Source organism: Herbaspirillum chlorophenolicum, from assembly GCF_001189955.1.
Lineage (GTDB): Bacteria > Pseudomonadota > Gammaproteobacteria > Burkholderiales > Burkholderiaceae_D > Herbaspirillum > Herbaspirillum chlorophenolicum.
This window is the reverse complement of the sequence record NZ_LFLT01000013.1, coordinates 1-56,999: the sequence shown is the minus strand read 5'-3', so window position 1 is coordinate 56,999 and position 56,999 is coordinate 1. Positions and strand designations below refer to the sequence as shown.

Sequence of the window (56,999 nt, the reverse complement as noted above, 5' to 3'; positions counted from 1 at the left end):
CAAGGTGGGTGCCATGTTTTGTGATTTATTGGCGCTATCGCATTCCGGTGTTGGTGTTAATGAGAATCGTTGTTGTTTGTGGGTCTAGAATTGCCCCTCCATTTTGACCAGAGAGGGGCCTGTCCGGGTCCTCATTCAATCCATGCCTACCCAATGCATTTCCGAGCGTCGCCTCAGCGTGATGGCGCTGGCCTTTTCCTCCCTTTTTTCCACCTCCGCTTTCGCAGAAGGCGAAGTTGATGACAGGCTGCCGCATATTGAAATTTCCGGCGAGCGCAGCCATTACGACCCGCGCCCGGGCAAGGTATCGACTGCGACCCGTACAGCGACGGATCTCAGGGATGTGCCGCAAACCGTCAACAGCGTGAACATGGAAGAAGCCGCCTCTTACGGCGCACAAACCATGGCCGAGGCGCTGGCGGGCGTGCCTGGCATTACCAACAACTCCGATACGCGTTTCGACTCCTTCAAGATCCGTGGCTTCTCCAGTGCCGGCGATGTCTTCCTCGACGGCATCCGCGACGACGCGCAGTACGTGCGCAGCCTGGGCAATATCGAACGCATCGAAATCCTGAAGGGGCCGGCCGCGGTACTCTACGGCCGTGGCAGCGGCGGTGGGGTGATCAACCGCATCAGCAAGCAGCCGGGAGCGGATGTCCAGAGCAGCCTCAAGGTATTTGCCGGAAGTTACAGCCGCCTGGGTTTTGCCGCGGATGTGAACAAGGTACTGAGCGAGCAATGGGCCATGCGCATCAATGCCGGCCGCGCGCATGCCAACAGCTTTCGCGATGGCGTCAACAGTTCGCGCCAATACATCGCTCCTTCGCTGAAGTGGGATGACGGTCGAACTTCATGGCTGCTGCAAACGGAGTTCTCAGAATTCGACCGCACCCCGGATCGCGGCATGCCGGCCTGGCGCCGTAATGACCGCAGTCCCTACCAGTTGCCGCCGGCGAACCGGGCAACCACCTACGGCGTGCCGAGTCGCGACTACATCAAGGACAGCACGCTATACCTGCGCTCCACGCTGGAGCACAGGATCGACCAGGATTGGAAGCTGCGCTACACGCTGGGCATGCTCCATCTGAACAGCATCTTCGACAATACCTTCGCGACCGGACTGACCGGGGTCAATAACAACATGGTGACGCGTGCGCGCTGGCAGCAGAACCTGCATCAGCGCAACTGGCAGAATAATCTGGAGCTGGAAGGCAACACCGTGACCGGTGCTGTGCGTCACGACATGTTGTTCGGCGCTGAATACACTGTGGAACGCCGGCAACCGACGTTGTATTCACGCAGCCCTTCCAGCAGCGTGTCTCTGTTGAATCCATCCAAGGCGCCTGATGCATTGGCGCCACCGGCTTTGTCCACTAACAGCTTGCACCGTGCGGACGGCATTGCCTTATATGCGCAGGACCAACTGACGTTTTCGCCGCAATGGAAGATGCTGGCGGGTTTGAGATGGGACCGTTTTGCCGCCGACTCCACCAGCCGGACGACAGGAGGAGGCCGCGCCGCGCGCATGACTTCTGCACTGAGCCCGAGATTGGGTGTGGTTTGGTCGCCGCTGGCAGACCACAGCTTTTATGCCTCGTACAGCAAGAGCTTCATCCCCAGCGGCGGAGCGGATACGGTCGGGCTGGACACCGGCACCGGCGCCAGCACCGTTTCCAACAATGCGTTGGAGCCTCAGTCCAGCCGGCAATACGAGGTCGGAGTGAAAAGCGATTGGCTGGACAAGAAGATCAGCACGACCCTATCCGTATTTCAGCTGGACTTGTACAACCGGCGTACCCAGGTTTCCAGCAATCCGAACTTGTTCGTGATCAGCGGGCTGGAGCGAAATCGAGGAGTGGAACTGTCGGTCAACGGCCAACTGGCCCCCAATTGGTTTGTCCGCAGCGGATTTGCCCTCCAGCGTGCGCGCATCGTCGAGGCACCTCTTTGCAGAGGGACAAACTGCCCGGCCGCGAATTTGGCGGGCAAACGTTCGGTGGGCGTCTCCGGCGCCAATGGCAGCGTGTTTTTGGGTTATGCACCAACCTTCGGATTTTTCTCGGAAGCTGGCCTTGTCTATGAAGGCTCGCGCTACGTCGATATCGCCAACCGGCTCGATTTGCCGGCTTATACCCGCTGGGATGGCAAGGTCGGTTACCGTTTTTCCAAAACCGAACTGACGCTGGCTGTGACCAATCTCACCAATCGCCAGTATTACTCCAGCTCGACTGGGCTGTCGCAGATCATGCCCGGTTCACCGCGCAGCGTTTTGTTAAGTGCAAATCATAAGTTCTGACGCCAGAAGAGAACGTGAAAACGGCCGCCGATTATCGAGGCGGCCGTTTTCTTTGGCAGCTACGCTTAATACAACGTCTGTGACGACTCATGCACCAACTGCGCATACAACTGGTGCCGCATCGGCGCGATCTCGCCGGACTGCACCGCTTCCAGCACCGCGCAGCCAGGTTCGTTGAGATGGTGGCAGTTGTAGAAGCGGCATTTTCCCAGGTACGGCATGAAGTCCCGGAAGGCGCGTTCCAGCATGCCTTCGCTCAGCTGGTACAGGCCGAATTCCTGGAAGCCGGGCGAATCGATGATGCTGGTTTCTTCATCCATCCGGTACAGGCGGGTGAAGGTGGTGGTGTGCTTGCCGGTGTCCAATGCCGCCGAGATTTCGCGCACGGCGATGTCGGCGTCGGGGATGATCAGGTTGATCAGCGAGGACTTGCCCATGCCGGACTGGCCGATCAGGATGGTGCTCTGGTTCTGCAGCAGCGGCATGAAGGCGGCGCGGGTCTCTTCCGGTTGCGCCTTGGCCGAGACTTCGTGCACCGGATATCCCAGCCGGGAGTAGACCTGCAGGCGCTCGCGCGTCTTCGGCAGCGCCTCTTCGATATCGGTTTTGTTCAGGATCAGGTGGGGAGCTACGCCGGCCGATTCGGCCGCCACCAGCGAGCGCGACACCAGGTCGTCCGAGAAGCTGGGTTCGGTTGCCACCACGATGAACAATTGCGTGACGTTGGCGGCCAGCAGCTTGGACTTGTACTGGTCGGAGCGGTACAGCAGCGTCTTGCGCTCGTCGATGGATTCCACCACACCCTGGTTGGGCGAGGTGCGGGCGAAACGGATGCGGTCGCCGACGGCCACATCGCTCTTCTTGCCGCGGGTGACGCATTGCAGTTTCTGTTCACCGGCCTGGACAAGATAATGCCGCCCGTGGGCGGCAATCACCAGGCCGGCTTCCAGTGCGCCGGCTGCCTGGCGCGGTGCGGCGTGGGGTTTCTTCGATGCCATCAGGACGCGGCGCGCTGGGCGAACACGGCATCTACCTTGGCGGCGCAGATGAAGTCGTTGATCGACAGTCCACCACGGCCATTGTTGACGCTGTGCGTGTCGAACTTCACGCCGCAGCGGTTGTAGCTGACGGCCAGGTCGGGGTGGTGGTCTTCGGCGTGGATCACCCAGGCGATGGCATTGACGAAGGCCAGGGTCTGGTAATAGTCCTTGAAGCCGAAGCTGCGCGCCAGCTTGCCGCCGTCGACCTTCCAGTCGGGCAGGGCGGCCAGATGGGATTGGATGGCGGCTTCATCCAGCGCGTCGGTCTGGTGGGAGCAGCGGCGTGCAGCGAGTTCGTTTGCGGTGATGCTCATGGAATTCTCCTTGGTTCCGGTTGCCGTTATCGGCAGCTGGAACATGTTCATTAGTGGGCCGAGGCGCCTTGCGCCAGGTTGAGGCGGCCAATGCGCAGCGAGGCTGGCGGGTGCGAGTCGTAGAAGGCCGAGTGCAGCGGATCGGGCGTGAGCGTCGAGGCATTGTCTTCGTAGAGCTTGACCAGCGCCGATACCAGGTCTTGCGCGTTGGTATGCTGGGCGGCGAACGCATCGGCTTCGAACTCATGCTTGCGCGACGTCAGCGACGACAACGGCGACAGCAGGAAAGTGAAAATCGGCAGCGCCAGCATGAACAGGATCAGCGCCATCGCATTGTTGCTGCCGAACAGCAGCGGGTTCACGCCCAAGCCAGTGTAGAACCACACCTGGCCCTTGAGGTAGCCCAGCAGCGCCAGGAACGCCAGCGAGATGCCGAACATCACGGTCACGCGCTTGACGATGTGCTTGAGCTTGAAGTGGCCCAGTTCATGCGCCAGTACCGCCTCGATCTCTTGCGGCGCCAGGCGTGCCAGCAGGGTGTCGAAGAAGACGATGCGCTTGCCCGAGCCGAAGCCGGAGAAATAAGCGTTGCCGTGCGCGCTGCGCTTGGAGCCGTCCATCACGAACAGGCCCTTGGAAGCAAAGCCGACACGCTGCATCAGGCCCTCGATGCGGCTGCGCAGGCTGTCGTCTTCCAGCGGAGTGAACTTGTTGAACAGCGGGGCGATGAAGCTGGGGTAGATCACCAGCATCAGCAACTGGAAAGCGCACAGTACGATCCAGGTGTAGAGCCACCACAGCGCACCGGCTTTTTCCATCAGCGTCAGCACCACCCACAGCAGCGGCAGGCCGATGACCGCGCCGATCAGCGATTGCTTGACCATGTCGCTGAAGAACAGGCCGGGCGTCATCTTGTTGAAGCCGAAACGGGCCTCAAGGCGGAACTGGCGGTAGTAATCGAAGGGCAGGTCGACCAGGCCGGAGATGATGCCGAAGGCGGCCACCAGGCCGATCTGGTACCACATGTCCGGGCCGCCGGTCCAGCCCAGGATCGTGCCGGAAAGCCATTGCAGCCCGCCCAGCAGCGTGAAGGCGATCAGTACCGCGGTGCTGATCGCCAGCGTCACCAGGCCGAACTTGGTGCGTGCCACGGTATAGTCGGCCGCCTTCTGGTGCGCCGCCAGCGGGATTTTCTCGGCGAATTCGGCCGGTACGGCAGCGCGATGCGCCAGTACGTGGCGGATATGGCGCGAGGCCAGCCAGAAGCGAACTACCAGGCTGGCGGCCAGGAAGGCGACGAACAAAACCGAAAACGTGAGTGAAGACATTCTTTCCCTGTGCGAAAATGGCGGAGGTTCAATGTCCGGCCTGCCGCTTGGGCGGCAGCGCTGTACAGCAGGACGATCAATCCATACAGCAAGCGAACGAATAAACCTGTAGATGGGCATTTGCCCATTGCATCGATAAGGAAGAATTATGTCACAAGCCGCCGACGCCAACGCTGGGCAAGCACTTGCCGCACCGGCCCGCACGAATGAGATGAACCTGGTCTGGGTGGACATGGAAATGACCGGCCTCGACCCGGACAACGACCGCATCATCGAAGTGGCGGTCGTGGTGACCGACTCCGAGCTGAATGTGCTGGGAGAAGGTCCGGTGTTGGCGATCCATCAATCCGACGAAGTGCTCAATGGCATGGATGCCTGGAACAAGGGTACCCACGGCCGCTCGGGCCTGATCGACCGCGTCAAGGCTTCAACCGTGACCGAGGCGGAAGCCGAGAAGGTGCTGGTCGAATTCCTGAAGAAATACGTGCCGGCCGGCAAGTCGCCCATGTGCGGCAACTCGATCTGCCAGGACCGCCGCTTCATGGTGCGCGGCATGCCGAAGCTGGAAGCGTTCTTCCACTACCGCAACCTGGACGTGTCGACGCTCAAGGAATTGTGCAAGCGCTGGAAGCCGGAAATTTCCACCGGTTTCAAGAAGCGCCAGATGCACACGGCCCTGGCTGACATCGTCGAGTCCATCGAAGAATTGAAGTATTACCGCGAGCACTTCATCAAGGAGTAATCCGGCCACGAGAGGCTGACCCGATTCTTGCCTTTGATGAAAAACGGCGCGCCGATTGATGTCGGCGCGCCGTTTTTTCATTGCGCGGTCTGTCCGTCCAATGTGTTCAGGCCAGGGGCTTGCTCACTCCTCGCCATCAGCGCCGCAGCACTTCTTGTATTTCTTGCCGCTGCCGCAAGGGCAGGGATCGTTGCGGCCGACCTTGGGGGCATCGCGCTGTACCTGCTCCACGGCCGACTTGCGCTTGGGCGCCCAGTAGCGCTGGATATGCGGGATGGCCGATTCGATTTCGATTGCCAGCTTGTGGGTCTTGACCGGATCGTCGATCAGCCTGGTCTCTTCCTCTTCCAGTTCTTCCGAGCCCAATAGATAGATCGGGCGCATCAGGGGCGCCAGGTCGGAGTGGAAGATCTCGTCCCATTGCTGGGCGCGCAGTTGTATGCCTTCCCAGAAACCCCAGGCCCAGGCTTCCGCATCCAGCAGCGGCTTGCCCTCATGTTCGCGCTCGCAAAACAGGGGTTCGTATTCCTTGGGCGCCACTTCGAATGTGATGGCGATTTCGTTCATGGTGCGCGCAATCAGGCTGGTGATGCGCTCGGCTTCCTTGCCGGACTTGAACTTGGGCGTATCTTCCGGACGGCTGCCCCAGACACGCGGCAGCCATTCGGCCATCAGCACTTCCTGCGGGCCGATGGTCAGCGCGGTCAGGTAGCCGTGCAGGGTGTCCATGGTCATGACGTCGTCGGCGCAGCGGTCGGACAGGAGAAAATCGTCGAGTTCGTCGAACTCTTCATCGGAAAGGGGCTGGTCGAGGTGCATGGCTTCCTTGGTGTGCGAATTACTGACAATCAGGCGGTCAGTGTAATTGCATTCGGCCAGCGGTGCGAGCATTGTCAGTTTGTTCACTGCGGCGAAGGCGTCTTTGACACACGTAGATCGCCGCCTCGCCAGTACAATAGCCGGATGAATGAATCCGCCAGCAATCTCCCCGACGCCACCTCCTTCGCTACGCTCTCGCCCGACACGGTGCTCGATGCCCTCGACAGCGTCGGCCTGTTCGGCGATGGGCGGCTACTGGCCTTGAACAGCTACGAAAACCGCGTTTACCAGGTCGGGATGGAAGAGGGGCCGCCGCTGGTGGCCAAGTTCTACCGGCCGCTGCGCTGGAGCGCCGGGCAGATCCTAGAAGAGCATGCCTTCTCGCAGCAACTGGCCGACGAGGAAATACCGGTAGTACCGGCGATGGCGCTGGAAAACGGCGCGACCCTGCATTGCCACGCGGGTTTTCGCTTCGCGGTATTCCGCCGCCACGGCGGACGCGCGCCCGAGCTGGACAATCCGGACACGCTGGAATGGATGGGGCGTTTCATCGGCCGCATCCATGCGGTCGGCATGCAGCAGCCTTACGCCGAGCGTCCGGCGCTGGATATCGCCAGCTTCGGCGAGGAGCCGCGCGACTGGCTGCTCTCCAACAATTTCATCCCGGATGAGCTCAAGGCCTCCTGGCTCAGTACCGTCGACCATGCGCTGGATGGCGTGCGCCGCTGCTTCGACCGTGCCGGCGAGGTGAGGGCACTGCGCCTGCATGGCGACTGCCACGTCGGCAATGTGCTGTGGACCGACGCCGGTCCGCATTTCGTCGACTTCGACGATAGCCGCAGCGGCCCGGCCGTGCAGGACTTGTGGATGTTGCTCTCGGGCGAGCGCGGCGACATGGTGCGCCAGTTGTCCGACCTGCTGGCCGGTTATGAAAGCTTCTGCGAATTCGAGCCGCGCGAGCTCTACCTGATCGAGGCGCTGCGTACCTTGCGCCTGATCCATTACTCGGCCTGGCTGGCGCGGCGCTGGGACGATCCGGCATTTCCGGTCGCCTTTCCATGGTTCAACACGCAACGCTACTGGCAAGACCGCATCCTGGAGCTGCGCGAGCAGATCGCGCTGATGGACGAGCCGCCGCTGTGGCCGGTTTGAATGGGCAAGAAGAGGGAAACATGAAAACACGCTGCGCCTGGGTCAACATGAACAACCCCTTGTACGTGAGCTATCACGACGAGGAATGGGGCGTGCCTTGCCACGACGAGACCCGGCTGTTCGAAATGCTCAACCTGGAAGGCGCGCAAGCGGGCCTGTCATGGGAAACCGTGCTCAACAAGCGCGCCAACTACCGCGCCGCCTTCGATCACTGGGACGCCCGCAAGATCGCCCGCTACGACGAGCGCAAGGTGGCCGAGTTGCTGGCCAATCCCGGCATCATCCGCAACCGCCTGAAGGTGGCGGCGGCCATTACCAACGCGCATAGCTATCTGCGGCTGAAAGAAGAAGTAGGCGGCCTGGACCCCTACCTGTGGGGCTTCGTTGGCGGCAAGCCGATTCGCAACAAATGGAAGGCGCACGGGGAATGCCCCGCCAAGACGCCGCTGTCGGACCAGATTTCCAAGGACCTGGCCAAACGCGGTTTCAAGTTCGTCGGCTCCACCATCATCTATGCCTACATGCAAGGCATCGGCATGGTCGACGATCATGTGGTGGGCTGCCACTGCCATGGCCGCAAGCATTGAGACAGGCGGGTATCGATACGGTATGCAGGGCAGGGATGGCAGGATGGTTTACACTCGCTGGCGGCCGGCTCCTGAGCGGCCATGAATTAGGAATCAAGATGCCGGTTCAGGCCAGAAGCCTGCCGGATTCAGTTTGGGAATAGCATGATTTTCATCAAATGGTTTGGCTGGTCGGTTCTCTGGATACTGCCCCTGTTGCTGAGGTCGGCGGTATCCGCGCTGACCCGCAAATCCATTCTCGGCGGACGCGGCGCGATCCGCGTCTGGCTCGGCACCTTGCTGCTGCTGTGCGGCAGCAGCGCCATCGAATCGCTCATCCGCGCGCAGGCCGATACCGGCGACGAAGGCGCCACCGCGGATTTGTTCGGCTTCGCCCTGATGGGCGCACTGGCAGGCAAGTTCAACAAATGGATCGCCGTGGTGTTGATGTTGGCGCTGGCGGCGCTGGGGTTGAAGTGGTTGCTGGGCGCATTCTTCGGACGCAGCAAGAAGGCCGACCGCGACGATCATCCGGAACTTGACCTGGCGCCGCCGCGGCGCGGCAGCATCGAGAGCGAACGCAACCGGCTGGCCGCGCTCCGCTATGGCGGCCCATCGGTGCAGGGCGCCGAGCGGCGGATGCCGCCGGCACGTCCTGCCAATGTGCAGCGAACGGCCGGCGCGGCCTCCGTTTCGCCTTTCGGCGCGAATGCCCGTGCTTCGGCAAACCGCCGCCCCGGTACGGCTGAGCGTGCTACCGACCCTTCCGGGCGCGAGGACTGGCAAGTGCCTTTGTCGGCACTGAACAGGAATGCTCCGCAGCGCCGCTTCACGCCGCCGCAGGAGAATCCCGCACATGGCGGAAAGTGGCCATCTCTCAAGCCCGCCGCGCAAGATGTGCGCTCGCGCCCTGAATCGGAATGGGCTGCTTTCGAAACCCTGCGCCCGACCGACGCCATGCTCGCGCGTGCCGCTGCCAGCAGCGCCATTACCGCCGCCAGTGCGGCGGCCAATGCCAGCTTGTCGCGCGCGGCCAATCCGACGCCGCCCGTGCAGCATATCCCGCCGTCGATCGTGCGCGGGGGGCAAGGCGAATCTTCCCAGCCCAGCTTGGCGCCGACCCGCAGCATCCGCATCAGCAGTGTCGGCCGCGCGGCCAGGCCTGCGCAGGAACCGGGCACGCCGGCAGAGCATGCCGATGCCATCCCCACGCGCCTGATGCGCTCGCTGCAGGAAGCAGCGGGGCAGAAAGCCGTTGCCGGCGAAGAGGCCGGTCTGATGGCGCCTGCGCTTGCACCATCGCCGCTGGTTGCCGAACCTCAGGTGCCTGAGGTTTCAGGTGGCATGGATATGGTGGATGGCGGAGCCGTTGCTTCGGCTACAGAGCCTGGCATATCGCAAGAAGAGATGCCGCAAGAAATCCCGATGGCGGCCCAGACTGCAGCCGTCGAGCCGTACACGGCGCCATGGTTTGAACCTGTACCGGAAGCGGTGGTATCGGCTCCTTCCGCTCCTGCTGAGAGGCAGGTTGAAGATCCTCGCGTCGAAGATCCTTTCATGTCGCTGTTCGACGAAGAACCGGAGCCGGTTCCTGCGTCGCAAACTCCTTCCGGTTCAGCTTTCGGTACGCCATCGTTTACGGTGCGCAGTCCCGAGCCGGCACCGGCTGTAGAGCCCGTTACCGCCTACACGGAATATGCAGCACCCGAACCGCAGGTGCAGATTCCATTGCCCGCGCTGGACTTGCTCGACGTGGTACCGGATGCCGCCATCGAAGTCGATGCCGAACAACTGGAAGAGACCGGCCGCCTGATCGAGCAGCGCCTGAAGGAGTTCAAGGTGCCGGTGGCGGTGCTGGGCGCCGAAGCGGGACCGGTGATCACGCGCTTTGAAGTCGAGCCCGCACAGGGTGTGCGCGGGGCGCAGGTGGTCAACCTGATGAAGGATCTCGCGCGCGCCCTGGGCCTCACATCCATCCGCGTGGTGGAAACCATTCCGGGCAAGACCTGCATGGGTCTCGAGCTGCCCAATGCGCGCCGGCAGATGATCAAGCTGTCCGAGATCGTGCATTCGCAGGCCTACCGCAAATCGTCTTCGCTGCTGACGCTGGCCATGGGCAAGGACATCACCGGCACGCCGGTGGTCACCGACCTGGCGCGTGCGCCGCACATGCTGGTGGCCGGCACCACCGGTTCGGGCAAGTCGGTGGCGATCAATGCCATGATCCTTTCGCTGCTGTACAAAGCTACGCCGGAAGAAGTGCGCATGATCATGATCGACCCCAAGATGCTGGAACTGTCGATCTATGAAGGCATTCCGCATTTGCTGGCGCCGGTGGTGACCGACATGCGCGAAGCCGCGCATGCGCTGAACTGGGCAGTGGATGAGATGGAGCGCCGCTACAAGAAAATGTCGAAGCTGGGCGTGCGCAATTTGGCCGGCTACAACCAGAAGATCGACGATGCCCACGCGCGCGGCGAAAAGATCCCCAACCCGTTCAGCCTGACGCCGGATGCGCCCGAACCGCTGGACAAGCTGCCCACCATCGTGATCGTCATCGACGAGCTGGCCGACCTGATGATGGTGGTCGGCAAGAAGGTGGAAGAGCTGATCGCCCGCCTGGCGCAAAAGGCGCGCGCCGCCGGCATTCACTTGATCCTGGCTACGCAGCGGCCTTCGGTGGACGTGATCACCGGCTTGATCAAGGCTAACATTCCGACCCGCGTGGCCTTCCAGGTGTCGTCCAAGATCGACTCGCGCACCGTGCTCGACCAGATGGGCGCGGAGTCGCTGCTGGGGCATGGCGACATGCTGTTCCTACCGCCCGGCTCGGGTTATCCGCAGCGCGTGCATGGCGCCTTCGTTTCCGACGAGGAGGTGCACCGCGTGGTGGAATACCTGAAGTCTTTCGGCGAGCCGCGTTATATCGAGGAAATTCTTGCGCCGCCTATCGCGGAAGATGCGGCGCAAGGGGACATGTTCGGCAGCGACATGCCCGATCCGGAATCCGATCCGCTGTATGACGAGGCGGTGGCCTTTGTGCTGAAGTCGCGCCGCGCTTCCATTTCGTCGGTGCAGCGCCAGTTCCGCATCGGCTACAACCGCGCTGCGCGGCTAGTGGAGCAGATGGAGACGGCGGGGGTGTTGTCGGCCATGTCGCGCAACGGCAGCCGGGATATCCTGGTGCCGCCGTCAGGCGGGGAAGAATAAACGTATCCCTGTAAAGAAATCAGCAAAAAAATGGCGAACCGGATTTCGGTTCGCCATTTTCATTTCATCCGTCCCGATCAGACATCCAACTGGGTCACCAGCTTGGTGTTGACATAGGCATCGATCGCCTCGGTGCCGCCTTCGGAACCGTAGCCGCTGTCCTTGATGCCGCCGAACGGCAGTTCAGGGATCGCCAGGCCCAGGTGGTTGATGGTCAGCATGCCGCTTTCCACGCGCGCCGCCAGTGCGTGCTTGGTGTGCGCCGACTTGGCAAAGGCGTAGGCTGCCAGGCCGAAGGGCAGGCGGTTGGCTTCCTCGATCACTTCATCCAGTGTGTCGAACGGGTTGATCAGCGCCAGCGGGCCGAAGGGCTCGTCGTTCATCACGCGGGCCGACAGCGGGATGTTGGTCAGCACGGTGGGCTGGAAGAAGTAGCCCTTGTCGCCGATGCGCTTGCCGCCGGTGCGCAGTTGCGCGCCTTGCGAAACGGCATCGTCGATCAGGGATTCCAGCGCCGGGATGCGGCGCTTGTTGGCCACCGGACCCATGGTGATGCCGGCTTCCATGCCGTTGCCGACCTTCAGCTGTTCGGCGTAGGTGACGAACTTGTCGACGAAAGCGTTGAAGACGTTCTTCTGCACCAGGAAGCGGGTCGGCGAGACGCACACCTGGCCGGCATTGCGGAACTTGGCGGCGGCCAGTTGCTTGGCTGCGGTGTCGATATCGGCATCGTCGAACACCATGGCCGGGGCGTGGCCGCCCAGCTCCATGGTGGCGCGCTTCATATGCAGGCCGGCCAGCGCAGCCAGTTGCTTGCCCACCGGAGTGGAGCCGGTGAAGGAAATCTTCTTGATCACCGGATGCGGGATCAGGTATTCCGAGATCTCGGCCGGCACGCCGTAGACCAGGTTGATGACGCCCGCCGGCACGCCTGCATCGGCATAGGCGCGGATCAGTTCGGCCGGGGAGGCCGGCGTCTCTTCCGGCGCCTTGACGATAATGGAGCAGCCTGCGGCCAGCGCGGTCGACAGCTTGCGCACCACCTGGTTGATCGGGAAGTTCCACGGCGTGAAGGCTGCGACGGGGCCAACCGGCTCCTTGATCACCATCTGGTAGGCGCCCGGCACGCGCGCCGGCACCAAGCGGCCGTAAGTGCGGCGGGCTTCTTCGGCGAACCAGTCGATGGTGTCGGCCGCACCCAGGGTTTCCATCTTGGCTTCCGCGACTGGCTTGCCTTGCTCCAGCGTCATGAGGCGGGCGATCTCGTCGGCGCGCTCGCGCAGGAGATTGGCGGCGCGGCGCATGATCTTCGAACGCTCGAAGGCGGAGATATTGCGCCATACGTCGAAGCCCTTCTTGGCGGCTTCCAGCGCGCGGTCAAGGTCTTCGCGGCCGGCGTGGGCGATCTTGCCGATCACTTCTTCGGTAGCCGGGTTGACGACGTCAATGGTGCGGCCGGAAACGCTGGCGGTCCATTCGCCGTTGATGAAAAGTTGTACGTCCTTATACATGTGCAATCCTCGTTCGTCAGGAGTTTCAGGGATGCCGGCGGCGGCGGTTGTAGCTTGCGCGGCGGGCGGAAATAATGGTGATGGCAACAGCTCTGGCGGTGTCTTGTCGATGGGCGGGCATGGCGCGCTGCATGTGGATCAGGCCATGCCTGCGAGGACGATAGTTATACCACGCATCGCCTTTTGCCGTTTTGATGCGCGCAGCCTGCCGGAGCGGGCCGGCGCATGTCAATGGACGTGCCGTGGGATCTCCATTTCGGCCAGGATCATTTCCACCTGCAGGCACTGTATCTTGAGTTCCTTGATGGCTTTGCGGTATTGGCGTACCGACTTCAGCGGCGGCCCGTCATCTTCGTGCCTGGCGGTGCGGATGACGCTGAGCATGATGTGCGACAGCATCATGGCCGCTTCGTCGTGGGAGCTCTTCAGTTCAGCGATGCTTGTCAGCAAGGCAAGCCGTTTGTCCATGGCGATCTCCTCTGGGTCAAGTCTGATGAGACTGCGCCGCAAGAGGGAATGTTCCGAAGCGAGGGAAGGGCGGGCATTGCCTCAGGGGAAGCCTGGCCCGATTGCCGGAGCGGGGCAAAGGCCAAAAGGATGAAGACGAAAAAAGCCCCGCCGGAGCGGGGCAAAGAGGGAACTGAGAAGACCTCAGTTTGTTGCAACAACTCGAATCAGCCCGGTCTGCGCCGGTTCGCGCCAAGGATTGCAGATCAGTACTTCCACATGATCTGTTGCAGTTCCTTGGAGTCGTTGGTTTTGGTCAGCGCCAGTTCGGCCAGGATGCGGGCCTTCTGGGCATTCTGGTCGTCGGTGACAACCCAGTCGTACTTGTCGTCAGGCTGCTCGCCGTTGCGGATCACGACACCGCTGCCGGTGCGGGTGGCGCGAATGACTTGCACACCCTTGCTGCGGACTTCCTGCAGCACAGGCACGATCTGCTCGGCCACGCTGCCGTTGCCGGTACCATCATGGATGATGGCCTTGGCGCCGGCGTTGACGAAGGCGTCATAGGCGGCGCGGCTGACGTTGCCGTAGTTGTAGGCAATGTCCACGCGCGGCAGGCTGTTGATCTTGTCGATGTCGAACTCGGTCTGGGTGGTGTGCGGACGGGCCGGCAGGCGGTAGAACGTCAGCTTGTTTTCGACCACGTAGCCCAGCGGACCGTACGGCGAACGGAAGGTCTCGACCTTGAACGAGTTGCTCTTGGTGACGTCGCGGCCGGAGTGGATTTCGTCATTCATCACCACCAGCGTGCCCTTGCCGGCAGCTTCCTTGCTGCCTGCGACCAGCACCGCGTCATACAGATTCAGTGCGCCGTCCGCGCCCAGCGCGGTACCGGGGCGCATCGAGCCGACCACGACCACCGGCTTCTCGCTCTTCAGCACCAGGTTGAGGAAGTACGCGGTCTCTTCGATGGTGTCGGTGCCGTGGGTGATCACGATGCCGTCCACATCGCTTTGCTTGAGCAGTTCGGAGACGCGCTTGCCCAGCTTCAGCAGGCGTTCGTCATTGAAGCTTTCGCTGCCGATCTGGAAAATCTGTTCGCCGCGGACATTGGCGATCTTCGACACTTCCGGTACGGCGGCGATGATTTTGTCGACCGGTACCACGGCCGATTGGTAGGCCGCAGTGTTGACGCTGGAAGCGCCGGCGCCGGCGATGGTGCCACCGGTGCCGATGACCACTACGTTGGGTTTTTTATCCTGCGCTTGCGCCGATATGCTCAAGGCGGCGAAAGCTGCGGACATGATCATGACAGCGCCGATTTGTTTGAATTTTGCCTGCTGCATTTGAAGTCTCCTGGTGACAGTTTGTAAGTCCGTTTCGCGGCTTGCTCTCGTTGTTTTGATGGCGCGTCGAAACGGCCGGTCCCACATTGATGGTGAGGAACGCAGCGATCATACGAAAGCCGAATTGCGATGTCTCATGCTTTTAAAACATGGGCGGATGCGCCAAACGCATGAGTCCCCGGATGCGATCCTGAGGCACGCCACCGCGTACGAAACGGCCCGGCTCCGGCGATGCATTGGCGAGCAAAATTCTGCGGGGGCGGAAAAGAAAAAAGCCGCCTTGAAGGCGGCCGTGGATGCGTTTTCCGGGATTGGCGGCGTCAGAAGAATTCGACGGTATCGTTGGTAGTGATACCGGAATGCAGCACGCCGGAATTGACCAGTTCTTCGTAGAAGCAGATGCGGTTGCGGCCGTTTTTCTTGGCGTGGTACAGCGACTGGTCGGCGTGGCCGAGGATGACCACGGGCGTTTCGCGCGAAATGCCGACAAAGCCGAGGCTGACCGTGACCTTGCCGACTTGCGGAAAATCGTATTCCTGCACGTTCTGGCGGAAGCGGTCGAAGATCTTGCGGGCGTCGGTCAAGGTGGTCGAGCGCAGCAGGATGACGAACTCTTCGCCGCCGAAACGGAAGATGCGGTCGTGGCTGCGGAAGGAGGCGCGCAGGATGTTGGCCATCAGGATCAGCACTTCATCGCCGTACAGGTGGCCGTAACGGTCGTTGACCTGTTTGAAGTGGTCGATGTCGACTACGGCCAGCCAATGGCCCTTGGCCTCGTCCAGGTCGTCATCATGGCGGCGGTCGTTCTTTTCCAGCGAATGCGCTTCATGCGGGGCGATGGCGAAGGCGTATTTGGTGAACTGTTCGTCGAAGGTCTTGCGGTTGAACAGGCCGGTCAAGGCATCGCGCTCGCTGTAGTCGAGCAGGCTCTGGTAATTGCAGAAAACATGGAAGATGCCATGGATGACATCCAGCATCTGCGTCTCGAAGGCTTTGGCGCTGCGAATTTCGACGCAGGAATTCATCTTCCCGTGCAGCCATACCGGCAGCCAGAGGATGTGCTCGCCGTCCTCGGTGGTTTCGAGATACTCGTTGAGATGGTTGCGGATGCAGGCCATCATCGCCGGGTAGCTGGAGAGGGGTTCCTTGGGGTCGTCGCTGGTGTGTTCGTCGATGGTGTGGACTTCACCGTCGCGGATCACCATTTTTTCCTGGACATAGTGGGTTTCGCGCATGTTGAAGATATCAAGCATGCGGATTTCCTGCACATTGGTCAGCTGGTACAACGCCGAGATGACGGAGAGCGCCAAGCGGGAGTGCTCCCGGTGGGCAGTGATCTCTACCAGATGCTTGAGCAGCGGTTTCTTCATCTCGTTATCGATGTCCTGCATGAGCCCATTGTTCTATGTATGGTCGGTACTCGGATTTGGTGCTTCGCCATTCGCGCAATGTATCGGCACTAATGCAAGAATCACGCCATGAATCAAGCAGGGAAGCGAGATGATTTTACACGCTCGAACGCGCTGGGATGAAGCAGTTTCTGCAGTTTGAAATCGAAAATATTTAATTCATTTCCACTTGGAAATTTTGTTTTCAAGTGAGTCATACTTACGGGCTTATTTGATAGTCTTTTGACTTTTGCTAATGCTTGCTGGGCATAAGGGGAAGTCTGAAAGCCGCGTCCTGGCTGTGTTTGTGATGATTTGTGAGAGTTTGTTCTCTCTCCGGCATGATGCAGGCGCAGCAAAATGCAGTGCAAAAAAAATCGCCGGTCATATGCCGGCGATTTTTTTTATATCGTTTTCAGTTTCGCACTGGTCAGGCGTAGATGATCAGTAGTGCAATGCCGATGATCAATGCGAATTTGGTGATGCGGTAGACGGTCTTGTTCCATTTCTTGAAGCGGCGGCGATACTGGCCGGCCAGCCAGACGAAGCGGAACAGTTTGTTGACGCGGCCGGTCTGGTCGCCGGTTTCATTGGGGGAAGCGGCGGCGGTCATCATGGTGCGGCCCAGGAAGCCGTTGATGGCCTCGGCCCAGCGGTAGCGCAGCGGGCGTTCGACATCGCAGAACAGGATGATACGGTTCGTCTCGGCGCCGTTTTGCGCCCAGTGGATGAAGGTCTCATCGAACACTACGCTTTGGCCGTCACGCCAGCTATAGCGCTGGCCGTCGACTTCGATGAAGCAGCGGTCGTCGTTGGGTGTGACCAGGCCCAGGTGGTAGCGCAGCGAACCGGCATAGGGGTCGCGGTGCGGATTGAGCGTGCCGCCCGGCGCCAGCTCGGCGAACATGGCTGCCTTCACGCTGGGAATGCGGCGCAGGATCTCGACGGTCTTGGGGCAGAATTTCTCGGCGGAAGGGTGGCTGGCGTTGTACCACTTCAGGTAGAAGCGCTTCCAGCCGGCCTTGAAGAAGGAGTTGAAGCCGGCATCGTCGTTTTTCTCGGCGGCCTTGATCTTGGCCAGGTTCTGCAGCGCCACGGCCTCGTCGCGGATGGTTTCCCAATTCTCATCGATGATGGCCAAATCCTTGAATTCGCGCACAGATGGATAGGGTATCGCCGGTACGCGCGAGAAGGCGTACATGAACAGGTTGATCGGCGACATGATCGACGAGTGGTCGAAGAACTGGCGCAGGAAGGGCAGCCGCACGCGTCCGCGGAAATGGATGAAAAAGATCGAAAACAGGTAAATAAAGACGATTACCCACTTCATTGCATGGTCCTCTTGATGTTGCGAGCCGCTGGGTCAATGTTGGCCAGCGGCATGGCAGATATCTGCCAGATGGAGTCGAATCGGGAAAAATCAACCGCAGAAAGCGCCTGAAGACGACCAAAGCGTGCGGATGAGCTGAGTTGGTTCCCGAGCGTAGGCCCGCGCAGCGCGCGAGGCAAGCAATCGATTCTACACCAAGGGGATGTCAGCAAATGTAAGCGCACCTGCTGCCTCGGGTACGCTGCGTGGCGACCGTATGAGGGAAATCAAACAGGCAATAAAAAAGCGGACCGGTGAAACCGGCCCGCGAGGGACAACAACAACAGTGAAGGATGAAACGTTACGTATCGTCAGGCGGCTTGCTGTACCACGGCCGGGCCGCGGTTCCAGCGCGGCAGGCCGGTGAAGGCGAAGTCGATCTCCGGCACGCGGCCGGCGACGATTTCGGCGATGGCGCGGCCGGAGCCGCAGCCCATGGTCCAGCCCAGGGTGCCATGGCCGGTATTCAGGTACAGGTTGCTGAACTTGGTCTTGCCCACATAGGGGACGTTGGACGGCGTCAACGGGCGCAGGCCGGTCCAGTAGACCGGATTCTCATAATCGCAGCCATCCGGGAACAGTTCCTGGGTGCGGCGAGTGATGGCTTCGCAGCGGGTGGTGTTGAGTTCGCGGGTATAGCCGTTCAGTTCGCAGGTGCCGGCCACGCGCAGGCGGTCGCCCAGGCGTGAAACCACCAGCTTGTAGCCGTCGTCGGTCAGCGAGACGGTAGGTGCGGCATCAGGGTTGATGACCTTGTAGGTGGCCGAATAGCCCTTGCCTGGGTAGAGCAGCAGGTCGATCCCCAGCGGCTTGACCAGCGGTTGCGAGAAGCTGCCCATGGCGACCACGAAGGCATCGGCCTTCAAGACTTCATGGCGGCCGTCCGGATTGATGATCTCGACCCCGGTCACGCGCGCCGAAGCGCCCGCGCCTTCGGTGATCAGGCGGGTGATGGTGGTGGAAAAGCGGAACTGCGTGCCGGCTTCCTCGGCCTTTTGGGCCAGGCCGGTGGTCAGCTTGTAGACGTCGCCGGATTCATCGGTGGCAGTGAAGTCGCCGCCGACGATCTTGTCGCGGATCGAGGCCAGCGCCGGTTCGATCTTTACCACTTCGTCGGCGCCGATCGATTCGCGCGGGCAACCCAGGTCGCGCATCAGCTTGGCGGCCGGCAGGGATTCCTGGAATTCCTTTTCCTCGGTATAGAAGTGCAGGATGCCGCGGGTCAGGTGGTCGTACTGGATGCCGGTTTCGGCGCGCACGGCCTGCAGGGTCTGGCGGCTGTATTCGCACAGGGCGACGATATTGCGGATGTTCTCGTCGGTGCGGGCGGCGGTGCATTCGCGCAGGAAGCTGACAGCCCACTTCCATTGCAGCCACTCGGGACGGAAGCGGTACAGCAGCGGGGCATCTTCCTTGCCCAGCCACTTGAGCACCTTCATCGGCGCCGCCGGGTTGGCCCACGGCTCGGCGTGCGAGACGGAGATCTGGCAGCCGTTGGCGAAGCTGGTTTCCTGCGCTGCGCCGGGCTGGCGTTCGATGACAGTGACGTCGTAGCCTTCTTTCTGGAGGAACCAGGCGGAAGCTGTCCCGATAATGCCTGCGCCCAATACGATCACTTTCATCTCATTCTCCCGGTTTATGCGTGGTCTGGAGCATGGCGACGCCGTGCTGCCAACAGATAGCAGCATTGTAAGAATTTCTCGATTGCCAATGTATTCAATACTGGCAAAGAATTTTTCCAGGTATTAAGCGATGAAGCTTTGTTTATTTAAAAAACAAAGAAATTGTGGGGAATGTTTAATTTTTTGAAGATGAGAATCGGGCCATCTCCTCGGCCACCGCGCGGGTCACGGTTTCCGCCAGCGCCTGGTGCAGGCTTTCCTTGACGCGCTGCGTCAGGATGTCGGAGATATTGTCCAGCACCACTGCCATCTGGTCTTGCAGGTGTTGCTGCAGGACGGAATCGGCTTGCGCCAGCAGGTTTTGCAGGACGTTTTCGCTGATTTCCTGTTCCAATTGGCGGTACTGTTCGGCGCTCGGGCTGGCCACTTCGGGCAAGGGTTGCACCTGGTAGCCGGCCGGTGCCGACGGTTGCCAGAAGGCACCAGATTGGGCTGCTGCGCCGTAATCCGGGCCGGTGTTTCCTGCATGCGCCGGTACGGCCTGCGGCGGTGCCATCGGGATGACCTCGGTCAGGAGCGGGATGCTGTTGTCGTCGTGGTTCATGGCATGCACTGGCTGTTTAGCTGGCCACGAAGTGGGAGAGCGGATAGCCGCGTTCCTTGTAGAAACGGTAGCGTTCGCGGCCGGCGGCGCGGTCGGCGTCGTCGTCGGAAATGATTTCCAGCATGCGCTCGAAGCGCGCGAAATGGGCCGGTGTTTCGCCCGACAGGTTGATCAGCACCTGATGGTGCGGCAGCTCGACATCGTCGCTGGCGGTCAGGATGATCGGGGTTTGCGCGGCCAGCGGATCGCCGGCGGTCACGTGCGGCAGGAAATCCTGCTCGGAAAAGGTCCACAGCGCCTGGTCGAGCTGCTGCAGTTCGTTGCGGTCGCGCACGCGCAGCACGATCTGGGTGCCGGCGCTGCGCGCCTTGCGCACCAGGCGGCAGACATAGGCGAGCTTTTGCGGGACGTTGCTATGGAAGTCGATGCGGGTCATGGCGGAAGTATAGTGGTTCGCAGCGGGCACTGCCATGCACAGTACCAGTTTCGTAAGGAAAAACGGCCTGCCGCAGGGCAGGCCGTCGAACCATGATCGCGGGATGGATCAGGCGGCCATGCCGCTATGCCGCAGCAGCGCATCGATGCTCGGTTCACGGCCGCGGAAGGCCTTGAACGACTCGATCGCCGGGCGCGAACCACCCACGGCCAGGATTTCCTGCTGGAAGCGGCGGCCGGTTTCAATCGACACTACATTCCCGCCGCCGGCAGCGGCTTCTTCAAACGCGCTGTAGGCGTCGGCCGACAACACTTCGGCCCACTTGTAGCTGTAATAGCCCGCCGCGTAACCGCCGGCGAAGATGTGCGAGAACGAGTGCTGGAAGCGGTTGAACTCGGGCGGACGGATCACGGCGACGCGGTCGCGCAGCTCGTTCAACAACTGCTGCACGGTCTTGCCGCCGCCTACTTCATATTCGTGGTGGATCAGCATGTCGAACAGCGAGAATTCCACCTGGCGCAGCATCTGCAGGCCGGACTGGAAGTTCTTGGCGGCGATCATCTTGTCGTACAGCGCGCGCGGCAGCGGTTCGCCGGTCTCGGCATGTGCGGAGAGGTGCTGCAGCACATCCCACTCCCAGCAGAAGTTTTCCATGAACTGCGAGGGCAGTTCCACCGCATCCCATTCCACGCCCGAGATGCCGGACACGCCGACTTCATCGACTTGCGTGAGCATGTGGTGCAGGCCGTGGCCGAACTCGTGGAACAGCGTGATGACTTCGTCGTGCGTGAACAGCGCCGGCTTGGCCACGCCGTCTACTACCGCCGGTTCGGTGAAGTTGCATACCAGGTAGGCGATCGGCGTCTGCACGCCGCTGGCGGTCAGGCGGCGGGCGCGGGCGTCGTCCATCCAGGCGCCGCCGCGCTTGCCGCTGCGCGCATACAGGTCGAGGTAGAACTGGCCGACCAACTGGCCATCGCGTTCGATGCGGAAGAACTTCACGTCCTTGTGCCACACCGGCGCGGTGTCCGGTTTGATGGTCACGCCGAACAGCTGCTGTGCGACCTGGAACAGGCCGCCCACCACCTTGGGCTCGGGGAAGTACTGCTTCACTTCCTGTTCGGAGAAGGCGTAGCGCTGTTCGCGCAGCTTCTCGGAAGCGTAGGTGCTGTCCCAGGCTTCCAGCGTGTCCAGGCCCAGCTTTTCCTTGGCGAAGGTCTTCAGTTCCGCGTAGTCCTTTTCACCGAAGGGGCGCGCGCGGCGGCCCAGGTCTTCGAGGAAGGCGACCACTTCGGCCGGCGATTGCGCCATCTTGGCCACCAGCGAGACTTCGGCGAAGTTGGCGTAGCCCAGCAGTTGGGCCTCTTCCTTGCGCAGCTTCAGGATGTCGTCGATGTTGGCGCTGTTGTCCCATTGCGGCTTGGCGCCCAGCTCCGATGCCTTGGTGGCATTGGCGCGATAGATCTTTTCGCGCAGCGCGCGGTTGTCGGCGTACTGCAGCACCGGAAAGTAGGAAGGGAAGTGCAGCGTGAACTTGAAGCCCGGCTTGCCGTCTTTCTCGGCGGCGGCGCGCGCGGCTTGTTTCACATCGTCGGGCAGGCCGGAGAGTTCGGCCTCGTCTTCCACGAACAGGCCGAAGTCGTTGGTGGCATCCAGCACGTTTTCGGAGAAGCGGGTGGTCAGCGCCGCCTGCTTTTCCTGGATCTCGGCGAAGCGTTCCTTCTTGTTGTCCGGCAGCTCGGCGCCGGACAGGCGGAAGTCGCGCACGGCGTTGTCCACCACCTTGCGGCGCGCGGCCGACAGCGATGCGAAAGCAGGGCTGGCCTGCAATGCCTTGTACTTTTCGAACAGCGCCAGGTTCTGGCCCAGGCCGGTCCAGAATTCGACCAGGCGCGGCTGGTTCTCGTTGTAAGTGGCGCGCAGCGCGGGCGTATCCATTACCGAGTTCAGGTGGCCGACCACGCTCCAGGCGCGGCCCAGCTTTTCGGTGGCGGATTCCAGCGGTTCGACGAAGTTGTCCCAGGTGACCTCGGCCATCGGCGCTTCCAGTTCGGTCACCAGGCGGCCGGCGTCGGCCAGCAGCTTGTCCAGGGCCGGGGTGACGTGTTCCGGCTTGATGGCGTCGAACTGGGCATAGCCCGAGAAGTCGAGCAGGGGATTGGCGGCGATGTCGGTGGTCATGGGCTCTCGTTTCATTCAGTGCGCCCCGCACGGTGCAAAGGCGCGATTACATTCAATACCTCAGGTGCGCTCGGCGGCCTCGATGGTGTTGACCAGCAGCATGGTGATGGTCATCGGGCCGACGCCGCCCGGCACCGGGGTGATATAGCCGGCGACTTCCTTCACGTTGGCGAAGTCGACGTCGCCGCACAGCTTGCCGTTGTCGTCGCGGTTCATGCCGACGTCGAGCACCACGGCGCCCGGTTTGACCATGTCGGCAGTGACGATGTTGCGGCGGCCGGTAGCCACCACCAGGATGTCGGCATTGCGGGTATGGGCGCCGAGGTCACGGGTCTTGGAATTACAGATGGTGACGGTGGCGCCGGCTTGCAAGAGCAACATCGCCTGCGGCTTGCCGACGATGTTGGAGGCGCCGACCACGACGGCGTTGGCGCCGCGCACGGGATAGCTGATCGACTCCAGCATCTTCATCACGCCGTACGGGGTGCAGGGACGGAACAGCGGCTGGCCGGTCATCAGCAGGCCGGCGTTGCTGATGTGGAAGCCGTCCACATCCTTCTCGGGCGCAATGGCTTCGATCACCTTGTGCGAATCGATGTGGGCCGGCAGCGGCAGTTGCACCAGGATGCCGTTGATCTTCGGATCCTGGTTCAAGGCATCGATGCGCGCCAGCAGTTCGGCTTCGGTCAGCGAGGCTTCATACTTTTCCAGCACCGAATACAGGCCATTGTCTTCGCAGGCCTTGACCTTGTTGCGCACATAGACCTGAGATGCCGGGCTGTCGCCGACCAGGATCACCGCCAGGCCGGGCTGCTTGCCTTGGGCGGTCAGGGCGGCGGCACGTTTGGCAACGTCGGCGCGCAGTTGTTGGGAGAGCAGGTTTCCGTCGATCAGTTGAGCTGGCATGGCGAATAGGTAGAGACAGGGCGGTGGCGAAAGCACCCGGGCTGCGCCGGGGGCGATGAAAGCGCATGAAGCGCCGAACCCATGATTATAAAGCCAGCGCAGCCGGGCGACGATCCGGCGCCCGATCGAAAGGGGTTGCTTTTCATGCAATGAAAATACCCCCGGTTCCACAATGCGGGCATTTTGCCGCGTGCACGACGGGGAATTTCAATTTCGGTTATGCTCCCGCAACCAAAGCGCAACGACATCTTTTTTGAAGGACGCCCGCATGACCGATTTGCTGAACCAACGCCTGCAACAGCTTGCCAGCCCGCAACACATCGCGCTGCTCGGCCAGGGTTTGCGCGGCGTGGAACGGGAAACGCTGCGGGTCGACCGCCACGGGCAACTGGCCCATACGCCGCATCCGCCGGCGCTGGGTTCGGCGCTGACCAATGACCTGATCACTACCGATTACTCCGAGTCGCTGCTGGAATTCATCACGCCCGCCGAGCCGGATATCGCCACGGCCCTGCAGCGCCTGGATGAAATTCACCGCTTCGTCCATACCCGGCTGGGCGGCGAGCTGCTGTGGAATGCATCGATGCCCTGCGTGCTGCCGCCGGAGAATGAGATTCCCATCGCTTGGTATGGCAGTTCGCACATCGGCATGTTGAAGCACGTCTACCGCCGCGGCCTGGCGCTGCGCTACGGTCGCACCATGCAGTGCATCGCCGGTATCCATTACAACTTTTCGTTGAATGAAGGCGTATGGGATGTGCTGCGCGAAAGCGACCGCGGCATCGACGCCTCGGTTTCGCGCCGCGACTACCAGTCGGAGCGCTACATCGCATTGATCCGCAACTTCCGCCGCTACAGCTGGCTCCTGATGTACCTGTTCGGTGCCTCGCCGGCGGTGGCGACCAATTTCCTGCGCGGCCGCCCGCACCAGCTGGAGACGCTGTCCGACGACACGCTCTACCTGCCCTATGGCACCAGCCTGCGCATGAGCGACCTGGGTTACCAGAACAACGCCCAGGCCAACATCACCCCGCACTACAACAACCTGCCGGCCTACATCCGCAGCCTGGCGCATGCCGTCAGCGAGCCGTATCCGCCTTACGAGGCGATCGGCACCAAGCGCGACGGCGAATGGGTGCAGATCAACACCAACATCCTGCAGATCGAGAACGAGTTTTACTCGTCGATCCGCCCCAAGCGCGTCATCTACAGCGGCGAACGTCCGGTGCAGGCCCTGTCGGCGCGCGGCGTGCAGTATGTGGAAGTGCGCTGCATGGACATCGATCCGTTCGATCCGCTGGGCATCAACCTGCAGACGGCGCGTTTCCTCGACGTGTTCCTGCACTTCCTGGCCTTCGATGACAGCTGCCTGACTTCGGACGAGGAGGGCGTGGAGAACCGCGCCAACTTCATGGCGACGGTCAAGCAGGGACGCCAGCCCGGCTTGCAATTGCAGTTCAAGGGCCGCGCCATCGGACTGAGGGAGTGGGGCGAGCAGCTGCTGGAGCGCATGGCGCCGGTGGCCGAGCTGCTGGATAAGCAGATCGGCGGCAGCGTCCACCGCGATAGCATGGCCGCCCAGCGCGCCAAGCTGGCCGACGCCGACGCCACGCCGTCGGCGCGGGTGCTGCGCGAGATCCGCGCTGCCGGCAATTCCTTCCCGGCCTGGGCCTTGCAAAACAGTGCGGCACAGGCCGAGCAACTGCTGGCCGATCCGCTGACGGCGGAGCAGACCGCCGGCTTTGTCGCCATCGCCCAGGCTTCGCTGGACGCCCAGCGCGAAATCGAGCGCACCCAGACCGGCGACTTCGACACCTTCGTCGCTGCCTATCGCGCCAGCACGCTGGGCAATATCAGCGTCTGATCCGTTCGTGCCGGCCCGAAGCCGGCCATCTCACGCCTATCTGCTATCTATATAGAGAACCGGCCTCATCCCGTGAATGGGATTGGGGCGGTATCTATCCTCCTGCCCACTTTGTTCGGGCAAATTTAATTGTCTTTTTAATATTTTTTCTGGTGATCCGGCACAGCTGTTGCGCCTTTTCGATAGCCTGAACAGGATGATAAAGCGCCATTTTGCGGCATTGCAAACATGGCAAAAAACACCCTTCGTATCGTCCTGACAGTAAAAATACGGTCGCTGGAAAGCCCCTGTTCATGCCGCTTTGCAGCATAATTTCGTATTATGAAATCAGTTATCGTAATTTGAAAATTAAAAAATCCCTGATAAAATGCGTCGTCCACACGGCTGGAAGACCGTACATTAGTGTTTTCCGCGCATCATCGCCGGCGGCTATTTGCACTGAATGACCCGACCGACCCGGCCAGTCCATCAGATCTGGCAGGGGCCTTCAACAAACAGGAGACATGACATGTCAGCCCAAATCGACCAAGTCCTGGCGCAGGCCGCCAACGATCCCGACGTGATGGAAACCCAGGAGTGGCTTGACGCCCTCGAAGCCGTGATCGAGAAGGAAGGTCCGGACCGCGCCCACTACCTGATGGAGCGCATGGTCGACCTGGCCCGCCGCCGCGGCGCGCACATCCCGTTTTCCAGCAATACCGCCTACGTCAACACCATCCCCGCCGACCAGGGCGAGCACTGCCCCGGCAACCTCGAATACGAAGAGCGCCTGCGCTCGTGGATGCGCTGGAACGCCATGGCCATGGTGGTCAAGGCCAACCGCGTCGACGGCGACCTCGGCGGCCACCTGTCCTCGTTCGCCTCGCTGGCCAACATGCTGGGTATCGGCTTCAACCACTTCTGGCACGCCCCGACCGAAGACCACGGCGGCGACCTGCTGTACATCCAGGGCCACTCCTCGCCCGGCATTTACGCACGCGCCTTCCTGGAAGGCCGCCTGACCGAAGACCAACTGATCCATTTCCGCCGCGAAGCCGACGGCAAGGGCCTGTCTTCGTACCCGCACCCGAAACTGATGCCGGAATTCTGGCAGTTCCCGACCGTCTCGATGGGCCTGGGGCCCTTGATGGCGATTTACCAGGCGCGCTTCCTGAAGTACCTGCACGCACGCGGCATCGCCAAGACCGACAACCGCAAGGTCTGGGCCTTCTGTGGCGACGGCGAGATGGACGAGCCGGAATCGATGGGCGCCATCGGCATGGCCGGCCGTGAAAAGCTGAACAACCTGGTCATCGTGGTCAACTGCAACCTGCAGCGCCTGGACGGCCCGGTGCGCGGCAACGGCAAGATCATCCAGGAACTGGAATCCGACTTCCGCGGCGCCGGCTGGAACGTGGTCAAGGTTATCTGGGGCAGCGGCTGGGACGAGCTGCTGGCCAAGGACAAGGAAGGCATCCTGCAAAAGGTGATGATGGAAACCGTCGACGGTGAATATCAGAACTACAAGGCCAAGGATGGCGCTTTCGTGCGCAAGCATTTCTTCGGCAAGCATCCGAAGCTGCTGGAGATGGTCAGCAAGATGTCCGACGACGACATCTGGCGCCTGACCCGCGGCGGCCACGATCCGCACAAGATCTACGCCGCCTTCAAGGTTGCGCAGGACAGCAAGGATCAGCCGACCGTCATCCTGGCCAAGTCCATCAAGGGCTACGGCTTCGGCAAGGCCGGCGAAGCGCGCAACACGGCACACAACACCAAGAAGCTGGACGACGAAGCCATCAAGGCCATGCGCGACCGCTTCCAGCTGCCGATTCCGGACGACAAGCTGGCGGATATTCCGTTCTTCAAGCCTTCCGACGACACCCCGGAAATGCAATACCTGCACGAGCGCCGCAAGGCACTGGGCGGCTACCTGCCGCAGCGCCGTCCGCAAGCCGACGAGAAGCTGGTGGTGCCTGAGCTGTCCGCGTTCCAGGCAATGCTGGAGCCGACCGCCGAAGGCCGTGAAATCTCCACCACCGCCGCCTACTCGCGCGTGCTGACCGCGCTGCTGCGCGACAGCAGCCTGGGGCAGCGCGTGGTGCCCATCATGGTCGACGAGTCCCGTACCTTCGGTATGGAAGGCCTGTTCCGCCAGATCGGTATCTTCAGCCAGGTCGGCCAGCTGTACGAACCGGTCGACAAGGACCAGGTCATGTACTACCGCGAAGACAAGGCCGGCCAGATCCTGCAGGAAGGCATCAACGAAGCGGGCGGCATGAGCTCGTGGATCGCTGCGGCGACCTCGTACTCGACCAACAACCGCATCATGATTCCGTTCTATACGTATTACTCGATGTTCGGTCTGCAGCGTATCGGCGACCTGGCATGGGCGGCAGGCGACATGCGCGCGCGCGGCTTCCTGATCGGCGGCACTGCCGGCCGTACCACCCTGAACGGTGAAGGCCTGCAGCACGAAGACGGCCACAGCCATGTGTTCGCCTCGGCGATCCCGAACTGCATCCCCTACGACCCGACCTTCGCCCACGAAGTCGCCGTGATCATCCATGACGGCCTGCGCCGCATGGTGGCCAACCAGGAAGACGTGTTCTACTACATCACCGTGATGAACGAGAACTACGCGCATCCGGGTATCAAGGCCGGCCAGGAAGAGGGCATCCTGAAGGGCCTGTACCTGCTGAACGAAGGCGGCAAGAAGAACAAGCTGCGCGTGCAACTGCTAGGTTCGGGCACCATCCTGCGCGAAGTCATCGCCGCTGCCGACCTGCTGCGCGACGACTGGAAGGTCGACGCCGACGTCTGGTCCGCACCGTCGTTCACCCTGCTGGCCCGCGAAGGCCAGGATGTGGAGCGCTGGAACATGCTGCACCCGGCCGAGACCGCCAAGAAGAGCTACTTCGAGCAATCGCTGGAAGGCACCGACGGCCCGATCGTGGTCTCGACCGACTATATGCGCACCTATGCCGAGCAGGTCCGCGCGTTCGTGCCGAAGGGCCGTTCGTACAAGGTGCTGGGTACCGACGGCTACGGCCGTTCGGATACCCGCGCCAAGCTGCGCGAGTTCTTCGAAGTGAACCGCTACTTCGTGACCGTGGCAGCCTTGAAGTCGCTGGCAGATGAAGGCAAGATCAAGCCTGAAGTCGTGGCGCAGGCGATTGCCAAGTACGGCATCGACCCGAACAAGCCGAACCCGGTGACCCAGTAAGTTCCGCAGACCCGAGCATCCCCGCTTCAGCTTCCTGATTGCGGGGATGTTTCGTGTCAGTGTCAGCCGAAAAACAGGGAAGGGGCGGCCGCAACATGGCTTAAGATGCAATGGCCACGCGGCAGCACCTTCCCCTCTGCGAATACCCCTCCCAGCCCAAGGCCAGGGAACAGAACAACGGAGCGCAACAGATGAGTCAAGTCGAAGTAAAAGTCCCGGACATCGGCGATTTCAAGGAAGTCGAAGTCATTGAAGTGATGGTCAAGGTCGGCGACACGGTCAAGGTCGACCAGTCGCTGGTCACCGTCGAATCCGACAAGGCCAGCATGGAGATCCCCTCCAGCCAGGCTGGCGTGATCAAGGAAATCAAGGTCAAGGTCGGCGACAAGATCGCCGAAGGCTCGCTGCTGCTGATCGTCGAAGGCGCTGGCGCAGCGCCGGCCGCTGCCCCGGCGCAAGCCGCAGCCGCCCCGGCCGCGGCACAGGCTTCGGCCCCTGCGCCGGCTCCTGCTGCTGCACCGGCACCAGCCGCTGCCGGCGGCGTGATCGAAATCGAAGTGCCCGACATCGGCGACTTCAAGGAAGTCGAAGTCATCGAGCTGATGGTCAAGGTCGGCGATACGGTCAAGGCCGAACAGTCGCTGCTGACCGTCGAGTCCGACAAGGCCAGCATGGAAATCCCGTCCAGCCACGCCGGCGTGATCAAGGAACTGAAGGTCAAGCTGGGTGACAAGGTTGCCAAGGGCAGCATCATCGCCTCGCTGGAAACCACCGGCGGCGCACCTGCTGCTGCTCCGGCAGCAGCGCCTGCACCGGCCGCCGCTGCGCCCGCGCCTGCGGCAGCACCGGCCGCTGCACTGGCTGCAGCGCCGGCGATCGCCACCGCATCGGCGACCAGCGCCGGCGGCAAGGCCCACGCCTCGCCGTCCGTGCGCAAGTTCGCGCGCGAACTGGGTGTGGATCTCGCCCGCGTGCCGGCTACCGGCCCCAAGGGCCGCATCCTGCAGGATGACGTGCAGAACTTCGTCAAGGGCGTGATGGCCGGTTCGACCCAGGTTGCCGCTGCACCGGGCAAGAACGGCAGCGGCGCCGGCATGGACCTGTTGCCATGGCCGTCGCTGGACTTCAGCAAGTTCGGCGCGACCGAGCTGCAACCGCTGTCGCGCATCAAGAAGATCAGCGGCCCCAACCTGCACCGCAACTGGGTGATGATCCCGCACGTCACGCAATTCGACGAAGCCGACGTGACCGAGCTGGAAGAATTCCGCGTCACTTCCAATGCCGCTTACGCCAAGGCCAAGTCGCCGGTCAAGCTGACCATGCTGGCATTCGTGATCAAGGCCAGCGTTTCGGCGTTGAAGAAATTCCCGGCCTTCAACTCTTCGCTGGATGCCAAGGGCGAAAACCTGATCTTGAAGCAGTTCTACAACATCGGTTTTGCGGCGGACACGCCCAATGGCCTGGTCGTGCCGGTGATCAAGAACGCCGACCAGAAGAGCGTGAGCCAGATCGCCATCGAAATGGGCGAGCTGTCGGCCCAGGCGCGCGAAGGCAAGTTGAAGCCGGCCGACATGCAGGGTGCGACCTTCACCATCTCGTCGCTGGGCGGCATCGGCGGCACCGCCTTCACGCCCATCATCAACGCGCCGGAAGTGGCGATCCTGGGCCTGTCCAAGTCGATCACCAAACCGGTGTGGGACGGCAAGCAGTTCGTGCCGCGCCTGATGATGCCGACTTCGCTGTCCTACGACCACCGCGTCATCGACGGTGCAATGGGCGCCCGTTTCTCGGCCTACCTGGCCGACGTGCTGGGCGACCTGCGCAAGTCCTTGCTCTAATCAAGTCGATGCGCCGCCCCAGTGGCGGCGCGCAGCGAAACAGAACATAACGGAGCCAAGACAATGAGTCTCTCTGAAGTCAAGGTCCCCGATATCGGGGATTTCAAGGAAGTCGAAGTCATCGAAGTGATGGTCAAGGTCGGCGATACGATCAAGGTCGACCAGTCGCTGATCACCGTCGAGTCCGACAAGGCCAGCATGGAAATCCCGTCGTCGACGGCGGGTGTGGTCAAGGAAATCAAGATCAAGGTCGGCGACAAGGTCGCCGAAGGTTCGGTGCTGCTGATGGTGGAAGCTTCCGGCGCAGCCGCCGCGGCACCGGCTCCTGCAACTGCGCCAGCACCTGCTGCCGCTCCCGCCGCTCCCGCATCCGCACCGGCCGCTGCCAGCTTCGGCGGCAGCGCCGACGTGCAGTGCGACGTCATGGTGCTGGGCGGTGGCCCCGGTGGTTATTCGGCCGCTTTCCGCGCAGCCGACCTGGGCCTCAATACCGTCATCGTCGAACAGGAAGCCACGCTGGGCGGTGTCTGCCTGAACGTGGGCTGCATCCCGTCCAAGGCGCTGCTGCATGTGGCTGCCGTGATCGACGAGACTGCCGCCATGGCCTCCCACGGCGTCACCTTCGGCAAGCCCGAGATCGACATCGACAAGCTGCGCGGCTACAAGGACAAGGTCATCGGCACCATGACTGGCGGCCTGGCCGGTATGGCCAAGGCGCGCAAGGTTACCGTGGTGAATGGCAACGGCCAGTTCGCCGGCCCCAACCATATCGAAGTGACGGCCGCTGACGGCAGCAAGAAGGTCGTGCAGTTCAAGCACGCCATCATCGCCGCCGGCTCCTCGGTGGTGAACCTGCCGTTCGTGCCGCAAGACCCGCGCATTGTCGACTCCACCGGCGCGCTGGAACTGCGTCAGGTGCCCAAGCGCATGCTGGTCATCGGCGGCGGCATCATCGGCCTGGAAATGGCCACCGTGTACTCCACGCTGGGTGCGCGCATCGACGTGGTCGAAATGATGGACGGCCTGATGCAGGGCGCCGACCGCGACATGGTCAAGGTCTGGCAGAAGTTCAACGAGAAGCGCTTCGACAACGTTATGGTCAAGACGAAGACCGTGGCGGTGGAAGCGCTGGCCGAAGGCATCAAGGTTACCTTCGAGGCCGCTGAAGCCGGCGCCAAGGCGCCCGAGCCGCAACTGTACGACCTGGTGCTGGTGGCCGTGGGCCGCAGCCCCAACGGCAAGAAGGTTTCGGCCGACAAGGCCGGCGTGATCGTCGGCGACCGCGGATTCATTCCGGTCGACAAGCAGATGCGCACCAACGTGCCGCACATCTTCGCCATCGGCGACCTGGTGGGCCAGCCGATGCTGGCGCACAAGGCCGTGCATGAAGGCCACGTGGCAGCCGAGGTGATCGCCGGCGAGAAGAGCTTCTTCGACGCCAGCGTGATCCCGTCGGTGGCCTACACCGATCCGGAAGTGGCATGGGTCGGCGTGACTGAAGACGAAGCCAAGGCCAAGGGCATCAAGATCGAGAAGGGCCACTTCCCGTGGGCCGCTTCCGGTCGCGCTGTCGCCAACGGCCGCGCTGAAGGCTTCACCAAGCTGCTGTTCGACGCCGAGACGCACCGCGTGATCGGTGGCGGCATCGTCGGCACGCACGCCGGCGACATGATCGGTGAAGTGGCACTGGCCATCGAAATGGGCGCTGATGCGGTCGACATCGGCAAGACCATCCACCCGCACCCGACGCTGGGCGAATCGCTTGGCATGGCGGCGGAAGTGGCGGAAGGGCATTGCACCGACCTGCCGCCGCAGCGCAAGAAGTAAGCGTTGCCGCACAATGAAAAACGGCGAACTTCGGTTCGCCGTTTTTTTTCGTCTGCCGATGAGATCAGGCGGCGCGCGTGGCGCTGCCGCGCCGTCCCCACACCGAAGGGTCCAGCAGGCTCTCCGGCTGCTGTCCCGACAATGCGGCGATGACCTGCCCCGCGCACTGGGTCGCCGTGGCCTGTAGCGCTTCCTGTGAAGAACCGGCGATGTGCGGCGACAGCACCACGTTGGCCAGCGTTGCCAGCGGCGAAGCCGGCGACAGCGGTTCCTGTTCGAACACGTCGAGTCCGGCGCCGCCGATGCGGCCGGCGCGTAGCGCATCGACCAGCGCCGTCTCGTCGATCAGGCCGCCGCGCGAAGTGTTGACGACGATGGCGTCGCGCTTCATCCGAGACAAGGCACTGGCATCGATCGTGTGCGCGGTGTCCGGGCGCAGCGGACGGTGCAGGCTGATCACGTCGGACTGCGCCAGCAATTGCTCAAAGGAGGCCGCGACCTCGGCGCCGAAGGAGCGCACATGGAGGGCGTCCGCACGCGGCGACCATACCAGCACACGCATGCCCAGTCCGCGACCGGCCATGCCGCACAGTAGCTCGCCGATGCGGCCGAAGCCGACGATGCCCAGCGTCTTGTCGTACAGCGAGACCATGCGGCCTTCATACTTGAAGCGCCAGTTGCCGGCGCGCGTGGCGGCATCGGCGGTCACCGCCTGGTGCGCGGCCGCCAGCATCAGATATAGCGTGTGCTCGGCCACGGCGCGCACATTGGCCAGCGGCGTGTTGCTGACTGCGATGCCGATGCTGTGCGCATGGGCGACGTCGATCTTGTCGGTGCCGGTGCCGTGGTTGGCCACCAGCAGCAGGCGCGGCGCGCCATCGAGCTGGGCGGCGCTGACGCCGTCGCGCACGATGGCGGCGTCAGCGCTGGCCAATTCCTGCGCGAACGCCTCGGCCCCGGTCGATTGCAGCACGTCGATGCCGGCCGCGCGCAGCAGTTCGGCGCCGACCGGGTGGATGGGTTGGGCGATCACGCACAGCGCCATGTCTGGACATTCCTTTCAGGTGAAAAAAAGCCGCACCGGCCGTAGGACGCCGGTGCGGAAAAGAGGCAAGAACCTCAGAGGGAAACCTGGGCTTGGCACATCCGGACCTCAGGCCAGCAGGGCCTGCGCCGGATCCCAATGGGCGCCGGGCATGGCCGCGATCAGCGCGCGCGTGTAATCGTGGCGCGGCGCCTCGAACAGTTGCTGCGGCGGGCCTTCTTCAACGATCTTGCCGCGATGCATGACGATGAGCGAATCGCAGATCTGCGCCGCCACCCGCAGGTCGTGGGTGATGAACACCAGTGCGATGCCCAGCTTCTGCTGCAGCTGGCGCAGCAGCCGCAGCACCTGCGCCTGCACCGACACATCCAGTGCCGAGACCGACTCGTCGGCTACGATCAGTTGCGGTTCCATCGCCAGCGCCCGGGCAATGCCCACGCGCTGACGCTGGCCGCCCGAGAACTCGGCCGGATAGCGGTCGAAGGCCGAGGCGTCCAGTTCCACCAGTTGCAGCAGTTCGCGCGCACGCTGTTCGGCTTGCTTGCGCGGCACGCCGGCGGCCATCGGCCCGTCGCACAGGATGCGGCCGATGGTGTGGCGCGGATTGAGCGAGGCGAACGGGTCCTGGAAGATCATCTGGATATCGCGCCGCCGCGGACGGAACTGGGTCTCGCTCAACGGCGCGATATCGTCGCCGCCGAACAGGATCTTGCCGCCGTCGATGTCGGTGAGCTTGAGCAGGCACTTGCCGATGGTCGACTTGCCCGAACCCGATTCGCCTACCACCCCCAGCGTCTGGCCGCGCCGCACCGAGAAGCTCACGCCGTCGACCGCGTGCACCACGCGCTTGCGGCCCCAGAAACCGGAACCGGCGGCATAGGTCTTGCGCAGGCCTTCGACCTGCAGCAGCGGCTTTTCTTCCACCTGCCGGATGTTGCGCTGGCCGTCGCGCGCAGGCGATGCCTGGCCGCCGTGGCGCGGCACCGCACCGATCAGTTTGCGGGTATAGGGGTGGCGCGGACGGTTCAGCACTTCGTCCACCGTGCCTTGCTCGACCAGTTCACCCTTTTCCATCACGATCACGCGGTCGGCGATTTCGGCTACCACGCCGAAGTCGTGGGTGACGAACATCACGCCCATGCCGCGCTCCTTCTGGATGCGCGCGATCAGCGCCAGGATCTGCGCCTGCGTGGTCACGTCCAGCGCCGTGGTGGGTTCGTCGGCGATCAGCAGCTTGGGTTCCAGCGCCAGCGCCATGGCGATCATCACGCGCTGGCGTTGCCCGCCGGAGAGGCGGAAGGGCCAGCTGTGGCGCAGCGTGGCAGGGTCGGGCAGGCCGACGAACTCCAGCAGCTCCAGCACGCGCTGTTCGCGCGCGGGGCCGGGGAAAGCGTTGTGCACGCGCATGACCTCGGCAATCTGGTCGCCCACAGTCATTAGCGGATTGAGCGCCGACAACGGCTCCTGGAAGATCATCGCCATCTCGCGTCCGCGCAGCGCGCGCAGGCTGTCCTCGTCGCGGTCCAGCAGGTTGCACCCTTCGAGCAGGATGCTGCCCTGTTCAGGACGCAGGTACGAGGGCAGCAGGCCCATGATGGCGTTGGCGCTCATCGACTTGCCCGAGCCGGATTCGCCGACGATGCAAACGATCTCTCCGGCATGGATATCGTAGGAGATGTCGCGCACTGCGTACTTGCGGTCGCCCTGCCGGGGCAGCGGGATGCTGAGGTGGCGGATGGACAGCAGCGGCGCGTCGTCGCCGGCGGCAACCGCAACAGCGGTGGCGATATCGTGTTCGGTGGTGGTGCTCATGTCATTCTCCACGCTTGCGCAGTTGCGGGTTGAGCGCGTCGTTCAGGCCCTCGCCGATCAGGTTGATGGCCAGCACCGTGAGCATGATGGCCAGCCCCGGCCACAGGCTCATCAGCGGGGCTTCGCGCAGCATGGTGCGCGAGGCGCCGATGATGTAGCCCCAGCTCATCAGGTTGCGGTCTCCCAGTCCCAGGAAGGACAGCGCCGACTCGGTCAGGATGGCGGTGGCCGTCATCAGCGACGCGGTCACGATGATGGGCGAGGCGGCGTTGGGCAGGATCTGGGTCACGATGATGCGCGCCGGCGTCTGGCCGATCACGATCGCGGCCTGCACGAACTCGCGCTGCTTGAGCGTCATGAATTCCGAGCGCACCAGCCGCGCCACCGGCGGCCACGAGACCACGGCAATGGCGCCCACGATGGAATACAAAGACGGCTTGAAGATGGCCACCAGCACCATCGCCATGGCCAGCTGCGGGATAGTCTGGAAGAACTCGGTGCAGCGCATCAGCAGGTCGTCGATGCGGCCGCCGTTGTAGCCCGCCAGCGCGCCCACGACGATGCCGAACAGCACCGCCACCAGCGTCGAGATCAGGCCGATCATCAGTGACACGCGCGCACCGTAGGCCAGCCCGGCGGCCAGGTCGCGGCCGAGCATGTCGGTACCCAGCGGATAGCCGGCTTCGGTGAAGGGCGGCAACAGCGGTTGCGCCACCATCGCCCACGGCGACTCCTCGTACCAGAACGAGGCCAGGCAAGCCACCAGCACCACGATGCCCAGCAGCACCAGGCCGGCCAGGGCGCCGCGGTTGGCGGCGAAACGTCGGAAGAACAGGGTCATGGAGATTCCTTTCAGTGCCCGGCGATGCGCGGGTCGATCAGGCGGTACAGCACGTCGGTCAGCAGGTTGAACAGCACCACCATCACCGAGGTCATAAGGAACACGCCCAGCATCAGCTGGTAGTCGCGCTGCATCAGTGCATCGAACATCAGGCGGCCGATGCCCGGCCAGCCGAACACGGTCTCGGTCAGCACCGCGCCGCCGGCCAGTTGGCCCAGCTGGATGCCGGCGAAGGTCACCACCGGCAGCAGCGCATTGCGCAACGCGTGGCGGCGGATGATCTCGCCGGTGGCGACGCCCTTGGCGCGCGCCGTCTTGATGAAGTCCATGCCCAGCACTTCCAGCATGGAAGCGCGCGTCAGGCGTGCATACACCGCCATGAAGAAGCAGCCCAGCGAGACGGTCGGCAGCACCAGGTGGGCGGCGATGTCGCCGGCGCGGGCCCAGCCGGTGAGGCCGGCGCCGACGGTTTCCATGCCGAACGGCGGCAGCCATCCCAGGTGCAGCGAGAAGAAGATCACCGCGATCAGGGCCAGCCAGAACTGCGGCGTGGCGTAGATCAGCAGCGCGGCGCTCATGATGGCGCTGTCCAGCCAGGGGCGCTTGCCGGCATAGCGGGCGCGCGAAGCGATCACACCGAACAGCACGCCCAGCGCCACCGAGAAGACGAAGGCACATCCCATCAGCAGCAAGGTGGCCGGCAGGCGGTCGAGGATCAGGTCCAGCACCGGCAGGCGTTCACGATAGGAAAAGCCGAGGTCCAGCCTGGCCACGCCCTTGAGGTAGGTGGCCAGCTGCACGTACACGGGTTGGTCCAGGCCGAACTCCTGGCGCAGCTGCGCCACGTAGGCCGGATCGGACGAACCGGCCTCGCCGGCCAGTACGCTGGCCGGGTCGCCCGGCGCCATGCGGATCAGCAGGAAGTTGATCACGACCACGCCCAGCACCACCACCAGGGCCTTGCCCAGGCGGGCGAAGAGAAAGGACAGAGACTTCATCGGTAACTCCAGCGAGGCCATGCGGAGGTTGTGCCGCATGGCCGGTTCCATGTGCTTACTTGTCCAGGTAGACGTCGGCGAAGGTATCGTTCAGGCCGATCGCACTCTTGACCAGGTTGTGCACCTTGCCGCTGTAGAGCGTCGGGTTTTCCAGCTCGAACAGGTAACCGTTGGCGACTTCCTCGACCAGGGTCTTCTGGATCGTGGCATAGGCACGGGCGCGTTCATCGCTGGAGGTGGCTGCGGCCGCCTTGTCCCACAGTTCATCCATGGCGGCGTTCTTGTAGCCCTGGTTGTTGACGAAGGCCGAACCCTTGACGATGTTGCGGGTCAGGTACAGGCGCGACACGCCCAGCGCCGGATCGCCGTACTGCGAGGTGAAGCTGAAGGTCAGGTCGAAGTCGAAGTCGGAGACGCGCTTGGACCAGGTGCCGGCGTCGGCCGACTCGATCTCGACCTTGAAGCCGATCTGCTCCAGGCTCTGGCGGGTGTACTCGGCCAGGCGGTCCCAGGCTGCGCCGTAGGGATAGGACAGGATCTTGACCGGCGTCTTCGACAGGTCCACACCGGATTCCTTCACCAGTGCGCGCGCCTTCTTCAGGTCGAAGGCGTAGGCCGGCACGTCAGCGCTATAGAACGGCGTGTTCGACGAGATCGGGCCGGTGGCGACCTTGCCCAGGCCGAAGAAGATGTTGTCCACCACGAACTTGCGGTTGATCGCCGCCATCACCGCCTGGCGCACCTTGACGTTGTCGAAGGGGGGCTTGCGCTGGTTCATCTGGATGTAGGACTGCTGGGCGAACATCTCCCAGCCCTTGGTGGTGTACTGCACGTTGGGCAGCGCCTTGAGGCGCCTGATGTCGACGTTGTCGGCGTCGCCGCTGCGCAGCACCTGCACGTCGCCGCGTTCGAAGGCCACCGCGCGCGAGGCGGCGTCGGGGATCACGTTGAACACGATCTCGTCGAGATAGGGCTTGCCGGCCTGCCAGTAGTCCGGGTTGCGCGTCAGGATGATGTACGAACCTTTCTTCCATTCCTTGAACTTGAACGGGCCGGTGCCGATCGGGGTCTGGTTGGCCGGGTTGTTCTTGTAGTCGGTGCCGTCGTAGATGTGCTTGGGCACGATAGGCATGTTGTCGCTGACGAAGGCTTTCAGGAACGGCGCGAACGGTTCCTTGAGCTTGATCTCGACCTTGGTCGGCGACAGCGCCTTCACCGAGGCGACGAACTGGTTGATGATCACGCGCGCGCGCGGATGCACTTCGCGCAGGAACTTGTCCAGCGTGAACACCACGTCGTCGGCCGAGAACGGCTTGCCGTCGTGCCACTTCACGCCGCTTTGCAGGGTAAAGGTGTAGGTCTTGCCGTCCTTGGAAATTTCCCAGCTCTTGGCCAGGCCCGGTTGCGGCTGCAGGTCGGGCGACCAGGTCAGCAGGCTTTCATAGATCTTGCCGGCCACGTATTGCGTGGGGATCTGCTGGTTCAGGCCCAGCATGAGCAGCGGCGGTTCCGGCTGCACGATGGCGCGCAGGGTGCCGCCGCGCGTCTGCGCCTGGGCGGCCGAAGACGCCAGCACGCCGGTGGCGCACAGGCCGAGCGACATGGCTGCCACCGCGATGGTGCGGCGGGAGGGGAGGGCGATGCGAGAAAACATGGGCGTAGCCTTTCTGGTTGGCGGGGCGGAATGAAGGACGGAAGTTCCTGCTGAAAAATCGCGGATCAGGTAGCGGCGATGGCGATGCCCTCGGCGCGCAGTGCAGTGCCGATCTGTTGCGCAAATACCGTGGCGCCGGCCTGGTCGCCGTGCACGCACAGCGTGTCGGCCTTGACCGGCACATCCTTGCCGGACAACGCGCGCACCGTGCCTTGCAGCACCATCTGGCGCACTTGCGCGGCGGCCTGGGCCGGGTCTTCGATCATGGCGTGCGGCTGCGAGCGTGGCGTGAGCGTGCCGTCGTCCTGGTAGCTGCGGTCGGCGTAGATCTCATGGACTGCCTTCAGGCCCAGCGCCAGCGTGGCGTCGGCCATGTGGCGGTTGGCGACGTAGACCTGCAGCCCCGGATCGATGTCGAATATCGCCTGCGCCACGGCATCGGCCATAGCGCGGTTTTTCCCGGTCATGCCGTACAGCGCGCCATGGGTCTTGACGTGGTGCAGCCGCGCACCCTGGGTGGCGGCGATGCCTTGCAGCGCGCCTACCTGGTACGCCACCAGTGCGTAAACCTCGGCCGGGCTCATGGCGATCTCGCGGCGGCCGAAACCCTGCAGGTCGGGCAGGCCGGGGTGCGCACCCAGCGCCACGCCGTGGCGCAGCGCCAGCTTCACGGTGGACAGCATCACGCCCGGGTCGCCGGCGTGGAAGCCGCAGGCGATGTTGGCCGAGGTGATGTGCGGCATGATGGCCTCGTCGGCGCCCATGTTCCAGGCGCCGAAGCTCTCACCCATGTCGCAGTTGATGTCGATGCTTGGCATGGCCACTCCTTGTTGAACTTGTCGGATCGGTTTCAGTTGGACGCCAGCGTGCGTTGCGCGGCATCGCGCAGCGCTTGCACGCGGTCTTCGCATTGCAGCCACAGCTTCTCGGCCTGGGCTTGCGCCAGCGGCACAAAGCGTACGGCGGTGCCCGGCCCGGCTTGCGCCAGTAAAGGCAGGTCGGCGGCAGCTACGTAGGCGATCTTGGGATAGCCGCCGGCACTCTGGCGGTCGGCCATCAGCACGATGGGATGGCCGCCGGCCGGTACCTGCACGGTGCCGAAGCAAGTGGCTTCGGAAATCATGTCAGGCAGATCCGGCTTGTCCAGCGGCGCGCCATCGAGGCGATAGCCCATGCGGTCGGACTGCGGCGTGATGCGCCAGGCTTGAGCGGTGAAGGACGCGCGCGCGGCCTCGCTGAAGGCCTGCCAATGCGGACCGGGAATGCAGCGCAGCGTCAGTGCGCCGTCACCGGCGTCGAGCGGGGCGATCCAATGGCCGGCAGCTTCGGGCAGGGCGGCAGCCGCCACCATGTTCAGGCCGCTGGAGACCAGCGTGCGCTCCAGCGCCAGCGGTGGCGTGCCGCGCTCGCGGCTGAAGGCCGGCACGCGGTCGCCGCGCTGCAAGGGCCGCCCCTCCATGCCGCCGAAGCGTCCGCGCACATAAGTGCTGCGGCTGCCCATCACGGCCCCGGTGGCGAAGCCGCCGCGCACGGCCAGGTAGGCGCGCGTGCCGCAGGCAGCACCTAGCAGTTCGATCTTCGCCTGCCGCCGCACCATCACCGCACGCTGGCGCGGCAGCGCACGGCCGTCCACGGTGGCGCGCATGTCGGCGCCGGTCAGCGCCACCAGCGTGTCCTGGCTGAAGTGCAGGGCCGGGCCGGTCAGCGTGCATTCCAGCACTGCTGCATCTTCCGCATTGCCCACCAGCGCGTTGGCGGCGCGGTGTGCCCACTCGTCCATGGGGCCGTTGACCGGCACTCCGTATTGCTGGAAGCCGTAGCGCCCGAGGTCTTGCAGCGTGCAGTACATGCCCGCGCGGTCGATGTGCATCAGGTTCATGGGCGTGCCTCCAGCAGTTGCCCGAACTGCTCGGGCGAGACCGGGCGGAAATGGATCAGGTCGCCCGGTTGCATGCGGGTGGGTGGCATGGCCTTGAGGTCGAACAGGTTCAGCGGCGTGCGCGCGATGATGTTCCAGCCGCCCGGCGAGGCGTTCTGGTAGATCGACGTGATGCCGCCGGCCACGCCCACCGAGCCGGCCGGCACCAGCGTGCGCGGCGTGCTGCGGCGGGGGATGTCCAGGCGCGCATCGAGCGGGCCGGCGAAGGGATTGCCGGGCGAGAAGAAGAACGCATACACCGTCAGCGGCCTGCTGCTGTGCAGGGCGATGACTTCCTGCGGCGTCAGTTTGCAGCGGCGCGCCACTTCCACCAGGTCGGGGCCATGGTCGCCGCCGTAGCAGGCCGGCACCTCGACCACGCGGCCGCTGCCGGCGGTGGCGCGCACGCCTTTGCCGAGCAGCCGCTCCACCTTGCGCGCGACTTGTACCGACGCGGGGCCGGCGCGACGCGGGAAGGCGGCCGGCTGGAAATGCACCGCCACCGTGGTGAAGGCCGGCACCACATCGAGCACGGCGGCACCCAGGCCTTCGTGCAGCAGCGCGGCCACCGCATGAACGATGCGGCTGGTGTCCACACCCACGGTCCGTCCCACGCGCACCAGCAGGCAGCGTTCGCCGACCGGTTCGGCCTGCCAGTCGAAGGCCGGCAGCGAGGCCGAAGCCAGCGCACCTTCGGCGATGGCGTAATCGTGTTCGCCAGGGGGGATGACAGTCTTCATTGCGTCAGATCCTCATGCCTGCTGCAGGCGCTGGCAGGCCGCCACGATCTGTTCGCAGGCCAGGCGCAGGCGGTCGTCGGCGGTGGCATAGGCCAGGCGCAGATAGCCGGCCATGCCGAAAGCGCTGCCCGGCACCACCGAGACGCCCGCTTCTTCCAGCAGCCAGGCCGCCAGCGCGGCATCGTCGGCCAGCCGTTGGCCTTGCGGCGTGAGCGCGCCGATTGCCGCCTGGCAGTCGGCATACAGATAGAAGGCCGCGGCCGGCTTGCGCACGGACAGCCAGGGGGCGGCGTCGCCGAGGATGGACAGTGCCATGTCGCGCCGCGCGCGCAGGCGTTCGCGCCAGCCGTCGAGGAAGTCCTGCGGGCCGTCGAGCGCCGCCAGCGCGCCGGCCTGGCTGATCGAGCTGGGGTTGCTGGTGCTTTGCGACTGCAGCAGTTCCAGCGCCCGGATCAGCCATTGCGGACCGCCCGCGTAACCCAGGCGCCAGCCGGTCATGGCATGCGACTTGGAGACGCCGTTCACCGTCAGCGTGCGCGAATGCATGTCGGGCGCGGCCTGGGCGAAGGTGCAGAAGGCGCCGTCGAAGACGATCGCCTCATAGATGTCGTCGGCCAGCACCATGATCTGCTGATGCGGACGCAGCACATCGGCCAGCGCGCGCAGTTCATCGGCGCTGTACAGGGCGCCCGAGGGGTTGCAGGGAGAGTTCAGCATCAGCCAGCGCGTGCGCGGGGTGATGGCCGCCTGCAGTTGTTGCGGCGTGAGCTTGAAGTCCGCATCGGGCGAGGCCGGCAGCACCACGGGCTCGCCGCCGGCGATGCGCACCATCTCCGAATAGGACACCCAATACGGCGCGGCCATGATCACTTCGTCACCAGCATCGACCGTGGCCAGCAGGGCGTTGAACAGGATCTGCTTGGCGCCGGTGGCGGCGATGACTTCACCAATTTGGTAATCGAGGCCATTGTCGCGCGCGAATTTGGTGACAATCGCTACCTTCAGTGCGGGCGTGCCGCCCACCGAGGTGTAGCGGGTCTGGCCGCCGGTGATGGCCTGGATCGCCGCCTGTTGTATATGGGCGGGGGTGTCGAAGTCCAGCTCGCCCTCGGCCAGGCTGATGATCCGGCGGCCTTGCGCGGTCAGCCTGCGGGCGGCTTCGGAGGCGGCGCCGGTGGCCGAGGGACGGGCCTGGGCCAGGCGCGCCGAGAGACGTTGCGAAGGATGCGGGATCGTCATGTGAAGAAGCTTATTCCGTTTTGGTTCAAATATAAATACAATTGGTATACCAATCGTATTCAAGCAATACTCGTGCCAAACACAATGATCCTTTCGGTTAAAATCTGCCCACCATGAATGCCCGCCACGACATGCCAGCCGAATCCGACGCCGATGCCGATAACGGCATCGACGCGCCCGAAGCCGGCGCCAGCAGCCTCGGCAACCAGGCTTATGAAGCCCTGGTCGACCTGATCCTCTCGCGCGAATTGAAGCAGGGCGAGGCGGTACAAGAGCGCATGCTGGCCGCGCGCCTGGGCATCTCGCGCACGCCGTTGCGCGAGGCGATGCACCGGCTGGAAGGGGAGCGTGTACTGGAGCGCAAGGCCAACGGCCGCCTGTATGTGCGCCTGGTGACGGTGCAGGAAATCATGGAGGTGCTGCATGTGCGCCGGCTGCTGGAGTCCGATGCGGCCGCGCGTGCCGCCGGCAAGGTGCCGGGCGCGCAGGCGGCAGACCTGCGCATGCGCATCGAAGGCATCATGCGCCGCGACGACCCGGCCGACCCCGAGCACCAGCGCCTGGATGGCGAACTGCACGGCCTGATCACCGAATGCTGCGACAACCAACTACTGGCAGCGATGATCGTCGAGCTGCGCCGCAAGACGCGCATGTTCTCGTTGAAGCGCATGGACAACCGCGCCCATCCCACCTGCCTGGAACACATGGCCATCCTCGATGCGCTGGTGCGTGGCGACGGCGCCGCGGCAGCGGCCGAGACCGCACGCCATATCGACAATATCCGCCAGGCCATCATCGACAAGCTGCTGCGCTGATCGTTGAACAGCTTCCTAGAGAAGCTTGCCCGGATTCATGATCAGGTTGGGATCGAACGCCTGCTTGATCCGTAACATCAATTCCATCTCCAGCGGCTGCTTGTAGTGGCGCAGTTCGTCGCGGCGCAACTGTCCCACGCCATGCTCGGCACTGATGCTGCCATTCATGCGCACCACCATGTCGTGCACCAGCCGGTTGAAGACGGCGGTGGCGTGCTTGACCTCTTCATAGGTCGACGACAGCGGGATCATCACGTTGAAGTGCAGGTTGCCGTCGCCCAGGTGGCCGAAGTTGATGATCTCGGCGGAAATGTCCTCGCCGGCGATGGCGGCGTCGGCTGCCTGCGTGAACGCCGCCAGCGACGAGATCGGCAGCGCGATGTCGTGCTTGACCACCTTGCCGGCGCGCACCTGCGCCTGCGAGATGCCCTCGCGCAGTTTCCACAGCGCCGCGCTCTGCGCCTGGCTGGCGCAGAACATGGCATCGTTCACCAGCCCGTCTTCCAGCGCCTGGCCCAGTACGTCCTCCAGCATCGCCTGCAGCCCCCCGTCTTCGGTGTCGGCCAGTTCGATCAATGCGTTGAACGCAGCCGGCTGTGCCAGCGGCGCACGAGTGTCTGCCACGTGCTGCAGCACCAGCGCCAGCGAGGCCGCCGACATCATTTCGAAGGCCACCAGCCGTTCGCCGCAACGCGCGCGGGTGCGCGCCAGCAATTCGACCAGTTGCTCCAGCGTGTCGGCGCCGACCCAGGCGGTGGCGCGCGCATGCGGCTGGGCGAAGAGCTTGAGCACCGCACCGGTGATCACGCCCAGCGTGCCCTCGGAACCGATGAAGAGGTCGCGCAGGTCGTAACCGGTATTGTCCTTGCGCAGGCCGCGCAAGCCGTTCCAGATGCGCCCGTCGGGCAGCACCACTTCCAGTCCCAGTGCCAGCTCGCGCATGTTGCCAAAGCGCAGCACGGCGATGCCGCCGGCATTGGTGGCGAGGTTGCCGCCTACCGTGCAGCTGCCTTCGGCGCCCAGGCTCAGCGGAAAGTAGCGGCCCGCTTCGCGTGCCGCCTGCTGCGCGTTGGCCAGGATCACGCCGGCATCCACCGTCATGGTGTTGTTGAGCGGGTCGACTTCGCGGATGCGGTTCATGCGCGTGGTCGAGAGGATTACCTGGGCGCCGCTGTCGTCCGGCGTGCCGCCTCCGCTCATGCCGGTGTTGCCGCCCTGGGCGACGATGGGCGTGTGCGTGATGTGGCACAGCCGCACCACTTCGGCAGTCTGGGCGGTGTCGGCCGGGCGTACGACGACCGTCACGCGGCCCTGCCACTTGCCCAGCCAGTCTTTCAGGTAGGGCGCCTGCGCATCCGCGTCCGTCACCAGTCCGGCGTCGCCGACGATGGCGCGCAATTGTGCGATCAGGTCTTGCGTGTTGTCGCTCATCTCAGGCTCCATGCCAGTTCATCTTGACCCGGCCAATCGCCATTGCGGCCGCTGCCTGGCTTGGTTCCACCACCGGCATGCCCAGCGCCTGCTGCAGCGGTTCGCGATAGACCGCCATGCCGGCACAGCCCATGACGATCACGTCGGCGCCTTTATCGTCGCGCAGCCGGCGGCCGACCTCGGTCATGCGTTCCAGCGTGCGTTCGTATTGGGAGAGCTCGGTCACGTTCAGGCCGATCGCCAGTTCGCCAGCCAGCCGCGATTGCACGCCCATGGCGCCGTAGGCGCGCAGGTGGCGCGGGATGGAGGCATCGAGGATGGCGATCACGCCGAAGCGCTGGCCCAGCGTCAGCGCGGTCAGGATGCCGCTTTCCATGATGCCCAGCACCGGCGCCTTGACCGCTTCGCGCACCGCGAACAAACCGGGGTCGGAGAAGCAGGCGATCACAAAGGCGCCGGCACGCGCTTCCAGTGAGCGCGCCAGCGATGCCAGCGGCAGCGCCACCGATTCGACGTCGTGCTGGGTCTGGATGCCCGGCGGGCCGGATTGCAGCGACAGGCATTCGATGGCCGGGCCGCCGGCCATGCGCAGCGGCGCCATGGCGGCGTCGATGCCGTCGGTCACGCGCTGCGTGCTGTTGGGATTGATGACGAAGACGGTCTGGCCGTCGGGCAGGGGAGTGGACATGGGTTTTCCGGTTCACAATCGATGCAGAAACTTTACTCCAGGCCGCTGGGCATGCTCCTTGCTCATTTGTCGGTTCCCCTTAACATCCTGTTATGCATGGCGAGGACTTATGGCACTGAACCTGCGTCAGATCGAAATCTTCCGTGCGGTGATGATCACCGGCTCCATCAGCGGCGCTTCGCAGCTGCTGTTCGTCTCGCAGCCGGCAGTCAGCCGCCTGCTTTCGCATACCGAGCAGCGCGTCGGCTTTGCCCTGTTCGAGCGCATCAAGGGACGGCTGTACGCCACGCCCGAGGCCAAGAAGCTGTTCCATGAGGTGGAGAGCGTCTACCAGGCGGTGCAGCGCGTCAACGAACTGGCCACCGACCTGGCCGACAACCGCAGCGGCATCCTCAATATCGTCTCCAGTCCCAGCATCGGGCAGATGCTGATCCCGCAGGCCATCACGCTGTTCCGCAACCGGCATCCCGACGTCAAGCTGAGCTTCCACTGCCTCAACTATGGTTATCTCAAGGAGCGCCTGCTGAGCCGCCAAGCCGACCTGGGCATCATCATCCTGCCGATGGAGCATCCCAACCTGGAGGTCACGCCGCTGTGCAGCAACCGCCTGGTATGCGTGCTGCCGTACAACCACGAGCTGGCGCGGCGCGGCACGCTGGCGCTGGCCGACCTGCGGCCCTTCCCGCTGATTTCCTACGACAAGGATTCGCTTTTCGGCGGCATCGTCAGCCGCTTCTACCAGGCCGAGGACGAGGCGCTGCGCCCCATCATGGAAGTGGGCTCGCCGCAGAACGCCTGTTCGCTGGTGCAGATGGGGGCGGGTGTGGCGCTGGTGGACGAATTCTCGGTGCGCAGCTGGGCCGGCAGCAGCCAGATGGTGGTGCGGCCGGTGGCACGCGCGCCCATCCTGCAGGCCAATTTGGTGCATGTGCGGCTGGAGCCGTTGTCGCAACTGACCCAGGCCTTCATCGGTGAACTGCGCCAGCTGGTCAAGGTGCAAGGCTATGGCTTGCCGCCGGAAGAGGTCGAGCTTGCCGCGGCGTGAGAAGCCGGTGAGGCAAATGCCGGGACAATTAACAGCAGGTTAAGGATTCCGCACAAAAAGGAAAGCGACAGGGCTGGAACACTCCACGACAATGATTTTCAACATTCGGGCCCGCACCTCGCAACGGCTGGCCCGGCACCTTCGCCATTGTCTGCCCATCGTCTGATTACGGAATTCACATGCCACAGTCCAACGCATCGCTGTCCACCGCCCGCGGCATCTATACGATCTGCCCCACGCCTTTCCACGCCGATGGTTCGCTCGACCTCGGCAGCATCGCTACCCTGGTCGATTTCCAGGTCGAAGCCGGGGTTTCCGGCCTGGCCATCCTGGGTTTCCTGGGCGAGGCGCACAAGCTGTCCAACGCCGAGCGCCGTGCGGTGGTCGATACCTTCGTCAAATGCGCCGCCGGCCGTGTGCCGGTGTGGGTGGGCGTGCGCGCACTGGGCCTGGCCGGGGCCATCGAACAGGCGCGCGAAGCGGCCGAAGTGGGCGCCGCGGCCGTGTTCGCCGCACCGCTGGACAACGCTTCCGACGCCGTGCAGTTCGACTACTACAAGTCGCTGGCCGATGCGCTTGAGATCCCGGTGGTGATCCACGACTTCCCCGACTCCTTCGGCACCGAGATCAAAGCCGAGGTGATCGCCCGCCTGGGCCGCGAAGGCGGTGTCAACTTCATCAAGATGGAAGAACCGCCGGTGGGCCAGAAGATCAGCCGCATCCGCGACCTGGCAGGCGAGGCCATGCGCATCTTTGGCGGCCTGGGCGGGGTGTATTTCCTGGAAGAGCTGCAGCGCGGTGCGGTCGGCACCATGACCGGCTTCGCCTTCCCCGAGATCCTGGTGCGCATCTACGACAAGTTCGCCGCCGGCGACCTTGAAGGTGCGGCCGCGACGTTCGACAAGTACTGCCCGCTGATCCGCTACGAATTCCAGCCGAAGATCGGCCTGTCGCTGCGCAAGTACGTGTACCGCAAGCGCGGGGTGATCTCCAGCGACGCCATCCGTTCGCCGGGCATGCGCATCGATGCCGAGACCGAGCGCGAACTGGAGGCCGTGATCGCCCGCGTGGGCTTGTCGCTGGACCAGCGCGGCGCGCTGGTCATCGAGTAAGCGGAGGCCGGCATGGATCTTGGCATCGCAGGACGCAGCGCGCTGGTGTGCGCTTCCAGCAAGGGCTTGGGACTGGCTTGCGCAGCCTCGCTGGCGCGCGAAGGCGTGGCCGTGACCATGACCGCGCGCGGCAAGGACGCACTGGAAGCCGCCGCGCAACAGATCCGGGAAGCCACCGGCGCTACCGTCATCACCGTGGTCGGCGACATCACTACGCCGCAAGGGCGTGCATTGGCGCTGGCCGCCTGTCCCAGCCCGGACATCCTGGTCACCAACGCCGGCGGCCCCAAGCCGGGCGACTTTCGCGAGTGGTCGCGCGATGACTGGATCGCTGCGGTGGACGCCAACATGCTCACCCCGATCGAACTGATCAAGGCCACCGTGGACGGCATGATGGCGCGCGGTTTCGGCCGCGTCGTCAACATTACCTCGGGCGCGGTGAAGGCTCCGATCGACATCCTCGGCCTGTCCAACGGCGCGCGCTCGGGGCTGACCGGGTTCGTGGCCGGGCTGGCGCGCAGCACCGTGGCGCGCAACGTCACCATCAACAACCTGCTGCCGGGCCCGTTCGAGACCGATCGCCTGTTCGCCACTGCCGCTGCTGCAGCCCGTAGCACCGGCAAGACCGCCGACCAGATCCTGGCCGCGCGCCGCGCCGCCAACCCGGCCGGGCGCTTCGGCACGCCGGCCGAGTTCGGCGACGCCTGCGCCTGGCTGTGCAGCGCGCAGGCAGGCTTCGTCACCGGCCAGAACCTGCTGATGGACGGCGGCGCCTATCCCGGCACCTTCTAGGAACAGCCATGGACTTCGACCTCACTATCCGCAACGGCCGCATCTCCACCGACAAGGAAACCTTCATGGCCGACATCGGCGTGAAGGACGGCGTGATCGCCAAGATCGCGCCGGGCTTGCCGCCCGGCCACGAGGACATCGATGCCGGCGGCCGCTGGGTGCTGCCGGGCGGCATCGACAGCCATTGCCATATCGAGCAGTTGTCGGGCATGGGGATGATGTGTGCCGATGACTTTTATTCGGGCACGGTCTCGGCTGCCTTCGGCGGCACCACCACCATCATCCCTTTCGCTGCCCAGCATCGCGGCAACCGCATCCCCGAGGTGATCGCCGACTACGCGCAGCGGGCGAAGGAGAAGGCGGTGATCGACTACGGCTTCCACCTGATCCTGGCCGACCCCGACGAGCAGGCGCTGCAGCACGACCTGCCGCAGGCGATCCGCGATGGCATCACTTCGCTCAAGGTCTACATGACCTACAACGCGCTCAAGCTGGACGACTACCAGTTGCTGGACGTGATGGCGCTGGCCGGCAGGGAAGGGGCGCTGGTGATGATCCATGCCGAGAACCACGACATGATCCGCTGGCTCGCCTCGCGCCTGCTGGATCAAGGCCACACCGCGCCCAGGTTCCACGCGGTGGCGCACGATCCGCTGGCTGAAGCCGAGGCCAGCAACCGCGCCATCGCGCTGTCGCGCCTGATCGGTGTGCCGGTGCTGATCGTGCACGTGGCCGGCGCCGAGACGGTGCAGACCATCCGCGCCGCCAAGCTGCTGGGGGCGCAGATCTACGCCGAGAGCTGCCCGCAATACCTGTTCCTGACTGCCGAGGACATCGACCTGCCCGGCGTGGAAGGCGCCAAGTTCTGTTGCAGCCCGCCGCCGCGCGACGCCAACGCGCAGGAGGCAGTGTGGGCCGGCCTCAAGGACGGCACGCTGGGCATGTATTCCTCCGACCACGCGCCTTACCGCTTCGACGAGAGCGGCAAGCTGCCGCGCGGCGAGGACACCACCTTCAAGGAAATGGCCAACGGCGTGCCCGGCATCGAATTGCGCCTGCCGCTGCTGTTCTCGGAAGGCGTGCTGGGCGGGCGCATCAGCATCAATGAATTCGTGCAACTCGCCGCCACCAACCATGCGCACATGTACGGCCTGTCGCACTGCAAGGGCAACATCGCCGAAGGGCTGGATGCCGATATCGCGATCTGGAACCCGCAGCGCGAGACCACCATCACTACCGGCCTGCTGCACGACAACGTCGGTTACACGCCATATGAAGGCCGCCGCATCACCGGCTGGCCGGAGACCGTGCTCTCGCGCGGCCGCGTGGTGGTGCGCGACGCGCAGCTGCAGGTGCAGCGCGGTTCCGGCCGCTACATCAAGCGCCAGTGCCCGGAGCCGGCCAACATCGCGCGCAAGCCGGCGCGTAGCCATTTGCCGGGTTTGCTCGGCCTGAAAGGAAAAGCATGGGAGTCGAACTGAACATGAACGCAAGCAAGGACAAACGCTTCGGCCTGGCCGTGGCGCAGATGGGCCCGGTACACCTGGCCGACGACCGCACCGCCGTGGTGGCGCGCCTGACCGACATGCTGCGCGAGGCCGCCTCGCGCGGCGCCAGGATGGTGGTGTTCCCGGAACTGGCGCTGACCACCTTCTTCCCGCGCTATTGGATGGAAGACGAGGCCGAAGTGAATGCGCGCTTCTTCGAGGCCGAGATGCCGGGGCCGGCGACGCGCCCGTTGTTCGAGCTGGCGGCGCAGTTGAAGATAGGTTTTTATCTTGGGTATGCCGAACTGACGCCGGACGGCCACCGCTACAACACCTCGGTGCTGGTCGACGAGAGCGCCAGGATCGTGGCGCGCTACCGCAAGATCCACCTGCCGGGCCACAGCGACCACAAGCCCGATGCGCCATTCCAACACCTGGAGAAGAAGTACTTCGAGGTCGGCAACGGCGGTTTCGGCGTCACCGACATGCTGGGCACCCGTATCGGCCAATGCCTGTGCAATGACCGCCGCTGGCCCGAGACCTACCGCGTGATGAGCCTGCAGAGCGCGCGCATCGTGACGCTCGGCTACAACACGCCATCCTGGAACATCCACTGGAGCGAGCCGCCGCACCTGCGCATGTTCCACCACCTGCTGTCGCTGCAGGCCAACGCCTACCAGAACGGCCTGTGGGTGGCCGCCGCCGCCAAGTGCGGTTCGGAGGACGGTTTCCACATGATCGGCGGTTCCGCCATCGTCGCGCCCACCGGCGAGATCGTGGCGCAAGCCCAGGGCGAAGAGGACGAAGTGATCTTCGCCAACTGCGACCTGGGGCTGGGCGAGACCTTCCTGCAGCACGTCTTCAATTTCGCCAAGCACCGCCGTCCCGAGCATTACCGCCTGATCGTCGAGCGCACCGGCGCCGGCGAACCCTTGGCGCCATCCGAACTTTCCACCTGAGTCCTTACACCACCGAGGAGTGATGCGATGTTCCCGTTCCAGCTGCTGCCGTCCAAGTTGTCCCTGAACTGTTCCCTGCTGGCGGCCGCGGCCGTCATGTCGCTGGTAGCCACCGGCGCCTGTGCCCAGACCGGGCCGTTGCGCACCGGCGTGGATGCCACCTTCGCGCCGCACGCCATGGTCAAGCTGGGCGGCGGCCTGCAAGGTTTCAACATCGACCTGGGCGAAGAGCTGGCGCGCCGTTTGGGCCGCAAGATCGAGATCGAAGGCACCGAGTTCTCGGGCCTGGTGCCGGGGCTGAACGCCAAGAAGTACGACTTCGTGCTGGCGCCGGTGACGGCCACGCCGGAACGCGCCAAGGCCATGCTGTTCACCGAAGGCTACCTCGACACCGACTACACCTTCGTCATCAAGAAGGGCGGCACCGCGATCAAGGGGCTGGAAGAACTGAAGGGCAAGACCATCTCGGTCAACAAGGGCTCGGCCTACGAGATGTGGGCGCATGACAACGCGGCCAAGTACGGCTTCAAGTACGACGTCTACGGCAACAACGCCGACGCCGTGCAGGCGGTGCAGTCCGGCCGCGCCGACGCCAACCTGGCCGGCAGCACGGTGGCCGCCTGGGCTGCCAAGCAAAATCCGGCGGTGCAGACCACCTATACCGTCAAGACTGGCCTGGTGTGGGCCTTGGCCTTCCGCCTGGACGACAAGGCCGGCCGCGATGCCGCCGGCAACGCCTTGAAGTGCATGAAGCAGGACGGCACGCTGGGCAAGATCGCGCAGAAATGGTTCGGCTATACCCCGGCGCCGGACGCTACCGTGGTCAAGGCCGGCGTGGGGCAGGGCGTGCCGGGACTGGATGGTTACGACGCCACCCCGGTTACGCCGAAGTGCAGCTGAAGCCAGCCTGGTTCGGCTGCATCGGACGGTGGCTGCGGCCGCCGCCGGACCGGAATTTTTCCCACGGACTTTGACTATAGCGTTTGCCTCCATGAGTTCTGCTCCCATTCTGGAAATCGTCGGCCTGCATAAATCCTATGAAGACAACACGGTGCTGCGCGGCATCGACCTGCGCGTGCGCGCCGGCCAGCTGGTCTGCGTGATCGGCCCCTCGGGCTCGGGCAAGAGCACCATGCTGCGCTGCTGCAACCGGCTGGAAGAACCCAGCGCCGGGCAGATCGTGGTGGATGGCATCGACATCATGCATGCGCGCACCAACCTCAACGAGGTGCGTCAGAAGATCGGCATGGTGTTCCAGCAGTTCAACCTCTATCCGCACATGACGGCGCTGGGCAACGTCATGCTGGCGCTGAAAAAGGTGCAGGGCCATTCGCATGCGGAAGCGGAAAAGCGCGCCCGCCGCGCGCTGGAGCAAGTCGGCCTGCTGGAGAAAGCCGGCAGCTATCCGAGCCAGCTCTCCGGCGGCCAGCAGCAGCGCGTGGGCATTGCCCGCGGCATCGCGCTGGAGCCCAAGGTGATGCTGTTCGACGAGCCCACCAGCGCGCTCGATCCGGAACTGGTGGGCAGCGTGCTGCAGGTGATGCGCGAGCTGCGCGAGTCGGGCATGACCATGCTGGTAGTCACGCACGAGATGGCCTTTGCGCGCGCCGCGGCCGACCGCGTGGTGTTCATGGACGGCGGCGTGATCGTCGAGGAGGGGCCGCCGGAGCAGGTCTTCGGCGACCCGCAGCAGGCCCGCACCAAGGCCTTCGTCTCGCGCTACGCCGCACGGCACTGAAAGGCGGGGCGCATGGAGCAGTTCGTCTTCACCTTCTTCAACGCCGAGATCGCCGGCCGCTACTGGCAGGACATCCTGCGCGGCATGGGCGTGACCGTGCTGCTGAGCCTGGCGGTGATCGCCGCCGGCCTGTTGCTCGGCCTGCTGCTGGCGGTGCTGCGCGCCACCGGGCAGCGCGCAGCGACGCTGGCAGTGGTGGCCTTCGCCGACATCATGCGTTCGCTGCCGCCGCTGATTGTCATCATCGTGCTGTTCTTCGCCTTTCCCTATATCGACCTGGCGATGTCATCCTTCACCGCCACCTGGCTGGCGCTGACGCTGGTGCTGGCGGCCTATGCGGAAGAGAGCATCTGGGCCGGCATCCTGGCGCTGCCGCGCGGCCAAAGCGAAGCCGCGCGCTCGACCGGCCTGTCGTGGATACAGGCGATGGCCTGGGTGGTGCTGCCGCAGGCGCTGCGCATGGCGGTGCCGCCGCTGACCAACCGCGTCATCTCGATCACCAAGAACACCGCGCTGGGTTCGGTGGTGGCACTTTCCGAAATTCTCAATACCGCGCAGGCCGCCAGCAGCAACGCCGGCAACCCGACACCGCTGATGCTGGGTGCGGCCGCTTATCTGGTGATTTTCATTCCCGTGGTCTTGTTCGCGCGCTGGCTGGAAACGCGCTGGCGCTGGAAACGTTAAGGAACGGCGATGGAAGCTTTACTGCAAAATTTCTTCAATCTGCAGGTCTACCGTGAGGTGCTGCCCTTCCTGCTGGGCGGGCTGTGGACTACCGTGTGGCTGTCGCTGCTGGTGATCCCGATTGGTATTGTCTCCGGCCTTGCGCTGGCCTTGCTGGCTACGCAAAGCGGTTCGCGCATGCTGCGCATTGCGGTGGCGGTGTATGTGGATTTCTTCCGCTCCTTCCCGCCGCTGGTGCTGCTGATCCTGATCTATTTCGGCGCGCCGTTCCTGGGGGGGGATCTGCCCAAGCTGGTGGCGGTGGCGATCGGCTTCATGTTCAACAACTCCAGCTATTTCGCGGAAGTGTTCCGCGCCGGTATCGAGAGCATTCCGCGCGGGCAGATGGAAGCGGCACGCTCCACCGGCCTGTCGCGCATGCAGGCGCTGGCGTATGTGGTGGTGCCGCAGGCCACGCGCAACGCCTTGCCCGATTTGGTGGGCAACTGCATCGAGGTGATCAAGCTGACTACCATCGCCAGCGTGGTGGCCCTGCCGGAATTGCTGCGGGTGGCGCGCGATGCGCAGTCGCTGGTGTACAACCCGTCCCCCATCGTGCTGGCGGCCTTGCTCTACCTGATCCTGCTGTGGCCGCTGGTGCGCTGGCTGTCGCGGCTGGAGCACAGGAACCGGGCGTTGCATTGAGACGAAAACAGCCCGGACCAGTCCGGGCTGTTTTCTTCACCGTCGCCAAAGCGCCAGGCAATCAGCCCGATCAGCCATTGAGCAACTTCAGGCTGGCTTCGGTATAACGATCGCCGACCGCTGCGCCGACCGGGAACAAGGCGGTGAGCTGCTGCAGGTCTTGCGGACTAAGCTTCACACCGGCCGCACCGGCGTTTTCTTCCAGATAGCGGCGGCGCTTGGTGCCGGGGATAGGCACGATGTGCGGATCCTGCGCCATTACCCAGGCCAGCGCCAACTGGCCGGGCGTGCAACCGTAGTCTTGCGCCAGTTGTTTTACCTTCTCCACCAGCGCCAGGTTCTTGGCGAAGTTCTCGCCCTGGAAACGCGGGTTGGTGCGGCGGAAGTCATCTGCAGCCAGGTCCTCGAACCTGGTGATCGCCCCGGTGAGGAAGCCGCGTCCCAACGGGCTGTAGGCGACGAAGCCGATGCCCAGCTTGCGGCAGGTGGCCAGCGCATCTTGTTCCGGGTCGCGCGTCCACAGCGAGTATTCGCTCTGCAGCGCGGTGATCGGATGCACGCGGTGCGCGCGCTCGATGGTGGTGGCCGAGGCTTCGGATAGGCCGATGTAGCGGATCTTGCCGGCCTTCACCAGGTCCGACAGCACGCCCACGCTTTCTTCGATCGGCGTGTTGGGATCGATGCGGTGCTGGTAGTAGAGGTCGATGGTTTCCACGCCAAGCCGCTTCAGGCTGCCTTCGATAGCCTTGCGGATATAAGCCGGGCTGCCGTCGACGCCGCGCACCGAGGAATCGTTGGGATCGCGCACGAAGCCGAACTTGGTGGCGATGAAGAACTTGTCGCGGCGGCCCTTGATGGCGCGGCCCACCAGTTCTTCATTGGTGAAGGGGCCGTACATATCGGCCGTGTCGAGCAGGTTCACGCCCAGTTCCAGCGCACGGTCGATGGTGGACAGCGATTCGGCATCGTCGCGGTTGGAATAGAAATCGCTCATGCCCATGCAGCCCAGGCCGATGGCGGACACCAGCGGGCCGTTGGGGCCCAGGCGGCGGGTACCGATTGCCGATCCGGGTTGGAGGGGGAGGGAAGAAACTTGCGTTGTCATGTTGCCGTCCTTTCTTGGTGGGCGCTGGCAGGCTGCGCGGCGGGGGCTGCATTGTTGCGATCGGCTGCGCGATGACCGGCCTGGGACGTGGCTTCTTTTTCGATCTCGCCGTACATGTCGATCTTCCAGTGCAGCACGGCCAGGTTGCTTTGCAGTTCGGCCAGTCTGTGTTGTACGGAAAGCGCATGGGCTTGCAGGATCGCTTTCCGCTCCGCGACACTTTCCAATGTATTGCCCTGGCGCCGCAGTTCGGCATAGCGCAGCATCTCGCGTACCGGCAGGCCGGTGGACTTGAGCTTGAGCAGGAAGCCGATCCAGTCCAGGTCTTCCTGCGTATAGCGCCGGTGCGTGTTGTCGCGCCGCTCGACCGGATCGAGCAGGCCGATGCGTTCGTAATAGCGCAGCGTATGCACCGAAAGTCCGGTAGCGACGGCAGCCTGGGCAATGGTCATGGAAGTTGTCATGGGAGGCAGTCTATTTGTTGGAGTGCGCTCTAAGTCAAGCGCCGTTTTTCCATTATCGGCAACTTGGCGCCGGCCTGCTGGCGGCCGCGGTTTGTTGCCGTCTTGCCATGCTGCCGGGCGCGGCATGTCCGCGTACAATGCGCGCTGCCGCCCATTACCCTGCCATCCGGAGGAAGCAACAATGAACGCCCACGCCGCAACACAACTTCTGCTCGATGCCCGCACCAGCGGCCTCTTGCTGGACTGGCGCCGGCTGGCAGTCGGGGATGCGGCCACCGCCTATGCGGTGCAGGATGCGCAGTTGCTGCGCCTGGGGCCGGTGGGCGCCTGGAAAGTCGGCAGCAAGGGCGAAGGCGCGGAGCCGGCCTGTTCGCCATTGCCGGCCTCCGGCGTGCTGGCGGCGGGTGTCGAATTGTCCGGCCCGCAATGGCGGATACGCGGACTGGAGGCCGAGCTGGCGTTGCGTGTCGGGCGCGATTTCGATCCGGGTGACGCTTTGCCGTCCCGCGAGGAGCTGCTGGGCGTGTTCGACGCCGTGCTGCCTGCCATTGAAGTGGTGGAAACCCGGCTGGGCCCGGCGCCTTGCGGCAACCCCTGGGCTGCGATGGCCGACCTGCAAAGCCACGGTGCGCTGGTGCTGGGCACACCGTTGCCCATGCCCGCTACCGGGCCAGATTTACGCACGATCAGCGCCAGCCTGTCGCTGGATGGAAAAGAAGTGGCGCGCATGACCGGCGGCAATCCTGCCGGCGACGTATGGGCCATGCTGGCCTGGCTGGCGCGCCATTGCTCACGGCGCGGCATGCCGCTGAAGAAGGGGCAGATCGTCACCACCGGTTCATGCACGGGTGTGCAGCATGCACGTCCGGGCATGAAGGTGGAGGCAATGCTGGACGGGATCGGCGCGGTTGCCTTCAGTTTCGGGGGCTGACGCCTGCTTCAGCTGCCGCTGCGGCGGTAGAGCGCCAGCGATCCGGCCAGCGCCAGCAAAATGGCGCCGCAGGTGCGGTCCATCCACAGCAGTGCGCGCCGGCGCAGCAGGCTGACGGCGCGTGCGCCGATGGCGGCGTAGCCGAACATGATGGTGAAATCGAGGGCGCAGAACACCGTGCCCAGCGCCAGGTATTGCAAGGCCTGAGGAGCGGCGCTGTCGATGAATTGCGGCAGCAATGCCGAGCAGAACAGGTAGCCTTTAGGGTTGGTTACCGCCACCAGAAACGATTTCATGAATACCTTGCGCGGGCTGGCCTGCGGATCGCCCGCCTCCACGGCGAGATCGATTCCGCCGGAGCGCAGCATGCGCAGGCCGAGCCAGGCGAGGTAGGCCACGCCCACCCATTTCACGACCGAGAACCAGAATTCCGAGGCGGCCAGCAGCGCACCCAGGCCCACCGCTACCGATCCCACCAAAACGCAGTCCGACGCGACGGCGCCGAGCATGCCCGGCAACGCGCGCCGCACGCCCAGGCGCGCGCCATTGGACAACGCCAGCAAGACGGTAGGGCCGGGCGTGGCGATGGTGGCCATCGCGACCAGCGAAAACAGAACCAGTGTGGTGAGGTTGAGGCTGTGGGCGGTCATCGGGTCTCCTCGGCAAAGCGGCTGGGTGCGGCACTTTGGTTGTTCGGTTGTACAAACGGTGAAGGCTGGCCAGCCCCCGTCCTTGCCGGGCATTATGGCATGCCTGTTTGCCGGCCGAGAACGCAAGACCGCTCAGAACCTGTTCCCGATCTCGCC

At 63.9% G+C, this 56,999-nt stretch carries 48 protein-coding genes; 20 read left to right on the top strand and 28 right to left on the bottom strand.

The window, feature by feature from the left end:
* Positions 1 to 142: 142 nt before the first annotated feature.
* A complete protein-coding gene (locus AKL28_RS10505; protein WP_050468080.1) occupies positions 143 to 2,296 on the top strand; it encodes a TonB-dependent receptor in 2,154 nt (717 codons plus the stop codon).
* Between the two features lie 65 nt (positions 2,297 to 2,361).
* Here AKL28_RS10505 and rsgA read toward each other — a convergent pair whose 3' ends face one another.
* From rsgA to AKL28_RS10490, 3 genes are read right to left on the bottom strand one after another with little or no spacing between them, the layout of a single operon-like run.
* Entirely contained in the window at positions 2,362 to 3,294 is a 933-nt protein-coding gene (gene rsgA / locus AKL28_RS10500; protein WP_050468079.1) for a ribosome small subunit-dependent GTPase A, read from the bottom strand.
* On the bottom strand, positions 3,294 to 3,650 hold the full coding sequence (locus AKL28_RS10495) for a 4a-hydroxytetrahydrobiopterin dehydratase (protein ID WP_050468133.1): 357 nt from the start codon (positions 3,648 to 3,650) through the stop codon (positions 3,294 to 3,296). Before AKL28_RS10495 ends, rsgA begins: the two co-directional genes overlap by 1 nt.
* A 50-nt stretch (positions 3,651 to 3,700) precedes the next feature.
* Complete coding sequence (locus AKL28_RS10490; protein WP_050468078.1) at positions 3,701 to 4,978, bottom strand: M48 family metallopeptidase; 1,278 nt, start codon at positions 4,976 to 4,978, stop codon at positions 3,701 to 3,703.
* Between the two features lie 148 nt (positions 4,979 to 5,126).
* Here AKL28_RS10490 and orn point away from each other — a divergent pair, with 148 nt between their 5' ends.
* Positions 5,127 to 5,720, top strand: coding sequence for an oligoribonuclease (gene orn, locus AKL28_RS10485; RefSeq protein ID WP_050468077.1), 594 nt, complete (start codon positions 5,127 to 5,129; stop codon positions 5,718 to 5,720).
* Positions 5,721 to 5,843: 123 nt separating this feature from the next.
* On the opposite strand, the gene AKL28_RS10480 is transcribed toward orn, so the two are convergent.
* Positions 5,844 to 6,539 carry a UPF0149 family protein gene (locus AKL28_RS10480; RefSeq protein WP_050468132.1) on the bottom strand — a complete coding sequence of 232 codons (696 nt, stop codon included), beginning with the start codon at positions 6,537 to 6,539 and terminating at the stop codon, positions 5,844 to 5,846.
* 144 nt (positions 6,540 to 6,683) lie between these two features.
* On the opposite strand from AKL28_RS10480, the gene AKL28_RS10475 reads away from it, so the two are divergent.
* The 3 genes from AKL28_RS10475 (at position 6,684) to AKL28_RS10465 (ending at position 11,467) form a co-directional block, all read left to right on the top strand.
* Positions 6,684 to 7,691 carry a serine/threonine protein kinase gene (locus AKL28_RS10475; protein WP_050468076.1) on the top strand — a complete coding sequence of 336 codons (1,008 nt, stop codon included), beginning with the start codon at positions 6,684 to 6,686 and terminating at the stop codon, positions 7,689 to 7,691.
* 20 nt (positions 7,692 to 7,711) lie between these two features.
* On the top strand, positions 7,712 to 8,278 hold the full coding sequence (locus AKL28_RS10470) for a DNA-3-methyladenine glycosylase I (RefSeq protein WP_050468075.1): 567 nt from the start codon (positions 7,712 to 7,714) through the stop codon (positions 8,276 to 8,278).
* Positions 8,279 to 8,422: 144 nt separating this feature from the next.
* On the top strand, positions 8,423 to 11,467 hold the full coding sequence (locus AKL28_RS10465; RefSeq protein WP_050468074.1) for an FtsK/SpoIIIE family DNA translocase: 3,045 nt from the start codon (positions 8,423 to 8,425) through the stop codon (positions 11,465 to 11,467).
* A 77-nt stretch (positions 11,468 to 11,544) separates the two neighbouring features.
* Here AKL28_RS10465 and AKL28_RS10460 read toward each other — a convergent pair whose 3' ends face one another.
* The 10 genes from AKL28_RS10460 to folD all read right to left on the bottom strand — a co-directional run bounded on the left by AKL28_RS10460 (position 11,545) and on the right by folD (position 23,277).
* A complete protein-coding gene (locus tag AKL28_RS10460) occupies positions 11,545 to 12,978 on the bottom strand; it encodes an NAD-dependent succinate-semialdehyde dehydrogenase (protein WP_050468073.1) in 1,434 nt (477 codons plus the stop codon).
* A gap of 228 nt (positions 12,979 to 13,206) precedes the next feature.
* Positions 13,207 to 13,446, bottom strand: coding sequence for a hypothetical protein (locus tag AKL28_RS10455; RefSeq protein WP_050468072.1), 240 nt, complete (start codon positions 13,444 to 13,446; stop codon positions 13,207 to 13,209).
* A 245-nt stretch (positions 13,447 to 13,691) separates the two neighbouring features.
* Positions 13,692 to 14,771, bottom strand: a complete 1,080-nt coding sequence (locus AKL28_RS10450; protein ID WP_050468071.1) for an asparaginase — start codon at positions 14,769 to 14,771, stop codon at positions 13,692 to 13,694.
* Positions 14,772 to 15,091: 320 nt separating this feature from the next.
* Positions 15,092 to 16,162, bottom strand: coding sequence for a GGDEF domain-containing protein (locus AKL28_RS10445; RefSeq protein WP_174525362.1), 1,071 nt, complete (start codon positions 16,160 to 16,162; stop codon positions 15,092 to 15,094).
* A gap of 427 nt (positions 16,163 to 16,589) precedes the next feature.
* On the bottom strand, positions 16,590 to 17,489 hold the full coding sequence (lpxO, locus tag AKL28_RS10440; RefSeq protein WP_050468070.1) for a lipid A hydroxylase LpxO: 900 nt from the start codon (positions 17,487 to 17,489) through the stop codon (positions 16,590 to 16,592).
* A 350-nt stretch (positions 17,490 to 17,839) separates the two neighbouring features.
* On the bottom strand, positions 17,840 to 19,150 hold the full coding sequence (locus AKL28_RS10435; protein WP_050468069.1) for a D-amino acid dehydrogenase: 1,311 nt from the start codon (positions 19,148 to 19,150) through the stop codon (positions 17,840 to 17,842).
* Between the two features lie 175 nt (positions 19,151 to 19,325).
* Entirely contained in the window at positions 19,326 to 19,754 is a 429-nt protein-coding gene (locus AKL28_RS10430) for a hypothetical protein (RefSeq protein WP_050468068.1), read from the bottom strand.
* A gap of 16 nt (positions 19,755 to 19,770) precedes the next feature.
* Complete coding sequence (locus AKL28_RS10425; RefSeq protein WP_050468130.1) at positions 19,771 to 20,190, bottom strand: DNA polymerase III subunit chi; 420 nt, start codon at positions 20,188 to 20,190, stop codon at positions 19,771 to 19,773.
* 108 nt (positions 20,191 to 20,298) lie between these two features.
* Entirely contained in the window at positions 20,299 to 22,371 is a 2,073-nt protein-coding gene (locus AKL28_RS10420) for a M3 family metallopeptidase (protein WP_050468067.1), read from the bottom strand.
* A gap of 60 nt (positions 22,372 to 22,431) precedes the next feature.
* Positions 22,432 to 23,277, bottom strand: a complete 846-nt coding sequence (gene folD, locus AKL28_RS10415; protein WP_050468066.1) for a bifunctional methylenetetrahydrofolate dehydrogenase/methenyltetrahydrofolate cyclohydrolase FolD — start codon at positions 23,275 to 23,277, stop codon at positions 22,432 to 22,434.
* Between the two features lie 268 nt (positions 23,278 to 23,545).
* On the opposite strand from folD, the gene gshA reads away from it, so the two are divergent.
* The 4 genes from gshA to lpdA all read left to right on the top strand — a co-directional run bounded on the left by gshA (position 23,546) and on the right by lpdA (position 32,011).
* Positions 23,546 to 25,141 carry a glutamate--cysteine ligase gene (gene gshA / locus AKL28_RS10410; RefSeq protein ID WP_050468065.1) on the top strand — a complete coding sequence of 532 codons (1,596 nt, stop codon included), beginning with the start codon at positions 23,546 to 23,548 and terminating at the stop codon, positions 25,139 to 25,141.
* Between the two features lie 508 nt (positions 25,142 to 25,649).
* Positions 25,650 to 28,346 (top strand): pyruvate dehydrogenase (acetyl-transferring), homodimeric type, encoded by a 2,697-nt coding sequence (gene aceE, locus AKL28_RS10405; RefSeq protein WP_050468064.1) that lies wholly within the window; start codon positions 25,650 to 25,652, stop codon positions 28,344 to 28,346.
* A 191-nt stretch (positions 28,347 to 28,537) separates the two neighbouring features.
* Entirely contained in the window at positions 28,538 to 30,184 is a 1,647-nt protein-coding gene (aceF, locus tag AKL28_RS10400) for a dihydrolipoyllysine-residue acetyltransferase (RefSeq protein ID WP_050468063.1), read from the top strand.
* 63 nt (positions 30,185 to 30,247) lie between these two features.
* On the top strand, positions 30,248 to 32,011 hold the full coding sequence (gene lpdA, locus AKL28_RS10395) for a dihydrolipoyl dehydrogenase (RefSeq protein WP_050468062.1): 1,764 nt from the start codon (positions 30,248 to 30,250) through the stop codon (positions 32,009 to 32,011).
* Positions 32,012 to 32,075: 64 nt separating this feature from the next.
* On the opposite strand, the gene AKL28_RS10390 is transcribed toward lpdA, so the two are convergent.
* The 9 genes from AKL28_RS10390 to AKL28_RS10350 all read right to left on the bottom strand — a co-directional run bounded on the left by AKL28_RS10390 (position 32,076) and on the right by AKL28_RS10350 (position 42,258).
* Entirely contained in the window at positions 32,076 to 33,056 is a 981-nt protein-coding gene (locus AKL28_RS10390) for a hydroxyacid dehydrogenase (protein ID WP_050468061.1), read from the bottom strand.
* Positions 33,057 to 33,164: 108 nt separating this feature from the next.
* On the bottom strand, positions 33,165 to 34,868 hold the full coding sequence (locus AKL28_RS10385; protein ID WP_082221442.1) for an ABC transporter ATP-binding protein: 1,704 nt from the start codon (positions 34,866 to 34,868) through the stop codon (positions 33,165 to 33,167).
* Position 34,869: 1 nt separating this feature from the next.
* The gene (locus AKL28_RS10380; RefSeq protein ID WP_050468060.1) at positions 34,870 to 35,709 is read right to left on the bottom strand and encodes an ABC transporter permease; all 840 of its coding nucleotides are present in this window, start codon (positions 35,707 to 35,709) and stop codon (positions 34,870 to 34,872) included.
* Positions 35,710 to 35,720: 11 nt separating this feature from the next.
* Complete coding sequence (locus tag AKL28_RS10375; RefSeq protein WP_050468128.1) at positions 35,721 to 36,707, bottom strand: ABC transporter permease; 987 nt, start codon at positions 36,705 to 36,707, stop codon at positions 35,721 to 35,723.
* A gap of 55 nt (positions 36,708 to 36,762) precedes the next feature.
* Positions 36,763 to 38,361: an ABC transporter substrate-binding protein gene (locus AKL28_RS10370; protein ID WP_050468059.1), complete on the bottom strand. Its 1,599-nt coding sequence runs from the start codon at positions 38,359 to 38,361 to the stop codon at positions 36,763 to 36,765.
* Between the two features lie 65 nt (positions 38,362 to 38,426).
* The gene (locus AKL28_RS10365; RefSeq protein WP_050468058.1) at positions 38,427 to 39,179 is read right to left on the bottom strand and encodes a LamB/YcsF family protein; all 753 of its coding nucleotides are present in this window, start codon (positions 39,177 to 39,179) and stop codon (positions 38,427 to 38,429) included.
* Between the two features lie 32 nt (positions 39,180 to 39,211).
* Complete coding sequence (locus AKL28_RS10360) at positions 39,212 to 40,240, bottom strand: 5-oxoprolinase subunit C family protein (RefSeq protein ID WP_050468057.1); 1,029 nt, start codon at positions 40,238 to 40,240, stop codon at positions 39,212 to 39,214.
* A complete protein-coding gene (gene pxpB / locus AKL28_RS10355) occupies positions 40,237 to 41,019 on the bottom strand; it encodes a 5-oxoprolinase subunit PxpB (protein WP_156226293.1) in 783 nt (260 codons plus the stop codon). The genes AKL28_RS10360 and pxpB overlap by 4 nt, the downstream gene beginning before the upstream one ends.
* A gap of 12 nt (positions 41,020 to 41,031) precedes the next feature.
* Complete coding sequence (locus AKL28_RS10350; protein ID WP_050468056.1) at positions 41,032 to 42,258, bottom strand: pyridoxal phosphate-dependent aminotransferase; 1,227 nt, start codon at positions 42,256 to 42,258, stop codon at positions 41,032 to 41,034.
* Positions 42,259 to 42,371: 113 nt separating this feature from the next.
* Here AKL28_RS10350 and AKL28_RS10345 point away from each other — a divergent pair, with 113 nt between their 5' ends.
* Positions 42,372 to 43,073 carry a GntR family transcriptional regulator gene (locus AKL28_RS10345; RefSeq protein ID WP_050468055.1) on the top strand — a complete coding sequence of 234 codons (702 nt, stop codon included), beginning with the start codon at positions 42,372 to 42,374 and terminating at the stop codon, positions 43,071 to 43,073.
* 15 nt (positions 43,074 to 43,088) lie between these two features.
* Here AKL28_RS10345 and AKL28_RS10340 read toward each other — a convergent pair whose 3' ends face one another.
* Entirely contained in the window at positions 43,089 to 44,504 is a 1,416-nt protein-coding gene (locus AKL28_RS10340; protein WP_050468054.1) for an FAD-binding oxidoreductase, read from the bottom strand.
* Position 44,505: 1 nt separating this feature from the next.
* A complete protein-coding gene (locus AKL28_RS10335; protein WP_050468053.1) occupies positions 44,506 to 45,192 on the bottom strand; it encodes an aspartate/glutamate racemase family protein in 687 nt (228 codons plus the stop codon).
* Positions 45,193 to 45,301: 109 nt separating this feature from the next.
* On the opposite strand from AKL28_RS10335, the gene AKL28_RS10330 reads away from it, so the two are divergent.
* The 9 genes from AKL28_RS10330 (at position 45,302) to AKL28_RS10290 (ending at position 53,693) form a co-directional block, all read left to right on the top strand.
* A complete protein-coding gene (locus tag AKL28_RS10330) occupies positions 45,302 to 46,237 on the top strand; it encodes a LysR family transcriptional regulator (RefSeq protein ID WP_050468052.1) in 936 nt (311 codons plus the stop codon).
* 179 nt (positions 46,238 to 46,416) lie between these two features.
* Complete coding sequence (locus AKL28_RS10325) at positions 46,417 to 47,349, top strand: dihydrodipicolinate synthase family protein (RefSeq protein WP_050468051.1); 933 nt, start codon at positions 46,417 to 46,419, stop codon at positions 47,347 to 47,349.
* 12 nt (positions 47,350 to 47,361) lie between these two features.
* The gene (locus AKL28_RS10320; protein ID WP_050468050.1) at positions 47,362 to 48,141 is read left to right on the top strand and encodes an SDR family oxidoreductase; all 780 of its coding nucleotides are present in this window, start codon (positions 47,362 to 47,364) and stop codon (positions 48,139 to 48,141) included.
* A gap of 8 nt (positions 48,142 to 48,149) precedes the next feature.
* Positions 48,150 to 49,622 carry a dihydropyrimidinase gene (gene hydA, locus AKL28_RS10315; protein WP_050468049.1) on the top strand — a complete coding sequence of 491 codons (1,473 nt, stop codon included), beginning with the start codon at positions 48,150 to 48,152 and terminating at the stop codon, positions 49,620 to 49,622.
* The gene (locus tag AKL28_RS10310) at positions 49,607 to 50,587 is read left to right on the top strand and encodes an N-carbamoyl-D-amino-acid hydrolase (RefSeq protein WP_082221441.1); all 981 of its coding nucleotides are present in this window, start codon (positions 49,607 to 49,609) and stop codon (positions 50,585 to 50,587) included. The genes hydA and AKL28_RS10310 overlap by 16 nt, the downstream gene beginning before the upstream one ends.
* A 27-nt stretch (positions 50,588 to 50,614) precedes the next feature.
* A complete protein-coding gene (locus AKL28_RS10305; protein WP_050468048.1) occupies positions 50,615 to 51,487 on the top strand; it encodes a transporter substrate-binding domain-containing protein in 873 nt (290 codons plus the stop codon).
* A gap of 91 nt (positions 51,488 to 51,578) precedes the next feature.
* Entirely contained in the window at positions 51,579 to 52,325 is a 747-nt protein-coding gene (locus AKL28_RS10300; protein WP_050468047.1) for an amino acid ABC transporter ATP-binding protein, read from the top strand.
* A 12-nt stretch (positions 52,326 to 52,337) separates the two neighbouring features.
* Positions 52,338 to 53,009 carry an amino acid ABC transporter permease gene (locus tag AKL28_RS10295; RefSeq protein ID WP_050468046.1) on the top strand — a complete coding sequence of 224 codons (672 nt, stop codon included), beginning with the start codon at positions 52,338 to 52,340 and terminating at the stop codon, positions 53,007 to 53,009.
* A 9-nt stretch (positions 53,010 to 53,018) separates the two neighbouring features.
* Positions 53,019 to 53,693 (top strand): amino acid ABC transporter permease, encoded by a 675-nt coding sequence (locus AKL28_RS10290; protein WP_050468045.1) that lies wholly within the window; start codon positions 53,019 to 53,021, stop codon positions 53,691 to 53,693.
* Positions 53,694 to 53,763: 70 nt separating this feature from the next.
* Here AKL28_RS10290 and AKL28_RS10285 read toward each other — a convergent pair whose 3' ends face one another.
* Together AKL28_RS10285 and AKL28_RS10280 are read right to left on the bottom strand one after the other, a co-directional pair.
* The gene (locus tag AKL28_RS10285; protein WP_050468044.1) at positions 53,764 to 54,798 is read right to left on the bottom strand and encodes an aldo/keto reductase; all 1,035 of its coding nucleotides are present in this window, start codon (positions 54,796 to 54,798) and stop codon (positions 53,764 to 53,766) included.
* On the bottom strand, positions 54,795 to 55,262 hold the full coding sequence (locus AKL28_RS10280) for a MerR family transcriptional regulator (protein ID WP_050468043.1): 468 nt from the start codon (positions 55,260 to 55,262) through the stop codon (positions 54,795 to 54,797). Before AKL28_RS10280 ends, AKL28_RS10285 begins: the two co-directional genes overlap by 4 nt.
* 181 nt (positions 55,263 to 55,443) lie before the next feature.
* On the opposite strand from AKL28_RS10280, the gene AKL28_RS10275 reads away from it, so the two are divergent.
* Entirely contained in the window at positions 55,444 to 56,193 is a 750-nt protein-coding gene (locus AKL28_RS10275) for a 2-keto-4-pentenoate hydratase (protein ID WP_050468042.1), read from the top strand.
* Between the two features lie 8 nt (positions 56,194 to 56,201).
* On the opposite strand, the gene AKL28_RS10270 is transcribed toward AKL28_RS10275, so the two are convergent.
* On the bottom strand, positions 56,202 to 56,843 hold the full coding sequence (locus tag AKL28_RS10270; protein ID WP_050468041.1) for a LysE family translocator: 642 nt from the start codon (positions 56,841 to 56,843) through the stop codon (positions 56,202 to 56,204).
* Positions 56,844 to 56,999 lie beyond the last annotated feature (156 nt).

Bases quoted from the DNA above. Each gene is read 5' to 3' on its own strand.
- AKL28_RS10505 (WP_050468080.1), top strand. From the start codon at position 143: ATGCCTACCCAATGCATTTCCGAGCGTCGCCTCAGCGTGATGGCGCTG.
- rsgA (WP_050468079.1), bottom strand. From the start codon at position 3,294: ATGGCATCGAAGAAACCCCACGCCGCACCGCGCCAGGCAGCCGGCGCA.
- AKL28_RS10495 (WP_050468133.1), bottom strand. From the start codon at position 3,650: ATGAGCATCACCGCAAACGAACTCGCTGCACGCCGCTGCTCCCACCAG.
- AKL28_RS10490 (WP_050468078.1), bottom strand. From the start codon at position 4,978: ATGTCTTCACTCACGTTTTCGGTTTTGTTCGTCGCCTTCCTGGCCGCC.
- orn (WP_050468077.1), top strand. From the start codon at position 5,127: ATGTCACAAGCCGCCGACGCCAACGCTGGGCAAGCACTTGCCGCACCG.
- AKL28_RS10480 (WP_050468132.1), bottom strand. From the start codon at position 6,539: ATGCACCTCGACCAGCCCCTTTCCGATGAAGAGTTCGACGAACTCGAC.
- AKL28_RS10475 (WP_050468076.1), top strand. From the start codon at position 6,684: ATGAATGAATCCGCCAGCAATCTCCCCGACGCCACCTCCTTCGCTACG.
- AKL28_RS10470 (WP_050468075.1), top strand. From the start codon at position 7,712: ATGAAAACACGCTGCGCCTGGGTCAACATGAACAACCCCTTGTACGTG.
- AKL28_RS10465 (WP_050468074.1), top strand. From the start codon at position 8,423: ATGATTTTCATCAAATGGTTTGGCTGGTCGGTTCTCTGGATACTGCCC.
- AKL28_RS10460 (WP_050468073.1), bottom strand. From the start codon at position 12,978: ATGTATAAGGACGTACAACTTTTCATCAACGGCGAATGGACCGCCAGC.
- AKL28_RS10455 (WP_050468072.1), bottom strand. From the start codon at position 13,446: ATGGACAAACGGCTTGCCTTGCTGACAAGCATCGCTGAACTGAAGAGC.
- AKL28_RS10450 (WP_050468071.1), bottom strand. From the start codon at position 14,771: ATGCAGCAGGCAAAATTCAAACAAATCGGCGCTGTCATGATCATGTCC.
- AKL28_RS10445 (WP_174525362.1), bottom strand. From the start codon at position 16,162: ATGCAGGACATCGATAACGAGATGAAGAAACCGCTGCTCAAGCATCTG.
- lpxO (WP_050468070.1), bottom strand. From the start codon at position 17,489: ATGAAGTGGGTAATCGTCTTTATTTACCTGTTTTCGATCTTTTTCATC.
- AKL28_RS10435 (WP_050468069.1), bottom strand. From the start codon at position 19,150: ATGAAAGTGATCGTATTGGGCGCAGGCATTATCGGGACAGCTTCCGCC.
- AKL28_RS10430 (WP_050468068.1), bottom strand. From the start codon at position 19,754: ATGAACCACGACGACAACAGCATCCCGCTCCTGACCGAGGTCATCCCG.
- AKL28_RS10425 (WP_050468130.1), bottom strand. From the start codon at position 20,190: ATGACCCGCATCGACTTCCATAGCAACGTCCCGCAAAAGCTCGCCTAT.
- AKL28_RS10420 (WP_050468067.1), bottom strand. From the start codon at position 22,371: ATGACCACCGACATCGCCGCCAATCCCCTGCTCGACTTCTCGGGCTAT.
- folD (WP_050468066.1), bottom strand. From the start codon at position 23,277: ATGCCAGCTCAACTGATCGACGGAAACCTGCTCTCCCAACAACTGCGC.
- gshA (WP_050468065.1), top strand. From the start codon at position 23,546: ATGACCGATTTGCTGAACCAACGCCTGCAACAGCTTGCCAGCCCGCAA.
- aceE (WP_050468064.1), top strand. From the start codon at position 25,650: ATGTCAGCCCAAATCGACCAAGTCCTGGCGCAGGCCGCCAACGATCCC.
- aceF (WP_050468063.1), top strand. From the start codon at position 28,538: ATGAGTCAAGTCGAAGTAAAAGTCCCGGACATCGGCGATTTCAAGGAA.
- lpdA (WP_050468062.1), top strand. From the start codon at position 30,248: ATGAGTCTCTCTGAAGTCAAGGTCCCCGATATCGGGGATTTCAAGGAA.
- AKL28_RS10390 (WP_050468061.1), bottom strand. From the start codon at position 33,056: ATGGCGCTGTGCGTGATCGCCCAACCCATCCACCCGGTCGGCGCCGAA.
- AKL28_RS10385 (WP_082221442.1), bottom strand. From the start codon at position 34,868: ATGAGCACCACCACCGAACACGATATCGCCACCGCTGTTGCGGTTGCC.
- AKL28_RS10380 (WP_050468060.1), bottom strand. From the start codon at position 35,709: ATGACCCTGTTCTTCCGACGTTTCGCCGCCAACCGCGGCGCCCTGGCC.
- AKL28_RS10375 (WP_050468128.1), bottom strand. From the start codon at position 36,707: ATGAAGTCTCTGTCCTTTCTCTTCGCCCGCCTGGGCAAGGCCCTGGTG.
- AKL28_RS10370 (WP_050468059.1), bottom strand. From the start codon at position 38,361: ATGTTTTCTCGCATCGCCCTCCCCTCCCGCCGCACCATCGCGGTGGCA.
- AKL28_RS10365 (WP_050468058.1), bottom strand. From the start codon at position 39,179: ATGCCAAGCATCGACATCAACTGCGACATGGGTGAGAGCTTCGGCGCC.
- AKL28_RS10360 (WP_050468057.1), bottom strand. From the start codon at position 40,240: ATGAACCTGATGCACATCGACCGCGCGGGCATGTACTGCACGCTGCAA.
- pxpB (WP_156226293.1), bottom strand. From the start codon at position 41,019: ATGAAGACTGTCATCCCCCCTGGCGAACACGATTACGCCATCGCCGAA.
- AKL28_RS10350 (WP_050468056.1), bottom strand. From the start codon at position 42,258: ATGACGATCCCGCATCCTTCGCAACGTCTCTCGGCGCGCCTGGCCCAG.
- AKL28_RS10345 (WP_050468055.1), top strand. From the start codon at position 42,372: ATGAATGCCCGCCACGACATGCCAGCCGAATCCGACGCCGATGCCGAT.
- AKL28_RS10340 (WP_050468054.1), bottom strand. From the start codon at position 44,504: ATGAGCGACAACACGCAAGACCTGATCGCACAATTGCGCGCCATCGTC.
- AKL28_RS10335 (WP_050468053.1), bottom strand. From the start codon at position 45,192: ATGTCCACTCCCCTGCCCGACGGCCAGACCGTCTTCGTCATCAATCCC.
- AKL28_RS10330 (WP_050468052.1), top strand. From the start codon at position 45,302: ATGGCACTGAACCTGCGTCAGATCGAAATCTTCCGTGCGGTGATGATC.
- AKL28_RS10325 (WP_050468051.1), top strand. From the start codon at position 46,417: ATGCCACAGTCCAACGCATCGCTGTCCACCGCCCGCGGCATCTATACG.
- AKL28_RS10320 (WP_050468050.1), top strand. From the start codon at position 47,362: ATGGATCTTGGCATCGCAGGACGCAGCGCGCTGGTGTGCGCTTCCAGC.
- hydA (WP_050468049.1), top strand. From the start codon at position 48,150: ATGGACTTCGACCTCACTATCCGCAACGGCCGCATCTCCACCGACAAG.
- AKL28_RS10310 (WP_082221441.1), top strand. From the start codon at position 49,607: ATGGGAGTCGAACTGAACATGAACGCAAGCAAGGACAAACGCTTCGGC.
- AKL28_RS10305 (WP_050468048.1), top strand. From the start codon at position 50,615: ATGTTCCCGTTCCAGCTGCTGCCGTCCAAGTTGTCCCTGAACTGTTCC.
- AKL28_RS10300 (WP_050468047.1), top strand. From the start codon at position 51,579: ATGAGTTCTGCTCCCATTCTGGAAATCGTCGGCCTGCATAAATCCTAT.
- AKL28_RS10295 (WP_050468046.1), top strand. From the start codon at position 52,338: ATGGAGCAGTTCGTCTTCACCTTCTTCAACGCCGAGATCGCCGGCCGC.
- AKL28_RS10290 (WP_050468045.1), top strand. From the start codon at position 53,019: ATGGAAGCTTTACTGCAAAATTTCTTCAATCTGCAGGTCTACCGTGAG.
- AKL28_RS10285 (WP_050468044.1), bottom strand. From the start codon at position 54,798: ATGACAACGCAAGTTTCTTCCCTCCCCCTCCAACCCGGATCGGCAATC.
- AKL28_RS10280 (WP_050468043.1), bottom strand. From the start codon at position 55,262: ATGACAACTTCCATGACCATTGCCCAGGCTGCCGTCGCTACCGGACTT.
- AKL28_RS10275 (WP_050468042.1), top strand. From the start codon at position 55,444: ATGAACGCCCACGCCGCAACACAACTTCTGCTCGATGCCCGCACCAGC.
- AKL28_RS10270 (WP_050468041.1), bottom strand. From the start codon at position 56,843: ATGACCGCCCACAGCCTCAACCTCACCACACTGGTTCTGTTTTCGCTG.